Origin of the sequence: Paenibacillus sp. FSL K6-1217 (genome assembly GCF_045040735.1) — a bacterium.
GTDB lineage: Bacteria > Bacillota > Bacilli > Paenibacillales > Paenibacillaceae > Paenibacillus_AQ.
Genome location: NZ_CP150271.1, coordinates 5703965 through 5760783 on the forward strand (window position 1 = coordinate 5703965; position 56819 = coordinate 5760783).

Below are 56819 nucleotides of genomic sequence, written 5' to 3' on the forward strand. Positions count from 1 at the left end.
ATACATCCGGTCAGGGTATGGTACAGGGAAATCCCCCGCACGTGAAGCAGGCGTGCGGGGGATTTTGCGTTCACATATCCCAAAACAGAAAACCATTAGTTCAATTTATCTAGTATCTGCTACGGGAACGGCGTGGTGTCAGCACCAGCCAGATACTATAGATCAGAAGAAGCCCGGCGGCAATCAGCGCGGTGAAGAATACATTATCCGTGTCTTTGTGCTCTATTGCAATGGCGATGTAGGCCCAGACGAAGACGAGCGGGAAGATGCTGTCCCGGTAAGGGAAGCTAACCAGCACAGCCAGCACTGCACCGACGCAGAGCATGATGACTGCCCAGAACGTGCCGCTGAGCCCGAAGCCGCCCCAGTCGTTCTTCACCAGCACAACGCTGACATTGACAATAGTGGCTACCGAGATCCAGCCGAGATAGAGGCTGAAGGGCAGCTTCACCAGCCATTTCTCGCCTGCCGTAGGGTCCGGGATGAAGCGGGTATTACGGTAAATGACGATTAATGAGAGCAGCAGAAGCACCATCGCCACCAGCGACAGCTCAATGTACAGGTAATGCCAGAGAAGCAGCCAGCCCATATTGAAGAGACAGCTGAGCATGAACCAGATCCCTATCCGCTGGACGGAATCCCGGCCTCCGGTATCGCTGCGGAACTGATAAATAATGAATCCGGCCAGCAGCAGATAAATCACGGACCAGATGGAAAAAGCATAGCCCGCCGGTGTAAGGTACGTATGATACTTGTCCGAGATCTCAGCGGTGCTGTTCCCGCCAAGCGGCAGGACGACCGACAGGGTATTGACGGTAATGACGCCGAGGAATAGCACTAGATTCCCCCACTTATAAGGATTAGTTCCAGTCACATGACCACTCCTTAGCTTGATTGATAAATACGTTTTGGCCTTGGCCTATCCATGGCCTATATAGAATATACCCGCTTTGTCGGCAAATAAGACTAATCCGGCAAAAAAAATGACCGATTGGTCATAAAAAACGCGGATAGTATTCCCCGGGCCCGGGGTAATATGTAGTCAAGAAGTGGATCAGCAAGCAGCGAAGGGGGAGAAATTTCAATGGATAGCAGTGAGGCGATACGCCCCGAGAAGATGGGGCCGCTGGTGATGAAAGAGACCTGGAACACGCCGGGCAGCGTGGTGTCCTGGGAACGCTCTGAGAATGTGTATATCGTCCGGGGGGAATGCGCCGGGATGGTTTTTATCTTCCTGAGTGATGATATGTTCCGGATGAAGGTCTTCCATGGCAGGGTGCCGGACTTAACCACCTCGGAGGCGGTCCTGAAGGAGTGCTGTATCCCGCATCTGTTCCCGGTGGAGGAGACAGAAGAGGAGCTCATCTTCTCTACCGGCGCCATCCGGCTGATTATTGAGAAGACCTCGTTCCAGCTCCGGGTGGAGAATACGTCCCGCAAGGTGATCATGCAGCAGAATCTGGCGAGCTGGAACCCGCGCGGCGCGAGCCATGCGGAATATGATATGCAGCCGGACTCGCATTTCTACGGACTGGGTGAGAAATCAAGCTTCCTGGACAAACGCGGGGAGCGTTATACGAACTGGAACACCGATGTGTTCGCTCCGCATCTGCCGGAGATTGAGGCGCTCTACGAATCGATCCCGCTGATTATCCATATGCACGGTGATCTCTCCTACGGGCTGTTTCTGGACAATACGGGCCGGAGTGATTTTGACATGCGCTCGCACGGCATTGCTTTTACCATTGGCTGTTCTACGGGAGCGTACGATATCTATTTCATTAATGGACCCGAGATGAAGGATGTCGTCAAAAGATACACCACACTCACCGGCCGGATCGCGCTTCCGCCGAAGTGGGCGCTTGGTTACCACCAGTCGCGCTACAGTTATATGAATCAGCAGGAGGTACTGCAGCTTGCCAAGACCTTCCGTGAGAAGAATATCCCGTGCGATGTGATCTATCTGGATATCCACTATATGGACGAGTACCGCGTGTTCACCTTCGACCCTGTCAACTTCCCTGATCCGCAGAAAATGATCTCGGAGCTCGCGGAGCTGGGCGTGCGCATTGTCCCGATTGTCGATCCCGGCGTCAAAAAAGACCCCAAATACGAGGTGTATAAGCAAGGTGTGCTGGAAAAGCACTTTTGCCGCCGCCTGGAGGGCGATATTTTCTTCGGTGAGGTGTGGCCGGGGATCAGTGCCTTTCCGGATTTCAGCGACAGCCGGACCGCCGAGTGGTGGGGAGACCTGCATCAATATTACACCGACCTCGGGATTCAGGGCATCTGGAACGATATGAACGAGCCTGCGGTCTTTAATGAATCCAAGACGATGGACCTTGATGTGATGCACTTCAACAACGGGCGGCCGGTTACTCATGAGGAGTACCATAACCTGTACGGGATGATGATGTCCAAGGCGACCTATGAGGGGCTGGCCGAGCATATGGGGGGCGAGCGTCCCTTCGTGCTGACCCGTGCCGGATATGCGGGTATCCAGCGCTATGCGGCCGTATGGACTGGCGATAACCGCAGCTTCTGGGAGCATATGGCGATGGCGATGCCTATGGTGCTGAACATGGGGCTGTCCGGGTTGGCCTTCGCGGGGCCGGATATCGGCGGGTTCGCCCATCATACGTCGGCGCAGCTGCTGGTGCGGTGGACGCAAATGGGCGTGTTTTTCCCCTACTGCCGGAATCACTCCTCCATCGGGACGCTGCGCCAGGAGCCGTGGTCCTTCGGGGAAGAGGTGGAAGGGATTCTGCGTGAATTCATCGGGCTGAGGTACCGCTGGATGCCGCATTTGTATAATCTGTTTCATGAAGCAGAGAAGAGCGGTCTGCCTGTCATCCGTCCATTGGTGCTCGAATATCCGCGTGATCCGCATGTCAGTAACCTGTGCGACCAGTTCCTGCTGGGTGAAAATGTGCTGATTGCCCCGGTCTATCGCCCGGATACGGATCACCGCTCTGTCTATCTGCCGGAAGGCCGCTGGCTGGATTATTGGGACGGAGAGATCCACGAAGGCGGACGCCATATTCTGGCCGCTGCGCCGCTGCACATCATGCCGATGTATGTGAAGGCCGGCAGCTTCGTGGCCGAAGGCCCGCTGAGACAATATGCGCTGGAGGATACGGAGGAGACAATTATTTTCCACCTCTATGGGGCGGAAGCGGCTGAGGGCTTCTCTTCGTCCTTCAGGCTGTATGAGGATGACGGCCACAGCTTCAGCTACCGCAAGGGGCAGTATACGGAGCTTGCCGTCCAGGCCGAGGGCCAGGGGGATGCGCTGGTGCTGAAGTGGGCGTATGCGGTGCACGGCTACAAGCCGCGCAGGGAGACGCTGCGGTTCGCGCTCTGTTATCCGTTCTTCACCGCAGCTGCGGTGGAGGGGCTTGCGGAGATCAGCCTGGAGCAGCTGAATGAGGGGGGATTGGGCTGGGCCTATAACGGCAAGAACGGCGCGATCATCGTTCAGGTGGCAGATGCTGCGGAGAGCGGGGAACTGCGGATTCTGGCGGGTAAGGAGCAGGGTGCAGATGAAGTTAACCCATAAGAGCTATGTAGCATAGCACGGATTGGCTGGAGTTAAGGACCGGCTTCGCCTGGAAAGAGGGCGGGCCGGTTTTTTGTGGTGTGTGTGGGGGAGGGGATGCTGACCGGCAAGGAAGGAACGAGGTATAATCCTGCTCAAAAGGCAACATTCCCTTTAGTATCGCGAGCATAACTCCGAAATGTTGTAAGAAATGCATTAATCCCGCTCCCCGCAGTCGCTATTTGAGAGAATTGCTGACATTCCTGCAACATTTCCCCTCAAAGCCAACTATTAATGAGCCGGAGTTGACATTTATGCAACAATTTGGATCGTTGCCTCATTTTTGTGGCCCGTCTGCTGCTGAGGAAGTAACGCTAACTGAACTGTAATGGGCCGCTCTGAACAAAAATCTGCTGTAAATCGCAGAAAAAGCGCAGAAAGGTTTTTAAATATATGGTTTTTCGTATAAGATGAAGGGATGAAGAAAAAGTTGCAGCAATAACTTAAGCGTTCATCGAATGGTTGTACAGTTCATGCTGCGGGTGCAGCCTCATAATATACTTCTCGCGCAGAAGGAGACAGTCTTCCGGTCTGGAAGGGCTGGCTCTTGCTGTCTGCTCAAAAGAATGGAGATCAACAATGATTAAGCATCTGTATGCTATATGGTTAGGGGACGTATTATTCTGCTTCTCGGGCGAAACCTCCGAGCCGAAGGTGGACGCATGGACACGCGTGATCAAGCGGCTGGAGCTCCGCAGCGGGTGGCGTCCTTTTGCGGGTGCTGCGCTGCGGCTGGCAGAGGTTAAGTATCCTGCGGCCGCTGCTGTGGAGGGCAGGCCGGCGCGGCGCGGACTGCCCGGACGCACACTGGAAGGGCTGGCGCTGTCGCCGAAGGATGCCTTCGAGCTGCTGCTGGCCTGGGATGAACAGGCCAGCCGTGCCCAGGGCATCGAGCCCGGGGGAGAGCTGCGCTACTGGTCGGCAGCGGCCCGCTTCGCGCTGGAGCTGATGGGTAAGGGCGGGATTGTGCCCGGCGCCCAGCCGCCGCGCAAGGTCGGATCGCGGCGGCGCGGCGGCGAACAGGCCGCTGCCGTATGCTGGTCACCGGCGTTCCGGGAAGAGGCGGATAAGGAATTCTTCCTGCAGATGGCGGCTTCTATGCCGGTGCTTGCACTCGGCACACACGTTGCCGAGGAAGGCGACCTGTCCTCGCGCGAGGAAGCGGGCGGCTATGTGCTGTATTCCTTCCTGCAGGCGGTCATGACCGCCGAGATCAAGAATGTGGTTGCCGCCCATGAGAGTGCGCTGTCGCCGTATAAGGCCAATTACCGCCGCGGCTATTCTCCGCTGACTGAGCTGTGGTGGAACAGTCTGCTCACGGGAAGCCGGGATATCCCCGTGCAGGGGACCCCGGCTGAGGTGACGGAGCTGCTGACAGTCGTGAACGAGACAGCGGGCCATGAGGTGCCGCATTTCGAGACTGAGGAGGCCCGCAGCGGGCAGCTTAGCCTGGGCCTGCGGCTGGAGCCGCCGGCGGAGGAGAGCGAGTTGTGGCAGCTGACCTTCTGGGCGGAGAGCCGGGAGGAGGGTGAATTCTGGATTCCGGCGGAAGCGGTCTGGAGCAGCCCGGAGCGGGAATTCACCCTATGGGGCAAGCGCTACCGCAATATTCAGCAGCAGCTGCTTGCGGCGCTGGGACGGGCGGCGAAGAGTTCGCCGGACATCCTGCGGTCGCTGGCTGAACCGGCCCCGCGCGGTATTGAGCTTCCGCCGGAGCGGCTGTATTTCTTCCTGAAGGACAGCGTACAGCAGCTGCGGGAACGGGGAATTACGGTGCAGATGCCTTCGCGCTGGAGCCGGGAGGGACGGCGGCGGATCGGCATGAGAATGAAGATGCAGCCGCCGGCGGGCGGAACGGACGGCCCGGTGCAGCCGGCGCTGGGCATGGAGGAGCTGATCTCCTTCCGTATTGAAGCCTCTCTGGGGGATTCAGACATCACGGAGGATGAGTTGAATGCTCTGGTGGAAGCGGGTGTGCCTTTTGTACGCTTCCGGGGAGAATGGATTGAAGTGGACCCGAAGGAAGTGCGTCAGGTCCTGAGATATATGAAGCGTAACGAGAGTGGAGAGATGACGGCGGCCGACTGGATGCGTCTGGAGGCTGAGGACGGCGATGAGCGGCTATGGAAGGGCATGTCGGTTACAGGCATGGAGACCTCCGGCCTGCTGGCCTCCCTTATGCACGGCGATGTGCTGCGCGGGATGCCGCTGCGTCCGGTGCCGGAGGGTCTGAACGGAACGCTGCGCCCTTATCAGGAGCGGGGCTATCAATGGCTTACGGCACTCAGCAGTCTCGGCTTCGGAGTCTGTCTGGCCGATGACATGGGCCTCGGTAAAACCGTGCAGGTCATCACCTGCCTCCTGGACCGGGCGCTGAATGCACCGCCGGGCGAGAAGCAGGAGCCTGTGCTGATTCTCTGCCCGACCTCTCTGCTGGGGAACTGGCAGCGGGAATTGCAGCGCTTCGCCCCTTCGCTTAGCTTGCATATTCATCATGGAGGGCGGCGGGTACGCGGCGAAGGGTTCAGGGAGCTGGCGGTCAGCCATGAGATTGTGCTGACCACCTACCATCTGGCGGGCCGGGACAGCGAGGATCTGGCCGGGGTACGCTGGTCCACTGTGGTGCTGGATGAAGCACAGTACATCAAGAATCACCGCACCAAGCAGGCGCAGAGCGTCATGAAGCTGACCGCGCCGCACCGGATCGCAATGACCGGGACTCCGGTGGAGAACCGGCTGGGCGAGCTGTGGTCGATTTTTCACTTCCTCAACCCTGGCTACCTGGGGACGTATCATTCCTTCCGCCAGCGTTATGTGTCGGGAGAAGGCGGCGAACGGCTGCGTGAGCTGCACCGCCTGGTCTCGCCCTTCCTGCTGCGGCGTCTCAAGAGTGACCCGGATATCTCGAAGGATCTGCCGGAGAAGCTTGAGCTGAAGTCTTATTGTCCGCTTACGGAGACGCAGGCCGCGCTGTATCAGGGGGTTGTGGACGAGATGCTTGGTGTCATCGGCGAACGCTCGGGCATGGCCCGGCGCGGGCTGGTGCTGTCTTCCCTGACCAAGCTGAAGCAGATCTGCGATCATCCCCAGCTGTTCCGCAAGGACGAGGGGCGGAGCGTGCGCAGTGAGCCTTCGGGCAAAATGGATGTCATGTTCGAGGTGCTGGACAGCATCTCCGAGCTTGGCGAGTCGGCGCTGATCTTCACGCAGTATGTGGCGATGGGCGAGCTGCTTGTCAGCCGGCTGGCCCGAAGATACGGGCAGACGCCGCTGTTCCTGCATGGCGGAATCTCGAAGCGCGAGCGCGACGAGATGGTGCATGCTTTTCAGGAGGGGGACGGTCCCGCCTTCTTCGTACTGTCGCTCAAAGCGGGAGGCGTCGGCCTCAATCTGACACGGGCCAATCATGTGCTGCATTATGACCGCTGGTGGAACCCGGCCGTGGAGAATCAGGCGACGGACCGCGCCTTCCGGATAGGTCAGCACAAGAATGTGCAGGTGCACAAGCTGATCTGCCAGGGGACGCTGGAAGAGAGGATCGACGAATTGATTGAACGCAAAAAAAGCCTGTCCGAGCAGGTCGTCGGCTCCGGCGAGAACTGGTTGACCGAGATGTCCAACCATGAGCTGAAAGAGCTGATTGAACTGCAGGGACAGGATTGGATGTAGATCAGGCAACACATTGTAAGGCAGAAGGAGGAAGCATCTATGAATGAGCTGCTGGAGCTACGGCTGGAGGTGCTGCCTGGAGTCATCAAGGCGACCGGGAGTCTGGGACCTGCTGCTGAAGGAGCAGACAGACGCAGCGGCAAAGCCGGAGTCGGGAGAGAGAAGCAGGGAGTGCGGGGCCAGCGGGTGGAACCGGTGCGGCAAGACCAGCAGGTGCCATTACCGCAGGTACAACGGGAGGCTGTCACTCTACACATTCCGCAGTGGACGCCCGCCCGGAAGAATGAAGTGCTGCATCAGCTCTCTGCACATCCGGGTGAATTGTATGATCTGCTGCAGGGCAGTCTGAACGGCGGGCTTGCTGCGCTGGAGCTGCTGCCTGCGGAAGATGAGTTAAGGCTGGCAGCGGATGAACAGGGCACGGGTCTGCTGCCCGCTGAGGAGCTGGTGCAGCTTATCAGGCAGCAACTGACCAAGGAGCCGCTGCTTGCGTTCGCCTTGCGCGGATTGTCCAAGGAAGAGCTGCTCTCCGGCGTATTCGCCTTGTGGGCGGAGCAGGAGAATGAGCGGAGCACAGAAGAAGGCGGGCCTGCGGCCGTGTCGCTCGCGTCCGAGCTGGCCCGGCTGGAGCGCAAGGGTCCGGCTGTATCCTCAGGCGAGTGGCTGGCCGAGGCAGCGGCTGAGGGCTCATTGCATCAGCCGGGGCCGCTGTTCCATGAGATCGCCTCCCGGCCGTTCCCGGCTATGCCTGAGGTGATGGAGCCGGAGGAGGACTGGAGCACACTCCTGCCGCAGACACCCAAGGCGCGTGAAGGGCTCACGCTGCTAATGCGCCGGGTCGCGGAAGCTGCCGCCAAGCGTGCGGCAGGCTTGAATAAGCTGTAGCTGCGGGTTCGTGAGGTGGGCTTTGAGTAAGCTGTAGGTGCATGGGTTCGTGAGTAGGGGCTTGAGTAAGCTGTAGGTGCATGGGTTCGTGAGTAGGGCTTGAGTAAGCTCCGGGTTGCACGGATAGGTGCGGTGGGATTGAATGAGCTGTAGGCTACAATGTTTGTGCGGCGACTGAAGCTGCTCTTTAAGTAATATAGAGTGTAAACTAGACCAACTGGTGGAAATGAATCAGATGCCGGGACACGAACGCAAGAGATGATCTTACAAGTAATATTAGTTTTGAGAGCAGTGCGCCGGGTAGGTTGCGGGAGGCTGCAAGGGAATGAAGGGGATAAATCCCTCTGAATCGGCCGGAAGTTGACGTGCGGACATTTAGCTGATATTTAGCAGGCGGAAATGAGGAGCAGAAGTGCACCTGAATTAGCCCAAATCGGACGGTAGGGGGAAATAAGGAGCAGAAGTGCACCTGAATTAGCCCAAATCGGGCGGTAGGTGGAAATGAGGAGCAGAAGTGCACCTGAATTGGGCGAAACCGGGCGGGAAGCGGGAATGAGGAGCAGAAGTGCACCTGAATTAGCTCGAATCGGGCGGAAGGCGGGAATGAGGGGCAGAAGTGCCCCTGATTTAGCCCAAACTGGGTGGTAGGGCGGGCCCGCCACATCAAGCCAGCAAAACACAAGAGGAGCACAAAAGTGCCCCTCTTGTAGCCGGATAAAGGCGTAGCTGCGGCCAATTCATCCTAAGTTTATGTGTGTTCTGTACTGCACAATTAAGGCTCGGTGCCGCCGCTGCCTTCGGACAGCTCCAGGATCTCCCGGCGCAGGCGGAGCATCTTCTGGTCCAGCTCATCGGCGGCGCGGGCCGCTTCTTTCAGCTCCTCGGCCACATGCGAGGGCAGCTGTTTGTCGAATTTATAGTAGAGAATATGCTCCATGCTGGCCCAGAAATCCATTGCCAGCGTACGGAGCTGCATTTCTGCCTTCACCCAGCGGGTGCCGTCGAGCAGCACCAGCGGAATCGCCACAATGAGATGCAGGCTCTGGTAGCCGTTCGGCTTCGGATGGGCGATGTAATCCTTGATCTCAAGCACACGGATGTCCTCGCGGGCGCACAGGTGATCTACCAGCCTGTAAATGTCCTTGACGAAGGCGCAGACAATTCGCATCCCCGCAATATCATGGATGTACTGTTCCATATTATCAAGGTTAAGCTCATAGCCCTTGCGCTGCATCTTTTGCACAATGCTCTTCGGTTCTTTGATCCGGCACTTCACATGCTCAATCGGGCTGAAGCCGTCACGCACCTGCCACTCGGTCCGGATGATATCGATTTTATTCTCAAGCTCATTCAGAGCATGACGGTACAGCGCCGGCAACGCCTTGAAATTCTCAACCTGACTGGCGAAATCCTCGTTAATCTGCCATTTCTGCATATCCTTCACATGGACCTGCAACTTGTTCAATGTTACCTGTGTACTATCATTTTCTTCCACTGAAACTCTCCCGGTGATCGTAATTTGTGACTGTAGACCATGAATGGATGACGACGGCAATCTTATACAGTGCTTGCAGCTGATCTGATTCTATTTTAACCGATGTTAAGCCCCGGAAGCAAAATAAAACCGTAACCCTGCGCGGAGAGAAACATTCTTCACTCAGGCGCGTATTAGCACAGTATAGGCATTAGGCCGTCCTTACGCCCAAGCTCCGTTCATCCTTATCCTTATTTGTTGGTGGGAGAGCCTGTGCCGTATCCTTCATCCTGATAGCCTGTGTTCTCCAGCTTCTGCAGGACGTTCAAGCTTTCGATCTGCTGGCGTGTCTCATCGGTACCGTGGTCATGCAGATACTGGAACAGGCGGATGGTGGCGTCATCGAACTGCTCTGCGCCATCATCATGATCGGCTGACTTATAGGGGACCACGGCACGCCGGAAGGCGTAGTCATCCCCGCTGGCCAAATCGGTGAGAAGGTCCTGAAGCACGGTCAGCTCGTCACTGGAGAGCAGAACCTCATACTCGCTTGACTCGCTTCTCTCTTCCTGAATCAGACCGTGGTTCACAGAGACGAAATATCGGTTAAGGTTATCGTCAGGCACAATTCATCCCTCCATGATTGGATAATGTACGGGTACGCGGGAACGGATACAGCAGAAGACCATACGTATGATTGCTTCTTCCGCAGCATACTCATTCCAAGTAAGAACGCAAGCCGCCTATACTTGGTATTTACCACATGACGACAAATAATGAATCTGCTGTGGACTTTTGGTATGATAGAATCACGTTTTACGCTGCTGTATGGAGCGGCAATTGAAATACGCGGCTGCGAATCAGCCTATTCTCACTCTGGAGAAGGAGGAACTACAATGAATTTTCTGCAACGCATTAAAGACGGTGCCAGCCGGGTGAGTGAAAAAGCGCAAAGCTCGGTGGAAGTGAGCAAGCTGAATGGGCAGATTTCGGATATTGAGCATGAGATGCAGGTTGAATTTTTGAAAATGGGGAAGCTGTTCTACGAGGGATATCGTTCAAGGGATATGTCGGTGGCTGAAGGCCAGATGATCGAGCTTGCGCGGGGCTGTAACAAGCTGCAGGAGCAGATCGAGGATGTGCGCTCAAGAATTGCCGAGCTGAGAAATGAACGCCTGTGCGCCTGTGGTCAGATCGTAGCGCTGGAGGCCAATTTCTGTCCGCACTGCGGACGTAAGCTGGAAGCACGCAAGCCGCAGGAGAAGGAAATTTCACTGCGTAAAGAACCGGCTTCGGGAGCTGCCGCTGCCGCTGCGCCACCTGCAGTTACCGTACATACGGTTCTTGAGCATGAAGATGAGGAGGATCAGTACTACGGCGAGGAAGAACTGACCGAAGCGGAACGGGAGCTGGCCCGAAGACCCGAAGCTCGCGTGCAGTATGCCGAGGTGCTGCCTGAACCGGAAGAAGAGGCAGAGCCGGAGGAGACAGACCGGCTGGCTGCGGGTGCTGACCGGAGCCGCCGGGAGGCGGATGAACTGGAACGTGAACGGGAGCGGCAACTGGAGCTGGACCGCCGGATCAGGGACTGGAAGGCAAGCGAGCCAGCCGAAGAGTTGGTAGCCGCAGAAACAGATACACGGGAGATTGTGAAATGCCAGATCTGCCGCGCCGATCTGCCGAAGGGCTCCATGTGGTGCCCGCGCTGCGGCTCGGAACAAATATAGACCGTGTAGTACAGACAGCTTAGGGGGACAACATAGATGGAACAATTGCTGCTGCATCTGCGCAATTTGGGTTTCACAGAGATGGAATCCAAAATTATGGTTGAGCTGGCCACCAAGGGCCAGGCTTCGGGCTACGAAGTGGCAAAGCAGCTAGGAGTATCAAGATCTAACGTATATGCGGCGCTTCAGCGCCTGACCCAGCAAGGCTATGTGCGCTGCGGAGAAGGGGAGCCGGCACGCTACAGTGTGCTGGACCCGGAAGAGCTGGCCACGATGATCTCCGGGCGGGTGCAGGCTTCGCTTGCCTATATGGAGAGCGAGATGCCGCGCGGGGGCCCGGTCAGCCCCTCCTTCTACAATGTGGAGGGTGACCGGAATGTGATGGGAGAGCTGGTCCGCCAGCTGAATCTTGCCGCTCAGGAGATTGTAGTGGATGTGTGGCGGGAGGAAGCCTCGCTGCTGCGCAGTGAGCTTGAGCAGGCGGAGCTGCGCGGTGTGAAGCTGCTGTGGGCCTTTGACGGCGGCAACGCTGTGCCGGCGCCTTACCCGGTCTGGCCGCCGCTGCCGGGCAAGCCGGAGCGCAGCGGAGGCCGGAAGTTCTCCTTCGTCGTGGACCGGAGCTGGTGCATGCTCGGCATGCGCTATGAGGACGGGAGCGCCCAGGCGGTAGTGACGGAGCATCCGGTGCTGGTGGAGCTTCTCCTCAATCATTTTACACAGGAAATGGTATTGTTCGAGCTGGAGGAAGATATGGGCCCCGAACTGCAGAAACGCTACGGGGAGCGCTACAGCCGGATCTACAACAAATATGTGCTGCATGATCAGGAGGAATCCGGGGAAGAGCCGGAGGAATAGGACTGAATCAGTAAGTGCCCAAGTTCACTAACCAAGGGAGGTGACAAGCATGGAGTGTATTGTTCATTTTGAAGTGCAGCATGCAGATGGCATCAAGCCGCTGCGCGGACTGCTGTTCCTGGAAGAAGGCAAGACCCCGGGAGAACGGGAGCTGGTGGATATGTTCAAGGACATGAAGTTCAACGTGCGGCTGGATAACCGGGAGAAATGGATTTTCAAGCCCGTAGCCCCGGGAGAAAGCTATTCCGAGATCCGCATTACCAGCTTTGACAACGGGAAAAAGAGTAATAAGCCGGAGGGCGAGCTGAAGTCGATTGTCGGCAACCTGCTGCCTCAGAAACCAACAGGGCTGTAGCCCACAAGAAGCAGGCTCCGTCTGGAAATACCGGAACTTGCTGATACAACTTGATTAATCATCTGGATGAACAATAGCATAAGCCACACATACAGCAGGCCCCCCGGATCATCCTCCGCGGGGCCTGCTTAATTTGGGTTATCCTCGAAAAATTTAGTAAATCTTTAAAACTTCTTTAAAAGAACTTAGAAACTGCTGACTATACTGAGTACATTCCCAAAGAACACAACCAAAAATAAGATGGAGGAATGGACAATGAACAACAATCAGAAGGTCAGACAACCAGCAAAGAAGAAATGGGCATTAGGTGCGGCGATCGTTGCCACAATCTCTTTAACGGCAATGGGAACCTCAGCACTGGCTTCACCGGATCATGGGTTCTTTAAACTATTCACAGGCGGGAACGCCGGAATTACAGAGGGAGCTGTGACCGCCATTCATCAGTCTACAGTTCAGGCCGGCATTGTAGCAACGGTGGAGCAAAGCATAATCGGAGGCAACAGCGCGCTGATTGTCGTCTCGTTTGCGAAGGAAGACGGTACCCTTTTCCCTAAGAAAGCAGTGATTCCTGCCCTTGAACTTCACGGGGATAAGGATGTCAATTACATGGTGGAGCAGCGGGTGACAGCGGACGGCAAGAAGATCATCGCTATGTTCGATGTTGAAACACCGGCCAGCTTGAACGGTAAGAAGCTTACCGTTAAGGCGGATGCGATCGAAGATAATGACACGCGAGCCATTCTTGTGAAGGGGCCGTTCAAGAATTCTTTTACAGCAGAGGAGAGCAACTCCTCCTACAATATAGCCATAGACCATACCCTGTCGCACCAGCAGGAACAGCTGTCGATTCAAGCGGGTAATATCTCTGCAATTGGAGTAGCTCTTGAAGGGAAGCGGGTCACAGGGCCAACCGATCAATTACCGGAATATAGCCCCCAAGTGAGCGTGACGACGAAGGACGGGCAGAAGACTGTACTCTATCTAGGCTCGACCAGTACAACAGACCGTGGATTTGAATGGCATTATAATCTGGACAAAGACGGTCAAAGGGTCTTCCTGGATGCAGCGGAGGTCACCAGCCTGTCGGTCGATGGTCACATCATTCCGGTTACGAAGTAAAGAACAGGTCGGGCTGACGAGAGGGATTGTTTCATGTTACAGTCCCTTGACGCAGCCCCTTTTTCAGCCTAATTACCGATCAAGTGAAGTGGAGGAAATAGCGTGGGGCAATCCATTATGTTTACCATTCAGTCCCCTTATGTTCTGGTGCCTTTATTCGTATTGTTTGTTTTGTACCTCATAGCTGATGCGTTATTAAACAACAGGATGCACAGCGCGGGACAATATTTTACAATCTTAACCTTCAGCATTTATCTGCTCTGTGTGATGCATCTGGTGTTCTTCCCCATTGATGTGAATATCGGCAAATATGCCAACCTGATTCCCTGGTACAAGACGATTAATTATCTTCCCCTGTTAACACTCGACCTGACAACATTTGTCTTAAATATCGTAATGCTCGTACCGCTGGGTATGTATTTGCCGCTGCTCCACCGGAAGTTCAAGTCCTTAACAAAGGTAGTGCGTTACGGGTTCTGCGTCAGCTTGTCTATTGAAGTCCTTCAGTTAATAATCCGAATCGTCTGCGGCAGCGCGCGGAGCACCGATATTAATGACCTTATCGCCAATACTGCCGGTGCTGCTGTGGGTTATCTCCTAATAAGCAGACTATTTAAGTGGGGGGATGGGAAACAATGGTTGAATAAGCTAAGATTATAGCCGGGGACACAGCACATGATCCGAGGGGGAGACGTATGGCTACCGAGATACTTATTGCAGATGATGACAAAGAAATTGCCGAGTTGATCGGCGTGTACCTGCGCAATGAAGGCTATCAGATTTTTACGGTGCAGGATGGGCCGGAAGCCCTTCGATTCATGGAGCAGCACCCGGTTGACCTTATGATTCTGGATATTATGATGCCCGGTATGAATGGGCTGGAAGTCTGCCGGGAGATTAGAAAAGAGCATGAAATACCCGTCCTGATGCTAAGCGCCAAGGCGGAGGATATGGACAAAATTGTCGGGCTGATGACAGGCGCGGACGATTATATGATTAAGCCGTTTAATCCGCTGGAATTAACCGCCCGGGTGAAGGCACTGCTGCGCAGAGCCAATTATCAGCCTGCGGCCAAAGAGCCGGACAGCCTCTACATTCACTCCCTGAAGATCGATAAGCAAAGCCACACGGTCCATGTCCGGGATCAGGAGATCCGGTTGACCGCAATCGAATTTGATATTCTGTATCTGCTGGCGAGGCATCGCGGGAGAGTGTTCGGGTCCGAGGAGATTTTTGAACAGGTATGGAATGAAATGGGTTCAGGATCGAATAAGACAGTTATGGTTCATATCAGCAACCTGAGGGATAAAATTGCTGCTGCAACAGGAGAGGCTATTATTCAAACGGTCTGGGGAGTTGGCTATAAAATTGAAAAATAATCCGCTTCATATTCTCAGAGCCCTCCCGGTCTGGAGAGGAATTCTCTATGTTATGCTGTCGCTCCTGGCTTCAACGGTTACATTAACCATACTGTTGTTTTCGCTTATACAAATTCAGAAAAGGTACAGCTTGGCAGACTTCATGATGAGAACGATCACTGCCCTTCTGGGAGAGAGACAGGCGGCCTCGCTTGGATTCCTGCTGGTGTTCTTCTTCTGCCTGTTCCTGTTCTACCGGAGGGAGAGGCAGCGTTATATTGCCGCCGAGCTTCGTCAGCTGATCCGTGAAGCCGGAATGATCGCTGGCGGGCAGTTGGATTATAGGCTGGAAGAGCGGGAGGCCGCCGGTCTGGATGAGCTTGCTGCCCACATTAATCATATTGCCGTGCAGGCCCGGCAGGCCGCCGTGGAGGAGCGCAGGGCCGAACAGATCAAGAACGAGCTGGTGACGAATGTTGCCCATGACCTCAGGTCTCCTCTAACCTCGATCATTGGTTACCTGAATCTAATCAATCAGGATGAATATCGGGACGAAGTGGAGCTTCGAGCTTATATGCAGATTGTCTATGCCAAGGCTCAGCGGCTGCATCATGTATTAAATGACCTGTTCGAGTATACCTATGTTCAAAATAAAGAAATCCTTGTAAACGCCGAATCCATCAATATTGAAGAAATGCTGAACCAGTTAGTGGTGCAGCACAGGCTTCAGACGGAGGAAGCAGGCATGCACATGAGGACGTTCATAACGTCGGAGAATCCTGTCATCCCGGGGGATGGCAGTAAAATAGCCAGGGTGTTTGAAAATCTGATTCAAAATGCCATTCGCTACGGAAAAGAAGGCAAATATATCGATCTGTCTGTAAGGGACTCATGGCAGGCGGTTGAAGTGGAAGTAAAGAATTACGGCAAAACGATCCCAAGTGTGGACCTGCCTTATATCTTCGAGCGATTCTACAGAGTGGAGAAGTCCCGTTCTGAATTCACAGGCGGATCAGGCCTCGGGCTGGCTATTGCCAAAAGCATCGTTCAACTGCATGGCGGGGAGATTGAGGCGAAAAGTACGGCGGGAGCAACCTCATTTGTCGTGAGGCTGCTTAAAAAAACATAAAAAGAAATGCCCCTACTGGCGCGCGGAGCTGATCCGCGCGCCAGTAGAGGCATTTCTTGCATTTCAGGGCGTCAGGAAGCCCGATGCCTGTCTCAGATGCTGGCGTGACAGGAACCAGGCCCGGCTGCGCCCGGCGCTGCGGCTGCCGCCAGCGGCGAGAGCACGCGCAGCGCGCCCGGCTCGCAAGCCACGGCCAGCGGCGCGGTGCCCAGCGCTTCGCCGTCGCCAATGGCGTGGCGCGGCTGCGCGAAGTGCACGGCTGCGCTGCGTCCGCGCAGCATGGTGACATAGGGCAGCTTCGTGTGCCTGCCCTTCACCACCGTCGGGAACAGCCGCAGCAATTGCCCGCGGCTGACCCCGTGGACGACGCAGACGTCAAGCAGGCCGTCGCCTGATTCCGCCTGCGGGCAGATCAGCAGCCCGCCGCCGTAGCTGGGCAGGTTGCAGACCGAGACCAGCCATGCCTGGTCGAAGGCGTGCTCCTTGCCGTCGCAGGTCACGCTGACGCGGCAGGGCTTGAAGGTCATCAGCGTATGCAGAATGCCGATGATATAGGCTAGGCGCCCGGCGCCAATGGCGTTGCAGAGCCGCTTGTAGCGGCTGCCGTTCACATTGACGGCCACCTGCGCGTCGAAGCCGCTGGCCACCGCCGTCAGGGTGAGCTTCCCTGCCGCGGAGAGCAGATCGGCTTCGATGCAGCGCTCCTGCAGCGCGTTGTCGAGCGCTGCCTCAGGCGCTAGCGGGATGCCGAACCCGCGCGCGGTGTCATTGCCCGAACCCGCCGGGATGACTCCCAGCGGGACTCCCCTGCGCCGCAGTGCGCCCAGCACACTGTGGATCGTGCCGTCGCCGCCGACAACGATGGCGGCGTGCCAGTCCTCGCGGCGGGCCAGCGCGTGCAGCGTCTGGCTCTCCGCGCTGTCAGCGCTTTGTGTGAACAGCGCTTCATATGGAACGGCCCGTGCCGCAAGCAAGGCCTGCACGCTGTGCCAGGTCCGCCGCCCCGCTCCGCCGCCGGAGCGGGAATTTATGATGAACAAATACATGGATGCTTCCCCCAGCCTGTAGATTCCTGCATGTCTTATCCCATTGTAAGGAGTAGGCAGGCAAATGGGAAACTATTTTCTGCTTCACCGAAGCTACAGAATCTACAGCTGCCGCAGCTGGCTTTCGGCGATTTGTCCCACCCAGGGGAGCTTGAACCATCTGCTGCCCAGGGCATGGTAGATCATCAGCAGCCAAACCGCGAAGCTGACGAGGGAGATCAGGGCGCCAACCAGACCACCGAGAAGCGGAATGAAGCCGCTGAGCACATGGGCGATCATGAGCGCTCCGAAGGCAATCAGGGATTGAAGCGAGTGGAACAGGACGAAGCGGCTGCGCTTCTCCAGAGCGAGGAAAATAATCGGGCCGATGAACGGGAAGAAATAACTCAAGGCGGCGGCAATGTTATCAGGCAGTCCGGTGGAAGATCTGAAAGGTGACAAAGGGCTCACTCTCCTTGGATTGTAGAGGAAAAAACAATAAATATTCGTGCTTCTTCCCTACAAGCCTATGAGTTGTACGGGGAAAGTATGAGCCATGCGGGGAGGGTGTTCAATAATTTCTGGGAAAAGGGGTACACTACTATCAGGTTCCCAAACGGGAGGGCAAGCATATACTATAAAAAATTTCCATTTGCATTTTTACATGGAAAGGTGGAAGTTAATCTGGAATATGATACAATATAACGATAAGGCCCGAAAGGAGTGATTCAGCAAGTGGCTCTTCGGGTAACTAAAGTGTCAAGGTGTCTTTGCAGTGGGACATCCTTACTCTCAGCCCAAATCACGACGAACCTGCTTCACCGGCAAGGCGGATTTCCAAGGTACTGGAATGGTAGTCTGGACGGGTAATGCAAGCCGCGTATGTGTAATGGTTCTTAACTTGCATTTCAAGGTTACGGCGAACTTTTCATCATGCATTCTCTACAACGGAGCATTCATTTTCAATGTTTTGGGAGGGAACTGATCATGGCAAGTAAAGGTCATAACGAAGTCAAGGAAAGTCTACGGGAAATGACACGTATTTTCCGGCCCAAAGATCCCAAGAAATTTGTGAAGGAGTACGTCCGGAAGTATCGGATCACGGGAGGCTATGAGGAAGAGCTGACCATGGTTGTGGAGCATGAGCTGGTTAGAATGAATTCTTCCGTCTCGTGAAGCAGCGGGCAGAGCGGTTAACTCTGTTTTGTGCTGTGTGATTCCGACACTATACATTCAATTTACATTCGAGCGATAACATCCATGAGGATTCTCATAAACCGTGCCCGGGCAGCCTGCTGCATCTGGAAACGGTTTTTTTTGTATGCCGTTTTTTGTATGCCGAAGTGAGCTGTCAAATGAATTAATAGACACAATTACATATGAATACGCTTCAAAAGTAGTTTAACAGTTTTCCAGCAAGATTGAAAGCGCTTTTAAAATCAGTGTTGACAAGCTTTCCATGATCCAAAAATGATTATGTGAAATTGTTGTGAACGATTGACAAAACAGTGGGGCGAACTTATATTAATAGTGATTGTTATAATTGACAGGAAAATACTCTAATCTACGAATTCGGGAAAAGCGGGGTAGATCAATGATGAAAACGTGGCAGGCTGGTAAGCGGCTTCTTCCCATGACAGCAGCGCTTGGACTCCTTCTGGCCGGATGCGGGCGGGAGGACTTGTCGGTACTCAGACCGCAGGGACCCGTAGCAGAAAGCTCTTACGGACTGATGAAGCTGTCAATCATGATCATGATTGTGGTGCTGCTGATCGTGTTCTCCATTGCGGCATATGTATGGATTCGCTTCCGCCGGAAGAAGGATCAGGATGAGATTCCAAAGCAGGTGGAAGGCAGCTTCAAGCTCGAGGTGCTGTGGACAGTCATCCCGCTTATTCTCGTCATTGTGCTGGCAATCCCCACGGTGAAAGTGGTGTTTGCTGCCGGCAATGATCATTCGGATGACAAGGACGCCATTAAGGTCAAGGTGACCGGCCATCAGTACTGGTGGGAGTTCGAATATACGGATTACGGAATAACGACCGCACAGGATCTGATTATTCCTAAGGGCAAGCACATTGCCTTCGAGCTGAGCACCAAGGATGTGCTGCATTCCTTCTGGGTACCTTCACTGGCCGGGAAAATGGATACCAATCCCGACGGCACAGTCAACCGTTTCAGCTTCAGTGCGCCGAATGAAGGCGTTTACCGCGGGAAATGCGCAGAGCTATGCGGCCCTTCCCACGGGTTCATGGAGTTTAAGGTGAAGTCCGTCAGCGGTGAGGCCTTCGAGAAATGGGTCGCTTCCATGAAGGCGCCGGAGTCTGTGATGCCGGAAGACCCGGCACTGGCCGAGAAATTCAAGTCCCAGTGCCTGACCTGCCATGCGGTCGGCAGCATGCCTGCATCACCGGTAGCTCCCAGCCTGACCGGAATCGGCTCCCGTGAATCGGTTGCCGGCATTTTGCTGAATGACGACACCCGTGAAGACGGGGCACCGATCCTGGAGAATCTGAAGACCTGGCTGCATGATCCGCAGAGCGTGAAGCCCGGCAACAAGATGCCAAGCCCTAAGGATATGGGCTTAAGCGATGAAGAGATCGACGGCATTGCCGAATATCTGGCCGGTTATACACTGGACTAGGAGCCTGTGACTGAAGCAGAAGCAGCATATTTGATAAGGGGGTACGTTCTTTGGCTCATGCAGCGCAATCCTTGCAGCCCTCCCAGCCCCTCACGCCCGGCCACAGCGCCAAGCGGCATACCGGGCTGATGGACTGGATTACCACCGTCGACCACAAAAAAATAGCCATCCTGTACCTATGGGCCGGAGGACTCTTCTTCGGCATCGGCGGCCTGGAGGCGATCCTGATCCGTATTCAGCTGATCAAGCCGATGAATACCTTCCTGGATGCCCAGACCTTCAACGAGCTGATTACCATGCACGGTACGACCATGATCTTTCTTGGAGTCATGCCGGTCATTTTCGCGCTGATGAATGCGGTAATTCCGCTGCAGATCGGCGCGCGCGATGTCGCCTTTCCTTTTCTCAACTCGCTGGGGTTCTGGACCTTCCTGTTCGGCGGTCTCCTGCTGAATCTTAGCTGGGTGATGGGCGGTGCGCCGGATGCGGGCTGGACAGCGTATACCCCGCTCTCCGGTAAGGGATACAGCTCTACGCACGGGGTGGATTTCTATACGATCGGGCTGCAGATTGCGGGCCTGGGTACACTCATCGGCGGCATCAACTTCCTGGCGACTATTATTACGATGCGTGCGCCGGGCATGTCCTTCATGCGGATGCCGATGTTCGCTTGGGCTACTTTTATTACTTCGGCTATTATTCTATTCGCCTTCCCGGCTGTTACCGTAGGCCTTGTCCTGCTTACCTTCGACCGGATTCTGGATGCCAACTTCTTCAATGTTGCCGGGGGCGGGAATCCCGTGCTGTGGCAGCATATCTTCTGGATCTTCGGGCATCCCGAAGTGTACATTCTGATTCTCCCGGCCTTCGGCATTATCTCCGAGGTCATTCCGACCTTCTCGCGCAAGCGGCTGTTCGGGTACAGCTCGATGGTCTTCGCCACGATTCTGATTGCCTTCCTGGGCTTCATGGTCTGGGCGCATCATATGTTCACCACCGGCCTCGGTCCGGTAGCGAACGCCTTGTTCTCTGTCTCAACGATGCTAATCGCCGTCCCGACCGGGATCAAGATCTTCAACTGGCTGTTTACCATGTGGGGCGGGCAGGTGCGCTTCACGACCCCGAATCTGTTCGCGGCCGGGTTCATTCCCACCTTCACGATGGGCGGGGTAACCGGGGTGATGCTGGCCTCCGCGCCGGCGGACTTCCAGTTCCATGATACGTACTTCGTTGTGGCGCATTTCCACTACGTCATTGTCGGCGGTCTGGTGCTTGGACTGTTCGCCGGGCTGCACTACTGGTGGCCGAAGATGTTCGGGCGGATGCTCAGCGAGGCCTTGGGCAAGTGGACCTTCTGGACCTTCATCATCGGCTTCCACTTAACGTTCTTCGTGCAGCATTTCCTGGGACTGATGGGGATGCAGCGGCGAGTATTCACCTATCTGCCGAACCAGCAGTTCGATACGCTCAACCTGGTCAGTACAGTGGGGGCGTTCCTGATGGGGGTTGGCATGATCATCTTCCTGGTGAATGTGTTCCTGACCTCCAGACGGCCAGCGGATGCGCCGGATGATCCGTGGGAAGACGGGCGGACCCTGGAATGGACGATTCCTTCGCCGCCGCCGGAATATAATTTCAAGCAGACGCCGCTGGTACGGGGCCTGGATGCTTTCTGGAAAGAGAAGATGGCCGGGCATAAGGCTATGACCCCGGCGGAGCCGGTAGGGCCGATTCATATGCCTTCTGCAACGATTTTGCCGTTCCTGATGTCGGTTGGCATCTTCATTGCAGGCCTTGGCTTCATGTTCAGCCGCGATGAGTTCAGCAGCAGCATTATGAGCTTCCTGTTCAACAACTATATTGTTACGGCGCTGGGGCTTGTTATTACCTTCGGGTCCATGCTGATGCGGTCGCTGTTCGACGATCACGGCTGGCATATTGATCCCGAAGAGCTGGAAGGAAGTGAGCAGAGATGACAACGGCACATGCTGAAGCAGCGGACGGGACACTCCCGCATGAACCCGAGAAAGCGACCCTGGAAGGACGCAATAAAGTACTGGCCTTCTGGCTGTTCCTTGGAGGGGAAGCGGTACTCTTCGGCACCCTGTTCGCTACCTTCCTGGCGCTTCGCAATCAGACGAATGAGGGACCCTCGGCAGCAGAGCTGTTTCATCTGCCGCTGGTTGCGGCAGCGACCTTGCTCCTCCTGGTCAGCAGTCTGACCAGTGTGTTCGCCATTCAGGCGATGCACCGCGGGAATGTGGCCCAGCTCCGGAACTGGCTGCTGGTGACCGTCCTGCTCGGACTTGCGTTCCTGATCCTGGAGATTTATGAATTCAGCGTATATGTCAGGCATGAGGAATTCGGGATGACCACGAGTGCGTTCAGCTCGGCCTTTTATACGCTGGTCGGGTTCCACGGTGCCCATGTCGCGTTCGGGATTCTGTGGATCTCCGTACTGATTGGGCAGCTCATGCACAAAGGCTTGACGGTGGTCACTGCTCCGAAGATTTATGTATCAGCGATGTATTGGCATTTCATTGATGTGGTGTGGGTCTTTATCTTCACAGTTGTATACCTGCTCGGAAAGGTGGGGTGAAGCCATGACGACGAAGCAGCCTTCTTCAGATTCTCCGGTGAAGCACCGGCACCGCCCGGAGGGGCCGCAGCGGCATATTGTGGTGTTTGTGTTCTCCGTGGTGCTGACGCTGATCGCTTTTGCGGCTGTGGCTGCCGGAGGGATCAATGCTACCTTTGCGATCATCCTGCTGTTAGTAATGGCTGTGCTGCAGGTGTTCCTGCAGATGGGCTTCTGGATGCATCTGAAGGACAAAGGGCATATGCTGCCGATTATCTTCATGCTGGGCGGTTTTTTTATCGCAGGCACCAGTATTGTAATGGCGCTCTATTGGGTATGGTGGGATTGATTCTATGTCCGGGGAGGTCTTGAGGATGATACCGGGATTGCAATATTTCAGCTTTACGGAACTATGGAGTCCGCTGTTTCTGGCCCTGATGCTCCTCCTGACCGCCGGATATTTTGTGCTGATCGGTCCGCTGGCCTCCCGTTTTGAGGGCAGCACTGCAGTCCCCTTCTGGCGGAGGGGGCTGTTCTTATGCGGTATGCTGGCGCTCTATCTGGCACAAGGCGGGCCCGTCAGCCTGCTGGGGCATATCCTGTTCTCCTTTCATATGGTCAGCATGGCCTTGTCCTATCTGGTGGCGGTTCCGCTCATTATGCTGGGCATCCCCGACTGGTGCTGGCGCGCCCTGCTGCGGGTCAATCCGCTGAAGGGACTGGCTTTTCTCGCTAAGCCTGTCGTGGCGGCCCTGCTCTTCAATGGGCTGTTCTCGCTCTACCACATCCCCGCCATCCATGACTATGTGATGCTACATTTCACTGTCCACCGCCTGTATTATGGCGTCCTGTTCCTGACCTCGGCGCTGATGTGGTGGAATCTGATCAACCCCTTGCCGGAATACCGGGCGCTTAGCGGTCTGGGGCAGGTGGGCTTCATCTTTCTGAACATGGTTCTGCTGACTCCCGCCTGCGGGCTGATTATTTTTGCCGGTTCCCCCCTGTATGCTACGTATAGTGACCCGGGCACCTGGGCGAAGGCGATGGGCTACTGTGTACCGCAGAGTCCGGCTGCATTGCTGCAGGCTTTTGGTGGTCCCGGCTTCTTCGGTTCCTTGTCCCCCAAGGTAGATCAGCAGGTCGGCGGCATCGTGATGAAGTTCATTCAGGAATTTATTTTCGCCTCGATGCTTGCTTATGTGTTCTATCATTGGTATAAAAAAGAGAACGGACAGGAGGACACGGAAGTGTCCGCGCCATCCTCTGCTCTGGCGGAGGAGGTCTGACCTATCATAAGCAGGTAAGTGCCAAGGGGGATATTCATGGATATTTTCACATTGTTTCCTACGATCAGCACATCGTTCATCGTCATAAGCGCGGTACTGGTGGCCATCGGGTGGAGACAGATTATTCAAGGCAAACGCGAAGCGCACAAGAAGACCATGATCGCGGCTGCGGTGGCAGCGATTCTCTTCTTCCTGGTGTATTCGTCCAGAACGATATTCGTGGGCAATACGTCCTGGGGCGGCCCGGAGAATCTGACGACGATCTACCATGTCTTCCTGATCTTCCACATTGTGCTGGCTACCGTCGCTGCCGTATTCGGCATCACCACGCTGACGCTCGGCTTCAAGGCCAAGTATGCCAAGCACCGCAAGTGGGGGCGGGTAACGTCTGTTATCTGGTTCATCACCGCCATCACCGGAGTCGCTGTATACGTCCTGTTGTATATCTTCTATCCGGGCGGACATACGAAGCCGGTCTGGCATATTATCCTGGGAGGTTAAGCCGAGGGGAAGAGAAGCCTGGAATCATAGGGAAAGGCCTGTCCATCTGCCGCTGCTGCGGGGGAGGGGCGGGCTTTTTTTGTTTTATACATTGTGCTCGCAAGCAGGCACACGGCCTGAATGTATGTGGAAAACAGCATACATTGTGCTCGCAAGCAGGCACACGGACCAAATGTATGTGAAAAACAGCATACATTGTGCCGTAAGCAGGCACGCGGCCTGAATGTATGTGGAAAACAGCATACATTGCGCTCGCAAGCAGGCACACGGCCTGAATGTATGTGAAAAACAGCATACATTCTCCACAGCCCCCTAAATAAGTTGGAGTCCTTCCCCACAAAAATGTAAACTAGATACAGGAGGAGGATGAACACTATGGGACACCTAACGGGAACAAGAGAGAAGGCAGCGCAAGAGGTGTTGTCTGGCATTAAGGCGGCGGTGGTTGCGCGGAAGTATGGGGTGACTCCGTCAACGGTGAATCAGTGGGTGAGGGATTACCGGGAAGCCCATGGGGAACAAGATCATCCGTATCCCCAGGACCAGGTGGAGGAACGGAAGCGCCTGCTGGACGTCGAGCAGAAATACGAGAAGGCGGTGAAGATGCTCGGTGAAAAGGAGTTAGAGATTGAGATTCTGCGTGAACTGCTAAAAAAGCCAACCCCTGCTTATCCGAAAAAATCGAGGTAGCCGAGATGTTCATTAAGCAGGGATATTCCGCAGCGTTGGTACTACGTCTCATCGGGCTCGCAGAGTCCACGTACTACGACCGTAAGAAACGCAAGTCACAGGATGCACAGGCCGTACTCCAGGGGCGCGGAAGACCCGTACCCGGCTACTCTCTGACCGAATCGGGAGAGAAGATTAGCGACGAGCAGATCCAGGAAATGCTCCTGGAACTGGTCGCTGGAGAAGAGCACGTGTACGGGTACAAGCTGCTGGCCAAGTGCTTGTGGAACCAGCACCAGCTGAGGCTCAATCACAAGAAAAGCTACCGGCTATGTCAGGCGCTGGAGATCCTGCAGCCCCAGCGTCACAAGCGCTTTAAGCATCCCCGGAAGCTGCCGGAGAACCGAGTCATTACCGGCCCGGGCCAGCTCTGGCAGATGGACATTAAATACGGATATGTGGCAGGACGGGACCGGCATTTCTTCGTTCTGAGCATTATCGATGTGTTTACCCGGGTCATCGTCGGTTATCACCGCGGATCGTCGTGTGAGGCCAAGCACGCCTGCCAGACGCTGGGACGCGCCATGGAGCAACACTGCGCCCCTGGCAGCGCGCGCCCGGTGATCCGCACCGACAACGGCCCCCAGTTCGTCAGCCATCTGTTTGGCGACATGTGTGAAAGCTGGGAAATGACCCATGAACGCATTCCGCCTCGAACGCCGGATTTAAATGCTTTTATTGAATCGTTCCACAGCAATATCGATCGGGATTTGTTCCGCAAAGAGGCCTTCGACACGTTCGAAGAGGCCTATGAAGCGGTGGACCGGTACATGGACTTTTACAACAACCGTAGAATGCATACGAGCCTTCGCAACATGCCGCCAGCTACCTTTGCGGAGTGGGTCCTGACCCTAGAAGACCGCTCCAGCTTCTTCTGGCCGAGAAAAAAGGCGAAATAAAGAGCAGCGCTACGACAAGTACCGATTTGATACGGAGGACTCCGGGATAAGGGGGTCGCACCGCATTGCGCTCGTAAGCAGACACACGGCCTGAATGTATGTCAAAAACAGCATACATTCTGTTCACTCGAAGGTGATCTTATTCATCGGTTAGAATGATTTTGTTCAGATGAACAATGAACCTAATTATACATACTAAGGAGAAATTATGGACCCGCATATCAAACGAATGTTCCTGGACGAACATGCTGCTGAAGGTGCTAGGCGCTTTGGGATTAACCCTGAGGAGCTGACCTTCATTGGAGGCTTTCAAAACTTTATTTATTCTTATATTCGCGATGAATCCCAGTATATTCTTCGATTTACTCCGGGGACACTTCGTACCCCCGAAGGAATTGCAGCCGAAATTGAATGGATTCGTTACCTCGCGGAGAAGGGGGTGTCAGTGTCAGCTCCGGTCTCATCGGTGAATGGAAGGGATGTTGAGCGTATTCATGGGAATACGATGGATTTTTACGCAGCCTCGTTCAATTATGCACCCGGCACAAAAGTGGGATATCCGGAGTGCCTGGGGAATCCGATGCTATACGAACAATGTGGCCGTATTACAGGCCGTCTTCATGAACTGGCTAAGCGGTACGAACCGGTATTCAGAAGACATACCTGGGAGACTAACGAATACCTCGTGCGGGCAAAAGATTATTTATCGGCAGAGCTTGGGCCCATTTTGCATGCCCTTGATGGACTAAAAGCAGAGTTGGCCAGTCTGCCTGTTACCTCGGCTAATTTTGGTTTAATTCACGGGGATATCAACGTAGGTAATTTCATGGTAGATGAATCAGGGCAGATCACGCTTTTTGACTTCGATGAGTGCCAGTACAGCTGGTATGCTGAGGATATTGCTATCCAGCTCTATTATTTACTATATGTATTTGGAGAAGATTCGAGGTCTGAACGTAAGGAGCAATACGAGCTTTTTATCCGGCATTTCGAGCTAGGCTACACGGAGGATGGCCGGCAGCTCCCCGATGGCTGGAAGAGTCAGCTGGATTTGTTTCTTAAACTGCGTGAGATTATCGTAGTTGTCGGCATGCACCGTAGTTGGGATTTAACACAGGCTGACGAATGGACCCGTGGGTTCTTGCAAGAGAGTACAGTGCGTATTACCAAGGGGTTTTCGCTAATCGATGGGTTCGGGGAAGAGGAGCCACAATCATAGTTGGAAAAAGCACACTTAATTTCAGTGATACAGACGGTTGCAGGTAAGCAATTGGAAAAAGTCCACCTAATTTCTCAAAATTCCTCTGTTCAGACGAAATCGTAGATATTAAGTGTTGTTTGTCCAACTACTGTCTGCAAATGGGGCGGTGCCGCAGGAACAGATGGACAAAATCCAATAAACGCCACCGGCTGCGTTCAGAACTGTACACTATACCCGGCTGATCCCGCAAAAATAAAAAAACCTGCAAGCTCCGAAAGGGAGCTTGCAGGTACCTGAATGAACCAAGACCTACAGCCGGAACGAAGACACCGTGCTCTGCAGCTCCTCGGCCAGGCTGGCCAGGGACTGGGCGGAAGAGGCGGTCTCTTCGCTGCTGGCAGCGGACTGCTGGGTGGTGGCAGAGATGTTCTCCACCGCAGCGAGGACGTTGGTGGACTGGGCGGCTTGTTCTTCGCTGGCGGCGGCAATTTCGGAGATCTTCTGGCCGGCGTTGTTGACCATCGTCACGATTTGATGGAAAGAAACGCCGGTCTTCTGCGACAGCTCCGCACTCTCCTGCACAGCGCTCACGCTGTAGCGAGTATTCACCTGCATCCCCTTGATGATGCTGGTGATCTGCTTGGTGGCCTCGCCGCTGCGCTCGGCCAGCTTGCGCACCTCGTCGGCCACCACCGCGAAGCCGCGGCCCTGTTCTCCCGCTCTGGCGGCTTCAATGGCGGCATTCAGAGCAAGCAGGTTAGTCTGATCGGCAATATCCTCGATGACATCTATAATCTCGCCCACCTTCTGGGAGTCCTCCTCCAGCCTGGACATCTGCCCGCTGACCGTCTGCATGCTCTCCATCGATTCCTGAATGATGCTGTTCCCGTTCTCGGCAATTAATACAGTCTCATCGGAGATGATCGAAGCCTGCTCGGTATTCTGGGCGACAGAGTGGATCGCACTGGAGAGCTCTTTGAATAGCTCGCTGATCGTACCGGCATCGTCCGCGGTGGTCGTGCTGCCGCTTGCCACCTCTTGCGTGCTGGCGGAGATCTCCTCGGCCGCAGCAGACAGACTCTGGGAATGCAGCAGAATGGAACCCACCGTCCGGCGGAGGTTGTTGACCATCTCGTTCACCTTGGCGGCCAGGATGCCGACCTCATCCTTGGTATCGATCTCAGACTGGCTGCGCAGATCACCGTCAGCCACCTTCGAGAGAATGTTGACGACCTTCGCCAGAGGACTGGAGATAATCCGGGAGATGATATAGCCCAGCAGGATGCACAGAATAACCGCGCCGATAATAATGCCGAGGGTAATGTTGCGTGAAGAGCTATAGAGTACAGCTCCAGCCTGCCGGGCCTGATCCGCTTCCCTGGTATTGGTGAGAATCAGATCGTTCAGGATCTGCTTCAAGGTATCGCCCTGACTATTAAGCGTGCTGCTGCGCAGCATCTCCAGCAGCTTCTCGTCCTGTCCGCTCAGGGCGAGGCTGACCAGAGAATCGTAGGTAAGCAAATATTCATTCCATGCAGCTTCAAAAGGGGCAATGGTCTGAACCGATTCCGGGCTCAGCTTGGTTTTGCGGAAGGCGGCGATGCTATCGAGCACGTTCTGCTTCTCTTTTTTATAATCTTCTACCCGCTGCTGGCGTTCCTGAGGGGTCTTCTTAATGTACAGATCCCTGACGATGCCGCGCATGACGGAGAAGCTGTTCTGCGAGCTCTGCAGGGAGGAGACGGGAACCAGATTGTTCACATACATATCATCCAGACTCTTATTGATAGAGCCGAGATTGCTCAGTCCGTAGAGGCCCACGAAGGAAAGAATGACAGCGACGATCAGGAAGGACGAGATTAATTTCACGCTTGTTTTTAGATTATAGAACCATTTCATACCTGTATCCCCCAGTAAACTTGAATTTGTTAAGCGAAGACTCCCGTGGTTAAAAATAAGCTGGCGGTGTCAATGATCAGTGCGATGCTGCCGTTCCCCAGGATGGTAGCTCCTGATATATTCTCAGTTTTGCCCATGTAAGAGCCGAGCGATTTGATGACGATATCCTGATTGCCGATAAGCGTATCCACGGCCAGTGCCAGCCGTTTCTCCCCCCGCCCCACGATGATCAGCGGAATGGAAGCTGCGTTGCCGCCTTCGGCGGCGGGGAGACGCAGGATATCCTGCAGCCAGACCACCTGTACGAGCTGATCCCGTGCGGTAATGACAGGCTGGCCCCGGACAGAGCTGATCTCCTCTGGAGCGACGCGGACGATCTCGGCCACACTGCTCATGGGTATGACAAAGGTGGCTCCCCCGGCATGAACGAGCAGACCCCGGATGATGGCGAGCGTCAGGGGCAGGCGGATCCGAAAGCGGGTGCCTTGCCCCCGGGTGGTCTCGATATCGATCATGCCGTTAATCCGTTCAATATCATTGCGGACGATATCCATCCCGACCCCGCGGCCGGAAATATCGCTGATTTGCGAAGCGGTGGAGAAGCCGGGCCGGAAAATAAGCCGCAGCGCCTCATCCTCAGTCATCCCTTCGGCCTCTTCAGCCGTGATGATGCCCTTCCGCAGAGCGGACTCTGCGATCCGGCCGGAATCGATTCCGGCCCCGTCGTCCTCTATGACCAGGATGACCTGATTGTCCTCATGGGAGGCGGCGACGCGGACGGTTCCGGTCTTGCTTTTGCCGGCGCTGCGGCGGATTTCAGGGGTCTCTATGCCGTGATCGACAGCATTGCGCAACAGATGGATCAGCGGGTCGCCCAGCTCTTCAATGAGCGTCCGGTCCAGCTCCGTCTCCTTGCCTTCAAGGACCAGCTCAACCTGCTTGTTCAGGGAGCCCGACAAGTCTCTGACCATGCGGGGGAGACGATTGAACAGCTGCTCTATCGGCAGCATCCGTACCTTAATCATGCTCTCCTGCAGCTCGCCCGTAATCATCGCCAGATGGTCGGCAAGCTGCCCCAGCTCCTCTGTCAGTTCATTGGTCCCGTATTGCTGGTGAAACCTGCGGTTCAGCAGATGGAACCGGGTCTGGTCAATGACCAGTTCGCCCGCCAGGTTCATCAGCTTCTCCAGACGCTCCACCTGGACGCGGATCGTCTGCGGTTTGGTTAAGTCTGTGGCGGGCGGCGGAGATTCAGGCGCATCCGGGAGCCTCCGGTTTCCCGTCTCCGGGCGGGGCGGCTTCACGGATTCACCGGGACGCAGAGCATTGTTCAGCACTTCTTCTATGTAGATACTCTCGACATCCATTATGGATAAGAGCTCTTGGCGGAGCTCCTGGATATTCCCCTTGGGCGCCAGCAGCCAGGAAGCTTCTTCGATCCGGCTGTCATGGGCCTCGATCTCTCCCAGCTCCGGCTTCATCCGCAGGACCGCAGCGAGACTCCGCAGCTTGGCATCGATCAGGTGGAGACGGGGCAGCTTCATCTCACAGCCGGAAGAGAGCCGCACATGCATCCAGTAAAACTGGAGGGGCACCTCGGCCTGGCTTGGCTGCGCAGCGGGGGCAGTGTCCTGTGAATCCTGCAGCTCCTCCCTTCCGAATGAACTCAGCCGCTGAACCAGACCGGATACATCGGTGGTCTCCTGATCCGTGGCAGCGATCTCGCTCTGGAGTGCGCGCATGCCATCCAGCGCCTCGAAGAACAGGCGGATCAGCTCCTGCGTGACCGTCCGTTCCCCGCCCCGCATCTGATGAAGCAGATGCTCCAGATGATGAGTGACCTCCTTCAGCCGGTTGTAGCCCATAGAGGCAGAGGAGCCCTTAAGGGTATGCGCCGCCCGGAAGAACTGCTGGATTCCATCTTCCGTCTCCCCGGTCTGCTCCAGCCTGAGTACCTCATCCTCAATCAGCTGCAGCTGGTCCTCCAGTTCCTCCAAGAAAATCCCTCGGTATTCCGATAAATCAATCATGGTTCGCCTTCTCTCCGTGTAGCCTTTGTTTAGTCGCGCAGCAGGATCTCATCCAGCCTCAGAATGCCGACCAGCCCGGAAGAAGAGAAGCCTACTCCATTGAAGAAGGAACCGCTGATTCCGGAGATGCTGCCATTTGCAGGCTGAATATCGCTGAAGGTCGTCACTTTATTCACGTTGTCGACAATGACGCCGAGGGACTCCTCCTGGTGATGAACCACCACAATGCGTGTATGCTTGGTCGTGTCCGCCTCCTCCATATGGAGCAGCACTCTAAGGCTGAGCACCGGCACAATTTTCCCCCTGAGATTGATAATGCCCTTCACATAATGGCGGCTGCTGGGGATCTCCGTAATTTCCTGCATTCTAATAATTTCATGGACATCTGAGATAGGGATCGCATAATGCTCGTGATCTACCCCGAATTCAACATATTGTTTCTGCAAAACGGTCTCCATAGTTACCCTCCGGCTTCTCATAGTACTTAGCTGGCCCGCAGCTGCTATCGGTCTCCCGCTCCCTCCCTGAATTCTTTACGCTGCCTTCTGCTGTTCTTGCGTGGTCCGGTCTTTAGCCGTCTTCGTGTGATAATGGGACAAAATACCACAAAAATGTCGTACAATATCACTTATGCGACATTTCTATTCCTGAGGAGTGATGAAAAAAGAATGAGCCAGACCGAATCCAGCCGTACGGCGCTCAGCTTGGTGTACCCGGAAGAGGGATACCTAAGCGATGATCAGATTGTTCAGATGTTTATGGCTACCTGCTGTACGAATGTCAATACAGGTCGAAATTATAAGCGGGCGATTGCCGATTTCCGCAAATTTATTACAGGTACCTCCTTGCGGGCAGTGAGCTGGCGGGAGATTGAGGCGTATAAGATTTTTCTGACGCAGGGAGGCTACAGCTATCAGAGGCAATTGGCTCCGGCAAGCATAGCGGCATTCCTTGCACCGTTGAAATCTTTCTATAAATGGGGAAGTGACCAGCATATCGGTTTTTTTGCCGTGAATCCGACCTCATCGGTGCGTATCCCCAAAATAACCGTCACCAGCCGGAAGAACTTCCTGACCAAACGGGAGGTGGGGGAATTACTGAATGTGCTGGAGCAGCAAGGACTGCGCAATTATCTGATCGGGTTGACACTGGTAGTGCTCGGTCTGCGGGTATCGGAGCTGACGGCGATGAAGTGGGGGGATTTCCATAATGATCTGCTGGAGACCTCGGTCTGGCTGACCGTGGAGAACGGCAAGGGGGGCAAGCCCAGAGAAATTAAGGTTCCGCCGACCCTGTGGCAGCTGTATTCCAAGTTGTCTGATACCCTGCCAAGGAAGGAAGAGGCCACTCCGGAGCAGAGGATGTTTCCGTTATCTTCACGGCAGGTGGAACGGATTATTAAGAACGCCGGAGCAGCCAGCACGATTGAGAAAAAGCTGACGCCGCACTGGCTGCGGCATACGAATGCCACGCTGGCCCTGCTCCAGGGGGCTTCGCTTCAGCAGGTTCAGGAATCGCTGGGGCATTCCCATATCAACACCACCCAGCGGTATCTCCACACCGTTCAGCAGATTCAAAAGGCTGCCCCCGATTTTGTAGAGGACAGCCTGCGGACGTTTATTCAATAGATTACTTTCGACAAAAAATGCAGTGAGACGATTGAACATATCTGCGGCTCAGAGAGGATTAATCCGGTGAAGTTTCTATACAGAAGTTAGGAAATGACCTATAATAAACGCATTGCTGCTTGATTATGCGCAAGTATGCATGGTTTCTGTTATTTCGCTTGCAAAAGGTCGCATAAGTGATATTGTACGACAAAAAGCGTCAAAGTATACATACCGACTTAGCTTCTTGTTATTTCCTGCTTTAAAATCCGGCACTTGTGCCGCTGATCGCGCGTTTCTGCATATACAGCCCAGACTCCGCCTATGTGCGGGGTTTTTTTGTTGTAATAGGAAACTATATTTCCTGCCGCTGCGGAAAAGGTGTGTGTGAATTTGTGGATAAGAGTAAACCGAATACAATGGGCAGGTATAGCGGCATATGGACCAAATGTATGTGGAAAACAGCATACATTGTGTTCGTAAGCAGGCATACGGCCTGAATGTATGTGGAAAATAGCATACATTGTGTTCTTGCAAATGTAATTTTGTTCACCCGTTAGGGTGATTTGGTTGTGATTGAAATCGAAAAAATAAAAATAGCAGAGGTTTTTTGTTGACAGTGAAAAGCACAGGTCATATACTGTGTATATAGATATATACAGTAAGCACACATTGATACACACTGAATTCAAGCAGATCGGCTATCTGCCGCTCAAAGACGAATAAAGTGAGGAGGTTAGAGGTTATGACAACGTTAAAGCAAGCCTGGGTCATCGTACGCAGCGAATTCCACGGTGATCGCTGGAAGCTGCTGTGGGCGCTGCTGTTCTCCCTCGTGTTCATGGGCTATTTCTCGGCGATCACCGGAATGGTCATTGATGATAGTCTCAGCGGGAGTGCTGGAAGGATGCTGAGCGATGTTCTGATGATTACGATGACTCTCATGCTCAGCATCAGCTTCTCCCGGCGGACGATGAAATATCTGTCCGAAGATTCCTACACCCGGATGCTGGCCTATATGCGGGCATTACCGGTGCCTGCTGCGGCCATTCTGTGCAAAAGAAAGCTGAACGTACTCTTCGCCATTACAATGAATGGCACGCTCTACTTCAGCCTAATATACCTGATCAGCCCGGGAATACGCAGTGAGCTTCCTGTACCTGTCTACCTTGCCTTCGCCTTCACCTGGGTGGGGTACGGTCTGATTGTCTCGGGGCTCTATATATTGATCGAGTTCTCGGTGAGCGGTAAAGTCTACTTCTGGTCCATATCGGCCATTATGATACTGGCGATAGGGGCTGCAGGGCTGGTCCACCTGGGCGGAGGCAATCTAATGCTTGCAAGTGTGGCCGCCTCCAAAGAATGGGGCCTATTATCTCCCTTGATGTGGGGGGCACTGGTGCTTGGCGTATTATCGCTCCAGTTGTTCTCCAAATGGACGATTCACCGGCTGAAGAGCCGCGATCTCGTATGAGACGGGGCAGGGCAATAATCCGGGGGCCGGGCCTGGAAAGCGGGTGTGAATGATGTGGATACCGATACAAATTAATGAGAACAGCGCAGAGCCGCTATACCACCAGATTGAGACACAGCTCAGATCGCTGATTATCTCCGGTACGATCACAGAAGGGACGCTGCTTCCTTCGATCCGCGAACTCGCGGGTGACCTGAAATGCAGTGTCATTACAGTCCGCAGGGTCTATCAGGATCTGGAGAATGAGGGTCTGCTGAGGACCAGACAAGGAACAGGTACCTTTGTATCCCATGTGGGGAATGCTGCGATGGAGGGCTATAAGCAGGACGCCATCCGCAAAGCGCTGGAGAGTGCCGTCGATGTCGGATTATCCGTACATTGCAGCGAGGAAGAGCTGACGGAGCTGTTTACAGAGATCGTGAAGAGCAAATACAGCAGGCGGGAATGAAGGAGGGGAAGCGGATGGTACAACAGGCTGTAGAACTGCGGGATGTGTGCAAGAAGCGGCGGCATAAGACAGTAGGACCGATTAATCTTAACCTGCCGCAAGGATATATTACTGCACTGGTAGGCCAGAACGGCTCCGGCAAAAGCACGCTGTTGAGCATGCTGATGCAGCTGAGTTTTCCCGGAGAGGGCGAGGTTCGCTGGTTCGGTGAAGCTTACCTGGACGGGTTGCCGCTGCAGCTCCGCCGGCAAATGGCTTATGTGCCGGAGATATCGCAGAGCGAGGAGAACTTCTGGACTGCCGCCGAGGCCGCGGAGTTCCGCCGTCACTGGTACCCTTCCTGGGACCAGGGGTACTACGAGACGCTGATCGGGAAATTCGAAGTGCCGCAGAACGCCAGACTGGGCACCATGTCCAAGGGCGAGCGCCGCAAGTTCGAGCTTGCCGCTGCGCTGGCGGCGAAGCCCCGGCTGCTGCTGCTGGATGAGCCGTCTTCGGGCCTGGACCCTTTTGCCTGGAAAATCATGATTGAAACGCTGCAGCGGTACATGGAGGAGCACGATGCTACGATTGTCATCTCGACTCATATTGTTGAAGAGGTCCGGCGGCTGGCAGATTATATCGTGCTGATGCACCAGGGACAGCTGCTGGGAATGGCCGAGAAGGACAGCCTGTTTGGTTCCTGGACTGAAATATGGGTACAAATTGAAGGAGCGCAGGAACTGGAGGCGCTGGCAGCCGAGCTGCCGCAGGCGCTGGAGCTGAAGCTGGAGACGCCGGGCGTGGCTTCATTTTTGACCCAGCAAATTTATCTGTATGAGAAACGCATTCACGATTTGGGCGTAAAGGTACTCAAGAGCCGCAGCCTGGAGCTGGATGAAATCCTAAGCTTATGGACCCGGGGACATCGTCCGGTTCTGATCGACCAGAAGAGAGGGGAATAAGAATGGAAGCATTGCAGTTGAAGCAGGTAGTGAAGCAGTACGGGGAGAAGACGGCAGTCAACGGAATCAGTCTAAATGTGGAGCAAGGCGAGATATACGGTCTGCTGGGTGCCAACGGTGCCGGCAAAACAACAACCATGCGCATGGTGCTGGGTCTGATCTACCCGGATGAAGGCAGCATCCTCTATAACGGCAAACCTTATAGCAAGGAGCTTCAGCATCTGATGGGCTATCTGCCGGAGGAACGGGGGCTGTATCCGAAGGTCAAGGTAAGCGACCAGATTATCTATCTGGCGCAGCTTCGCGGGATGTCCGCCAGTGAGGCAGATAAGAGCCTGAAGTACTGGCTGGAGCGGTTCGATGTACCGGAATACTACAATAAGAAGATTGAAGAGCTGTCCAAGGGGAATCAGCAAAAGATGGGCTTTGTCGCCGCTGTAGTCCATAAGCCGAAGATCCTGATTCTGGATGAAGCGTTCAGCGGCCTCGATCCGGTCAATGTGGAGCTGCTGAAGGATACGGTCCGGGAGATGCGGGATCTGGGCACGAGCATTCTATTCTCGACGCACCGGATGGAGCATGTTGAGGAATTATGCCGCAATATCACGATTCTTGACCGTTCGAACGCCGTAGTTCAGGGAGATATCCGTGAGATCAAGAAGGGGTATCCGCGGGAGGAAGTCGTACTGCGGACCGCCGGGGAAGTGAACGGTCTTGACGGGATTGCCGGAGTTACCGGAGTGCAGCGGCAGGAGCGCGGGTATCTGCTATCCATCAATGACCTGGGAGCGGCGCAGCGCATTCTGCAGCTGGCTGTGGCTCAAGGCGAGGTCGAGCATTTCGAGATTAAGGAACCGACGCTAAACCAAATCTTTATCAGAGCGGTGGGTGAATCCAATGAATAAAATGGCAACCATTATCGGCTTCACATTCAAGAATAAGGTAAGAACGAAATCCTTCATGATTACCACCCTGATTCTGGTGCTTCTGCTGAGCCTGGGGATGAATATCCCTTATCTGATCAAGGTGTTCAAAGGAGAAGACGGTGCTAAGAACGCGACACAGATCGGAGTCGTTGCCGAGCAAGGCTTCCGGCCTGCCGAGCTGCTGCTCGCCTATACTCCGCCGGCTGAAGCCGAGGATAAAGTCGTATTTACCGCCTATCCTTCCGCTGAGGATGCTGCGCTGAAGCAGGGCCTGGAGGATGAGAAGATCGAAGGGTACCTTACTTTTGCCGCAGAGGGCAGTGAAGGCGTACCTCCGGTAACGTATCACAGCAAGGACGGAGACATCAGCACTACGTTGAGAACCAATCTTCAAGCCGCCTTGCAGCAGGTGAATACCGGGCTGATTGTCGGAGATAAGCTGACGGAGAGCCAGGTGGCTGCGATCTTTGCTCCAGTTGCGATTGATACCGCACAGCTCAGTACGGACGGCGCTGCAGGAGGCGCAGACCAGGATCAGGCCAAGCCGATTATCAACTATGTCATTGTCTATATCCTGCTGATTCTGTTCTTCATGTCAGTGATGATGACGGGCAACATGATCTCGGCCGAGATTACCTCGGAGAAAAGCTCGCGCATCATGGAGATTCTCATTACCAGCGCCTCGCCGCTGACCCAGATGTTCGGCAAGGTCATCGGAATCTTCCTGGTCGGCCTGATGCAGATCGCCATTATCTCGGCCGCCATCGCCGTCAACCTGATGCTGCCGCATAATTCCACGATTCTAAGCGATTTCGATCTGAATCTGGGACAGCTTAATGTGAGCATGCTGGTGTATGGATTCATTCTGTATATCCTGGGCTACTTCTTGTACGCCCTGATGTACGCTGCGGTTGGCTCGATTGTCAGCCGGACAGAGGATCTCGGACAGGCCGTAATGCCGGTCATGATGCTGGGCTTCGTCAGCTTCTACCTGCCGCTGTTCAGTATCTCGAACCCGGATACGCTGGTGGTGAAGGTAGCCAGCTTCGTGCCTTTCACCTCCTCGCTCAGCCTGCTGCTGCGCATCGGGGTCGGTGAGGTCGCCTTCTGGGAGATCATGGTCTCGCTGGCAATCCTGCTGGCTACAACCTTCCTCTTCGGCTGGCTCGCCGCCAAGATCTACCGCACCGGCGTCCTGATGTACGGCAAGCGCCCTAGCATCAAGGAGATCAGAAAAGCGATGAAGGCTTATAAGATCTAAGTTCTCGTATGACAATTATAAATTATGAGGAGTGTTAATTATGGATAAGAAACAACAACAAAATGTAGCAATGCTGTTCCTCGCCTCTGTCTCATCAATTATCGCCAGCCAGCTCATCCAGCCGAACGGAAGCAATCTGATGGATTTCTCGCAAGGAATCTTGACGGGGATGGGACTTGTGGGCATGCTGATGACCGTTGTAACTCTTGGAAAGTTCAGTAAGAAGCGCAGTCAGTAGTGGGAATCTGTGACTGTTCAAAAGGCTCGACGGAAGTGATGACTGTACCGTAACTGGACACCACTAATCTCATTGAAAAAGAATATATCGCCTTAGAACCCACGCTTAGCGTGGGTTTTGTGTTTTTGTAAGATTTAATTTGTGTCCTTCAGTCATAGTCGCTGAGGTTATTCAGCAGATGCCGGACTTCACTGTGGATCTGATCACAGAGCCTGGAACTCCGGAAGGGAATTTAGCCGGTAAATTAGAAGAGTCGGGTCTACAACCCTATAAGCCGGAGTTCACCTCTTTTCAAGTTAAGGTGGATGAAGTAGTTACAGGTGAAGAGGTTAGTAGTAACATTAACCTGATTTATAACTCAGAGTTCAGGGGATTGTACCCGAACTTAAGCCGGGAATGAGAATTGTGGCTGCCATCAAAAAAGGTGTGGGAAAGAGCAGGAAGGAAGCTATTCTTTTACCCGTTATGGTTCATATTATGTAGTTGATGGTGACTATGCTCTATCTGCATTCGAGGGACAGAGCGAAGAAAGGAGAACCTTTTCACGGGATACGAATGGATATAAACTGGACCATCTGATCGCTGAAATTAAAGCTTCGGAAGACCAATAGCGCTACACAACCTTTTTACATTTTATAATCAAGAAGTTAATGGGAGGCTTGTTTCTCGCATTCTTATGGGGTTCTTCTATTTCCGAGAAGGTGGAAAAAAGAAGAGGTAAAAGATTCAAAAAAATATATTGCGTAACAATACGCTATATTATATAATATGAACAAGAACAGTAAATCACAATAGCTTTATAGACGAAGAAGCTACAATTATCCGGAGATTGTGGAAACTTAGGTTTATTGAAGGTATGGACACTGTTCGAATAATTATACTTCGTAACATTACGTTTCGTTGCATTACATTACATTAATTTAGGAGGAATAAATTATGCCTTGTTCTCAAACTAATCTAACACCAATTTCTTTAGCTACTCCAACACCAGTGAAATCCTATGGGTACACACCTATTACAGAGAAAAGACTTTATGTGTGTGACAACCCAGAACCGTTGCAACCCAGTTATTTCACTAGTACCTCTATGATTACCCTCTGGGATGATGTAGTCCCTGCAAAAAGTTTAGTTAAGTATCGTGTGTTTATGTGGCATCATAACGCTACGGCTAGTACAATTAAATACGGTCTGACGTTAGGCACTGCTGGAGCCGCAATAACTGTAAGGGATATCATGTATGAGACTGCTGTTACCTCCAATGGTGGGGATATCCTTACTAATGCAGGGCTTTGCTTGGCTAAATCACTTCTTGGTGAAACACTTATATCAGACCCCACAGCTATTACTGTTCCGGCGGGTAATGTTCGCACTATTAAGGAATTCACCCTTGAGCCGAACCAAGTTCGAGGACTCATTATGGAATTCACTTTAGCCAGTGCTGGTAATATGGCTGCGAAACTTCGTACTGTGGCATCAAGTAGCACATCTGCGGCTCTTAATACTCATTCGGGTAATCCTATTGCTCCAAATGGTACACATCCTAGAGGTACTTGGGGCTACGCTGATGTACAGGGGAATAACATCACACTGACAATTGGAAGCACTGGTGTTTCTAGTAACGTAGCCGTTCTGGGTAAAGAAGATCCTGCAAACGGTTCGAATTCAGTATTTCCGGGGCCGCTTGCGAATGAACCTGCTTTCGGCGGCATTTATAAGGTTAATATTACCATTACGAATTCCTCCGGCAGTGCTAAAACTGCAAATCTTTATTTAAATCCACGTGGTGGACTTTATGCAGGGGCAGTAAAGGTGGGTAGTAATCCAGTTTATGGTATTAGCAAAACTAGAGATAACGAAGCTGTGAAAATTGGTGGTTTCTCCCTTTCTAATGGGCAATCTATTACTGTTCCAGTTCAGCTTACTACTGCAGGTGGTAGTTCTTCGCCAATTGCTTTTATCGTACGTTCGTAATTTGAAAAGTTTTCAACAAGAGACCGTTCTTTTTTAGAGGACACTGAAAAAGTCCAATAACGTCTCCAAGAGACATTCTCCTCATTTTTTTGAAGAGAATGTCTCTTCTTTTCGATTAATTAAAGGATCAAATTAAAGGTTGGTGGTCTTCATGTTTCCTCAGCAGCAAAGCTTTATCTTGAGCCTGTATATCGGGCCCTTCTTTGATGTTTAAAATTGCAAATGGTGCTCGATGATAGAAGGATTATTATACGGAAGGTGCAAAAAGAAAAACGTATTCAGTGAGGATAAATAGCCATGATCATTTAGAGCAGACCATGTTTCAGAATAGTAAAACCATTAATTTAAGACCAAAGAACAATATAAAATTGAAGCCGAAATAGCGAAATCAAACACGGACCCGTTACGATGTTGTTTCCTCCTCAGGTTTAGTTAGTATGGAAATTCAGAGAGCTTTCACCACGAATGAATGCTTAAGGTTTTCAATGGCATCTTTTTTTTGTGGGCAGTCTTTTTTGATTGTAAAACAAAAAAATTATTTTAAAATATACCAATTCAATGAATATTTTGGTTTAATAGTAACATAGAGGGGATTAATTGCGTCTAAACAGGTGAATATAAATTTGGAGGCGAATGATAATGAAACGTTGGACAAAGATTGGAATTAGTGCGGCTCTTTTTACTACTGTATTCAGTGCGGGGGCTTATGCAGCAACTGCGGTGCCCAAAATTTTCGTCAATGGTAACCAAGTTAAATCAAGCATACAGCCCAAAATAATTGGTGGGTCCGTTTACGTCCCTATTCGTGCAGTATCGGAGGGGCTTGGTGTCGATATTCAGTGGGATAATAAAGCTAAAAATGTATACGTAGATTCAGATCCGAATTTCAAAATGGAAACAGATGCTACGACCTATGTATTTGGACGGAATTTAGCATTTAAGTGGATTATGGCCTATGACGAGAGGTCGGTTGCGGAGGCTAATGCTTTAGTGGCCCCGAACTTTAAAACGGATATTTACAAAGAATCTTTTCCCGGGGGAACTTACAATTTGGCAACTATTGTGGATATGAAGGTAGTTGCAAGATCAGATATTGGGCTGACTGTCAGAATTGTTCAACGAGTGACTGCAGAGGATAATTATAAGGTGAAAGTAGAAAAATGGGATTTTATCTTTGAAAACAACAAAATTAAATCGGTAAAAGTAGTGCCTAAATCCACTAAATATTTGGATCGGTATACGTTATTCCCTGGAACGAGCTTTGGTATTTAATTAGTCTAGGTTTTCTAATCCTCTAAAAAAAGCCCATTCGCCAGCAGAGGCGGACGGGCTTGTCCACATTAGCAGAATGAAGGGGAGCGGGAGGGCGCTACCCTTCCTTTTTACATTTTATAATCAAGAAGTTAATAGGAGGCTTGTTTCTCGCATGCTTATGGGGTTCATCTATATCTGAGAACTCCATCAGGCCGTAGCCTGTGAATTCCTGTGTAATCGAGCCGGCATCATAAAAGAATGTTCTCACGCCGTCCATGACTTCATAATAGTCTGTATCCAGGGGGATGCCCTTTCCGAACATCGGGGCTTTTTTGGAGACGGCTGTGAAGATCATATATCCGCCCGGCTTCAGCTGATTGTAACAATCCTGAATAAACTTCCCGCGCTCACGACGATTCAATAAGTGAATCAGCCCATAGCAGAATATACCGTCATAGAGTTTGCTGTCAAAAGGCATATCCGCTACCGGGCCGTGATGAATACGCATATCCAGCCCGTGCTGCCGCGCCAGACCAATCGCCGTTTGTGAGATCTCAATTCCTGTTACATCTATCCCATGATCCATAAAAACCTGTGCATTCCTGCCATAGCCTATCCCGGGGATAAGCAGGTCCTTCACCTTATGCTGAATAAAAAAATCCTTGGCCAGGATTGCCGAGTCAGCAGGTTCAAATCCCCACATCGTATGTTTCTCTATAAAACTGGATTCCCAGAACTCTGTCATCGTTGTCGCTCCTTACATTGAATTTAAAGGTTATTATAGATATATTATATCTATAATAACCTTGGTTTGCAATGCAGTTCATATCTGCGTCTCGCCAATGGATAGAATTGTGTGAAGGTCATATGCAGCCAACCCCACCTAAACTGGTTAAACCCCGACAGATAGTGTACCTTAATAGTATTAGTCTTTAGGAGTGGTGAATGATTGTGAAGAAAAGTAGACAAACCCCCGTGCTGGTCGCGGCCTCGATCCTGCTCATCATTATCAGCAGCCTGATCCCGTCGGATCAATCGGCTTGGCTGGGGGCGTTACAGACCCTTCTGCTCGGAGTTGGCCTGCTCGGCTGCTGTATGGCCTTTTGGCGGTTTGCCAAGGGCGGTAAGGGTGGAAAGAGCGGGAAAGGCAAGAGCTGAGTTCTATGTACTGAACGGTTGGCGAAGACAGGATCAGTTCATGGGATGGTTGAGCTATGTAAGGTGAGCCAGGCACAGTATGGGTGCGTACTGGTGCTGAGAGTCAAGGACTAAGTCGCGGCGGATGTCGATGCTTTTTTGTTTTGTAGGCGGACTCAGAGGCCCTTATTTTGTGAAAAAGACCGATTATCTCCCCGTTGCGGACTGAGAGGACGTTAACGGGCTGGGTGGAGCGGAAAATGAGGCGGAATGGGTTAAATAAGCGCCTCTCAGTCCGCACGGACTTCAGAATAGTCTCATTTGCCGAAATAGCGGATCTGTAGTCCGCAGCCCGCCCGCCATCTCCTTCTGCCGACTCCGTACCCTGATTCCGCCACAGCCATCTCCTTCTGCCGACTCCGTACCCTGATTCCGCCACAGCCATCTCCTTCTGCCGCCTCCATACCCTGATTCCCCACAGCCATCTCCTTCTGCCGCACTCTTTCCTATAGCCCGCGTATCCCGCGTTATTCCCATCCCAGTCTCAACCCGCCGAAGGGCGGTGGACAGCAGGCAGTGCTGAATGTGCGGCTGCCATCTGTTCGCGTATACCTCTAAGCCGGGCCTTCAGCTCGGGGACGCTGCACTCCAGGATCTGGCTGATCTCGGTCAGGGGGAGCTGGATGCCGTACCATAGGGCACTGGCAAGCTGATCCTCCCAGGAGAGCAGGGCAGCGGAGCAGCGGCTGCGGTCCCGCGCCAGCACGGCGCATTGGCGGATGCACTCCCTGTAGGCAGCCGGAGCAGCGGCGTCTCCTGACAGGGCGCCCTTCAGCCACAGTGGATGGAGGGCCACGAAGGTGGCGGTTGCGGCTTGCTCGGCGCGGGCGCCTTTTTCCAGCAGCAGGCAGCTAAGCGCATAGACAGAACCGCTATATTGTTCGATATAGTGGGTGAATCCGGCAGCGGTAGCTGCCTTGGGCGATAAGGGGTCAGGCATGTGGTCACGTTCCTTCCTGGATCTGTACTGTTACGTTCATTCGAGCGCGCAAAAAACCGCAGGCCAGAGGAGGACCTCTGCTGCGGTTGTGGGTCACAGGCTTCAAATGCCTGGCACAAAGCGTGGCGGATCAGGGCTCTCTCTTGGCGCTTACGAGGTTAGCTGTCGGATTCGGACGGTGAGAGTCGCCCTACCTGCCGGAGACCTGCGCGTGGCATTCTCCTTCGGATTCACCCCAAGTCGGCCTGACGGCCGGATGGTTCCCCCGTTTTCCACATGACGGAAATTCAGCGTGCATGCATATGCTCATTTTCATGAATGTGTTCAAATGCTTTCAACACGAATCATACTCTGTTCGGAGGGGGTTTGTAAAAATGGAAAAGAGTGCAATTCGCCTTGTTTTCAGCAAATGACTGACTGGCTATGCATATGGAAGCCAAAACTCATATATGTAGCAGATTATCTGCCATTTATCTCGCGCAATCGCCGTTTTTTATTTTTGCAGGCCGTTGTCAGATCACCACCAAAGGGGAATATCCTGTTTTTTCCAGGCAATGATCCGCTTGACCTCACGAACCGTTCCTGTTGTAATTTCATAGTCACTGCGTGCTGAGGCATGAAGATCCAGGAAGTGCAGCATCCCTCCGTAAGTTCCCACGGCCAGCAAGGTCTCATCCCGATTGACAGCTAACCCTGAAATGGTGCTTCCGGCATAATAACGCCACAGCTCCTGCCCCTCTGTATCAATGAGCCTCAAGTAGCCATAGGCATCGCCAATCACAACACCGTCCTTCAGCGCTGCCGCCGCATACACCCGCGCCTCCTCGTTCACGACTGGATATTCCTGGTCTGCCGCGGGCTTTCCAACTTCCAGATGTTCAAGCGGCACGGCAAGGGTAGCTCCGTTGTAGAAGTGGCAAGCATTATACCATACGCTGCGCTGGTCCTTCGTAAATAGAGTATAGTGCGGATAACTGGATTCCGGGTTGAATAAGTGAACCTGCCCTGTGGTAGTGTCATATAAAAGATGATCACTGCCCTGGCTGCCATAGGCAATCCATCGTTCATCCGGAGAAACGGCGCCATGCGCCATATCAATCCCGATATGCTCCAGCTCATCTTCCTTATATTCTTCGAGATCAGGATGCAGCAATTTCACATTCAACGGCTTCTCTGGCGAATGCTCTACCAGGAAAATTCCCTGGCTGGTGACCAGCAATAACGCCTGTCCTCCGTTAAAAGGAATGACTTGCTCCAAGGGTAACTCCTGATCCAGGCGGTCTATGTTCAAAACGGTAAAGTCCGGGTCCAGCGCTTGAATCGTTCCATTCAGCTCCCGCCACGAAAGCTCGGCCACTACTTCTCCCTGTAATGCGCTGTTCATGGATTGCAGAATGGTAATTCCTTGCGTGCCTGCCAGCGCATAGAACTGATTGTCGGGAGATGCCCCTACCAGGCTAAACTCCTTAAATACGGAGATCACATCCTCTTGCACCGCCATCACTGCATTGTTCTCCCAGGGTGAGCCGGTGCTGAACACCACTTCATCGTCACTTATGAAATGGATACCGCGAATCGCCTGCATCTCATGTTGAAAATGCCCGGCCAGCGGCCACGTTGCCGCCGGCAACTGCTCCCGCAGCTCAGCAAGCTCCTTGTGCTCGTTAGCTCTCCGAATCATCTTATAGATTTTGGCGGCATGGGCCCCGCGTGTATCCTCTGCTGGCTCATTCCCCGCGTTGTCCCAGCCTTCAGTCAGTCCCTTATGTACATATTGATTGACGCCGGCCGCATAACGTTGACCTTCTTTGCGCCATTTGGCGGCAACATCGCCTTCTAGCCACTTCACATGATCAATCCTCCTGTTCCAGATATATATAAATATACAATTTCAACATCTATGAATCGTAACAAAAAAGGTGCTGCTCCTGTTGAGAGGACAGCACCTTTGTGTATATTACAGAACAGCAGCATCCATCAGCTCCTGAAGCTCAGGAAGATTGAAGCCCTTGACCGCCCGGTCCCCGGATACGGTGACTGGAATGCCCATGAAGCCGAGCTGCTCGACCTCTTCCTGATAGACGGAGCTGGTCATCACATCCCGGACCTCGAAGGGAATCCCCTTGCTCTCCAGCAGCTGCTTGACCTGATTGCATTCGCTGCAGCCGGTGGTCGAATAGACTATTACGTTCGCGCTCATTGCTCCACTGCTTCCTTTATCGCTTTTTGGGTAATCTTCCAGTGTGAGGTGTTCCAGCGGACTTCGCTGTCCTCCAGCAGGAAGATCTGCGGAGATTCATGCTTAATCCCGAAATCCTCGGCAATCTGATTGGAGACAGAACGGTCTTCTATCACATGGACAACGGCTGCAGGAGTATCGGAATGCTGTGCATAGGCCTGAAATTCCTCGTTGGCCTTGGCGCTGATCGGACAAGTGGTGCTGTGCTTGAAGAGCAGTTTTTTGCCGGGCTGCCCGATATATTGCTGTAGTTCATCCTTAGTGTGGATTTGTTGAATAGACATCGTAGGATCACCTTCCTAAGTAAGAGTTAATGAAACCTGTTGTCAACAATTGTGTTGTTAACAACTATTAATCATGATTGTAACATAGTTCAAAATTAAAGCAAAAGTAAAGTCCAGCGTAGCCTGCCCCTCCCTTGCAGGATGTTGTTAACGGCCGTCGGCCATGCTAATGTGAGAGGGATGAACCTAGGCTCGGTGCATAATCATGCAGATATGAGGGGGGGAGCTCATGAAAAGGGTTGCTTGCGTTACCGGTGCTGACCGTGGACTCGGATTGTACCTGGTTCGCTCTCTTTTGGAGAGTAAATACATGGTGTTTGCCGGACAGTATTTGCCGGATCTGGCGGCACTGGAAGCTTTGAAAGCGCAATACCCGGATAGTCTGAGGCTGGTCCCGCTTGATATTGGCAGTGCAGGGAGCGTGAAGGAAGCAGCGCGGAGTATTGCCGGGAGTACAGGCCACCTTGATATCATTATCAATAACGCCGGGATTATCCACCGCTCGGATGATGCCTCGGTGCTCGTGGATATGGATGATGAAGCGATGGCGCATATTTATAATGTGAATACCTTGGGTGCGCTAAGGGTGAGCAATGCGTTGATGGGCTTACTGCTGCAAGGCCGGCAGCGTCTGGTCGTTAATATCTCCTCGGAGGCGGGCAGCATCGGGCGGAACAAGCGGATTAATATGTACGGCTACTGTATGTCGAAGGCCGCCCTTAATATGCAGTCTTCGCTGCTGCACAATCATCTGCGTGCGATGGGCGGACAGGTGATGGTCGTCCATCCCGGCTGGCTGCAGACCTATATGAACGGGGAGAAGGATGCAGAGGCGCCTGTAACTCCTGAAGAATCGGCGGATAAGATTATGACGATTGTGCATAACCATAAGAAGTATTTGGCGGAAAAGCCGGTATATATCGATTTGGACGGCAAGCTCTGGCCCTGGTGACAGCAGCGGACGGTAACGCATCAGGGGCGATAGGAACATTCAGGACAGGCTAACTTGGCAAAAGAGAGGTGTGTATATCATGTCTTCATTCAAAGCACTGGCGTTCGGCAGCTATACCGAAGTGAAGTATCATCCCTTCCAGGGGGTGGACCGTGAGCTGGAGCAGCTCCTGCAACCGGAGTTCCAGGTGAGTGCGACGGAGGATTACGGACGGATGAATCAGGCGGAGCTGGCGGATTGCAGGCTGGTGGTCTCCTATACGGAATTCTCCGAGGAGCAGTTACCGGCTGCTCAGAGCGGGGCTCTGCTCGCTTATGTGGCTGGCGGCGGGGGGCTGCTTGTAGTACACAACGGTATTTCATTGCAGCGTAACCAGGAGCTTGGCGCGATGCTCGGTGCCCGTTTCACCCATCATCCGGCGTTCACGGCGCTGCAGATGAAGGTGACTGCGCCGGAGCATCCGATCATGGAGGGAGTCCGTGATTTTGTCATTGAGGATGAGCCTTATTATTTCGAGCAGCATCCCTACTTCGAGACCACGGTACTTGCCGAGTATCCCCATGACGGAGCTATGAGACAGGCAGCATGGTGTCATGAATTCGGCGAAGGCCGGGTAGTCTATCTTATGCCGGGTCATCATCTGCCGTCCTTCTCGTCAGAGCCGCTGCGCCGGATGATCCGCAGAGGCGGATTATGGGCAGCGGGACTGCTGTAGGCTCACAAGGAATATTGACAATAAGTAGCGGTGAGACCAGCTTAAGCTATGCTTCAGTTGTTTTTTTGCTGTTGTTCGGCAGGTGCAAGGAACAGGTATTGCGCGAGTATATTTATCTTTCAAAAAAACACCTTGACCCTGACACCAGTGTCAAGGTTTATACTGAAGGCAGACCATTTCTCATGAACCCCGGGGAGAATGCCATGAAAATAGGTGAATTAGCCGCACTTACGGGCGTAAGCGTCCGTTCGCTGCGATATTATGAACGTCAGGGGCTTATCCAGCCGTTTCGGCAGGATAACGGTTACCGTGAATATTCGCCGCTTGCCGTGAATACGGTGGAGACGATCAAGCTGTATCTGAATCTGGGTTTGTCAACAGAGGAGATTGCCGGATTCCTGCACTGTGTCCTTAAGAACAAAGAGGCCTTCTGTGCAGAAGTAATGCCGCTGTACCGCAGCAAGCTGGAAGAGATTGAACGCCAGTTGATTGAGCTGAATCAGATCAAGCGGAATCTGCAGGACCGGATGGCTTCAATTCTCCAAGAGCAGCAGAACGAAGAGTAACAATAGTGGATCGTGAAGGAGGAGCTTAAGATGGCTATGATAATTGCCGATAATGCCGGAGCTGTGCGTGAACAGCTCAAGGCTGGAAGTACTGTGCTGGTGGATTACGGTGCGTCCTGGTGTCCGCCCTGCAGAACCCTGCTGCCGATTCTGGAAGAGCTGAACGCCGAGTATGGGGATGAGGTGAGGATGATCAAGGTGGACTGCGATGAACTGCCGGAACTTGCCTCAGAAGCCGGGGTTATGAGTATGCCGACAGTGATCGTATACAGCGGGGGGCAACCCATGGAGAAGCTGGTCGGCCTGCGGCCGAAATCCGTGTATCAGGGTGTGCTCAACAAATTAGCCGGAGCAGTGCGCAGCACCCCTTAAGAATCCAAGGATGACCCGGGGACTGCCGGATTGTTCTTAGCATGAGGGAGGGCAACAGCCCCTTCGGACCTCACCCCAGCGACAAAGGCAGGACCCGCAAGGATTACAGCGGTGCCCTGCCTTTATTTTTTTCGGATATGAATGGAAGATGATGCCGCTATCTGGGGATTTTTTTAACAGGGACAACCTCATTCTGATACAGGGCTTCCAGGACCTCTGCCCGGAGCGCTTCGGTGAAGGCTGCCCATACTTTTTTGCCGGCATCCAGTTCTTCGCGTCCAATGGATTGCAGGGTCTCAAGGCTGACACGCTTGTCATTAATGACTCCGAGCTGCTCTTGAATGTCCTTATAGAGGGCTTCATGGGCATGGAATTTCTGGCTCAGGGCAAAAGCGGCAGCATTCGCAGTATAACGCAGCTCCTTGGCGGCGATCCGCAGCTCATGAAGTGCCTCAAAGGCTTCCTTCCATTCCGCTTCAGGAGCCTTGAACAGCGTCTTGCAGGCCTTTTTCTTTTGTTCAAAGGCGACTTCAAGCTCGCGCATGACGACATTGGCATCTTTTTTGGCTGCGAGATTCTCCAATTGGGTCTCCATAAAAGTATTCCACTGCGCTTCGAGCGTTCGGCCGGACAGCTTGGGCAGCTTGTTCTTCAGCTTCTTGCGGGAAGTCTTCCTTGTCTCCTTCTGATGCCCGATTACCGCCTCCAGAAGCTTGGCCGTCTTCCGTTCGCCCGCTTCTGTGGCCGACTTCCGCCGGGCCTTGAACGACGTGATCAGTACATCGGCATCCCGGACCTTACCGAGCTTCTTCTGTGCCTGCTTGAGACTGCTGTACAACTCTGCGGTAACGGTGTGGCCCGGATCAAGAATGGATAAGAGGGTCAGCAGTTTACGGCTATTGACTCTGGCCTGATGGATATCTTCGTCTTTGAATCCGTTCAGCGCATCCTTGCTGTAATCCTGGAAGTTGACGTACAGCTTGTTCATGGCCTGTTCCCATTGCCTGGACTTGCTCACTTGCCTGTCCTTTACCTGTTGTTCGGTTGTCATGCGGCATCACTCCTAGAGGTTGTGTATAGCATGAGCTTAAGCGAGAATCTTATGGCTGGTATATTCTTCTTATCTATTTAAGGATAACGGGTTCGCTCCGCCATTTCAAATCCGGGATGCAGACGTTCCCGGGGATGCCGCGGGAGGAGAGATCGGTTACAATATGACTAATTAATGAGACTTAGGGGGAATCGGAATGCAGAGTGAACCTTATAATGTGCTGGAGAACGGGGCGGCGGGAAGGCTGCCGGAGAAGCTGGTTCTCTTCACGCATGTGGGCGGTGAAGCAGAGGGAACAGCATCCGTGCAGGATATGCTGGTCCCGTTTGCCTTTGAAGAGGTACTGTGCCGGGATGTTGGGGCCGGGAAGGTCCCGCCGGTGCTGCATCTCTGGAGCCATCCCGGCGGTGTCGCGCTGGGGCTGCGGGACAGTAGACTGCCCCGCGCGGCAGAGGCGATGCAGGCGCTGGAGCAGCAGGGCATCCGCACGGCGGTCCGCCATTCGGGCGGCGCGGCGGTGCCCCTGGATGCGGGAGTCATCAACGTGTCCCTGCTGCTGCCAAAGCCAGCGGGCAAGCTGGACTTCCACGATGATTTCCGGCTGCTGGCTTCGGTGATTACCGAAGCGGTAGCCGCGGGCCACCCGCAGGCAGCAGCGCAGATCCGGGCTGAAGAAGTCACCGGGTCGTATTGCCCCGGTGACTTCGACCTGGCGATTGGCGGCCGCAAGTTCTGCGGCATCGCCCAGCGCAGACAGAGCAGCGCGTACTTCGTCCACGCGTTCGTGATTGTGTCCGGCTCGGGGTTTGAGCGCGGGGAGAGCATCCGCCGCTTCTATAAGGATGCAGCGGATGGCGATGAAGCCCTGGATTATCCCCGCGTGCGGCCGGAGACCATCGCCGCGCTCGCTGAGCTGGGCGGCCCGGATTCGGCGGCTGAATTCATTGCAGGAATCCGGCAGGCGCTTGTAGGCCGGGGGACCCTGCTGCAGCCGGAGAAGGAGCTGTTGCAGGAGACAGGCTATAGCCTGCGGTACAGTGATCCGCAGGTGCTCGAAGCCGCGTGTATCCTCCGGGAGAGGTACGCCCGTTGAAGCGGCGCACAGGCTGAAGGTAAGACATCCACGCTATTCACAACTACTTATATAACTCCGGTCTCCGGTCCGCGAAGACCGGGATTTGCCCCCGTACCTCGCGGACCCTCGCGAGGTCGATCTCGCCGCAGAGGATCTCTTCGCAGCCGGAGGCCTCACACACAATCTCGCCCCAAGGATCAATGATCAGGGAATGTCCGCCGAAGGTATTGGCCGGATCATCCCCCACCCGGTTGCAGGCCACAACGAAGCACTGGTTCTCGATCGCCCGGCTGATCAGCAGGGCCCGCCAGTGGGACAAGCGGGGGAGCGGCCACTCTGCGCTGATGAACAGGATCTCAGCGCCTTCCGCCATATGGGCCCGCACCCATTCCGGGAACCGGATGTCGTAGCAGATCAGCCCGGCGCAGAGAATGCCGTCCAGCGTGAACAGTCCCTTGGAGGCACCGGGCTCCAGGTAGAGATGCTCCTCCATCAGCTGGAACAGGTGCAGCTTGCTGTACTCCCCGGCACATGCCCCGCTGCGGTCAAAGACGTACATACTGTTCGTAATGCCGCCGTTCTCCTGCCTGACCGCAATGGAACCGGCGACGATATTCACGCCATATTCCCGGGCCAGCCCCGCTATTAGGGCACTGGTGGCAGCTCCTCCAGGATCTGCGATTTCATCAAGCCGGGTCAGATCATAGCCCGTGGTCCATAATTCGGGAAGGATAATGCAGTCAGGACGGCCTGCGGCAGCTTCACGAATTTTGCGCTCAGCGGCAGCATAATTCACCTCCGGTTTGCCAAATGCTATATCGAACTGAATCAGAGCTATTTTCATACAGACAGCCTCCTCCAAAAATTATTAGTTGACGGGTCAACGAATTGGGTGTAAAGTATGTTTTGTCGAAAAGATTTTGCACAATTAATTTGCGTTAGGGGGTTAATCTTGAGCCAAGTTCAGCCGGATGAACATAAGATCTTTGAACTGCTGCAGGCCCTGCACAAAGAAATCGGCCCCAAATTCGAGCGCTGTGCCGGCATGACTCCGACCCGCTTCAGGCTGCTGCAAGAGCTGTACCAAGCTTCCGAGATCAGTCAGATTGCACTGCAAAAGCTTCTGGAAATCGATGCAGCAGCGGTTACCCGCCACTTAAGGGGACTTGAGGAGAACGGGATGATCGCCCGCCGCAATAATCCGTCCGATAACCGGGTGACGCTTGTCTCTCTGACCAGTCAGGGCCGGGAGCATATCAATGCCTACCGGGAGAGCAAGACCGGGTTCATCAGCGACCTGCTGAACGGATTCAATGAACAGGAGCGCACAGTGCTCGCAGATATGCTAACCCGGCTGCAATATAATATCAATGTACTGTAGCCGCAACCTATAATCAAACCATTTTAAAGGAGCTAATTATTATGAACACTACTAAAAACAATGATTTCATCAGCATTATTACAGGACGCCGCTCGATCCGCAAATATGATTCATCCGTCAAAATCAGCAAAGAGGAAATGACAGAGATTCTGACTGAAGCTACGCTGGCGCCTTCTTCCGTAAATATGCAGCCTTGGCGTTTCCTGATCATCGAGAGCCCGGAAGCCAAAGCTAAGCTGGCCCCTATTGCCAAGTTCAACCAGACTCAGGTCGAAACCTCCGCAGCGGTGATTGCCGTATTCGGTGATATGAATAACTTCGATTACGCTGAACAAATCTACGGAACGGCTGTAGAACGCGGACTTATGCCTGCCGAGGTAAAAGAAAGACAACTGGCCGCCCTGGGTGCCCACTTCGCCAAGCTGCCCGCAGATGTGAACAGAGAGACCGTGATGATTGACGCCGGTCTGGTCTCCATGCAATTGATGCTGTCCGCCCGCGCACACGGGTATGACACCAATCCGATCGGCGGATTCGAAAAGGATCAGATCGCTGAACTGTTCGGTATGGACAAAGAACGCTACATTCCGGTTATGCTGATTTCGATCGGCAAAGCGCTGGAGGAAGGCTACGCCTCCGTACGTCTGCCTATCGACACGATTGCTCAGTGGAAATAAGCTCAGGCCTAAACTTAGGAGGAATAAACCAATGTTAATTATCCATGCCCTGCTTCATGTGAATCCTGCACGGCAGGAAGAGTTCCTGGCCACAGCGAAGCCGCTGGTCGCCGCCACACATGAGGAAGAGGGGAACCTGTCCTACGAGCTGTATAAGCATGCAGCAGACGGAAGTCTGTATCTTATGGTTGAGACCTGGCGTGACCAGGCAGCCATTGCCGCTCATAATACAAGCCCGCACTTTACCGCCTTTGCCGCCAAAGCGGGAGAGTTCCTGACCGCACCGCTTGATGTTAAGGTATACAGTGCTGAGGAATTGAGCAAATAATTGCGGAATTAAGCCGTTCACCCTATACAATCTGGAAGTCCGGGATGCTCCGGCAGTCTAATGACTGCTGTGGCATCCTTTTTTTGCAAAGTGCCATGCCGTTTATAAAATGGATATGCGGGGTATCTTACCTTACCCTCACTTGGCTTGTTCTTACATGTACAGGCAGGCGCTATTTTGGGGAGGGGAAGAACGAAGGAGATGAAGACCCCATGAATGATGTACATAGAAGTCACCGGCTAATTCCCATCCCTGCTGCTGCTGAGCAGGACAGGCAGCTGCAGCAGGATCTCATAGATTACGTAAATTATCATATCTCGGGCGGCTCTCTGTCCTCGCTCACCGCAGGCGCGGAGGAGGCAGAGCCTGCATTTGCCCCTCTTTTGCAGACGGATGCCGCCCGCGCTTACCGGCAGGAGCGCGGGGGCGCCATCACCGATGTGCAGCAACTCAGGCAGCTTCCCGGGATAAGCCCGGAATGGCTTGATCAGCTCGCGGATACCGTAGCAGGCCTCGATTCCGGCAAGCTCAGAGCTCTGGCCCCGCAGACCACCCGGCATAACCGGGTAGATCCTTATGTGAACGGGCCGCAATGCCTGGACATGCTGCTCGGAGAGATCCGCAAGGCTGAACGTTACATTCATCTGTCCGTGATGCTGTTCTTCAATGACCATTCGGGGAACCTTATCGCTTCAGAGCTGCTTCATGCGCTTGAGCGCGGGGTCCTGGTTAGAATCATGGTGAATTACACGGTCACTGCGCTCGGATACGGCCAGAATCTGGAGGTAGGGCAATTCAACGAAATTGCCGGGCGTCTGGAGCAGGCGGGAGCCAAGCTGCAAGATACCTTCCACTCCTATTACGGTGCGGAGGAATGGGCGGTCAAGCGCAAGGAGCTGAAGTCACAGGGTGTCCCTGAGAGCATCCTTTTTTTGCAGGATAAGGTACAGGAGGATGTGGAGGTTACCGGGCTGAATGTCATTGACCACCGCAAATTCATGATTATAGACGGAACGACCTCGATCATCGGCAGTCTGAATATCGGGGACCAATACACCTTTGCCACCCCCATCCAGGAGGCTCCGGATCAGGAGGTGGATGGACGTCCGCTGGGTATTCCCGCGAAGGAAGAGGAATGGCATGACGGCTGTTTCCGTATTCAGGGGGCAGTGGCCCAGTCGCTGAACGCTGTATTTCACTCCAGATGGCTGCTGCTCGGGGGAGATCATTTTGACATTGCGTCTCCCTTCTATCGTCCTGCGGTGAATTATGAATTCGGGGAGGAGGAATGCACGCTCTTCGTGAGCTTTCCCGGCAACCCGGTGAACCTGATTCAGCAATATATTCTGGATGTGATCACCTATGCGGCGGATGAGACTCTGATTGTGAATCCGTACCTGATCGATCAGGCCTTCTGGGACCGGCTGGGGGAAGCGGGGCCGGAGCGTGCCTGCCATCTGACCATCTGTAATCCGCTCCTGGTCAATGATCATCCGACGAACCGGGCGGCGGTGCGCAGCAACATGTATGTTCCCTTTTGCAACGGCGTATCCTTCTATGATTATAGTGCGACTGAACGGTTCTCCCACTGGAAAATCATCTACGACCACAGAGCGCAGGCGGTATTTCACGGCTCTTATAATATCAATGAACGCAGTGCCTGCCATGATTACGAGCTGGGCCTGCTGGTGAAGGGCAAAAGCCTTGCGCAGAAGGTGAAGCGCATGATTGATTATGACCTCAGCGTCTCCCGCCGTATCACGGACAAACACGAGTTCTTCAAGCATCCGTGGCTGCATCCCAGCACATATCTGAATAAAGCGACACAGAATTACACCTGATCTCCTCTCCGGCTCCGGGTCATGTATAATGACGTTATACCAATGAACGAAAATGGAGCGAATGAAGATGAATATACACATTCTTGAGCAAGGTCCCCGGACCGGTGAAATCAGATTCGCGGCAGCGGAATGGGGTGAAGGCAGAGCGCTCTGGTGCGGGCCTCCCGTTCAGCCAGGTGAGGTATGGGAGGCAGAATGGGAGCTGCCAGGGCTGTTCATGAGCTGGATCGATATAGTGCCGGCGCCCGGTGGTGCCTTTGGCCTGCGTACCGAAGGGGATACGGTTATCCTGACGGGAATGCTGGAGAATTTTGAGGAAGACGGCACGGGTTATCTGCGGCTCGGCCGCGATCTGATCATGTTCGAATGCCTGGGCGAACCGATGGCGCTGGGCGGCTTCGTCGAGCTCAGGACCCGTGAAGCCCGATTGTATCCGGTGAATCTGTGAAGGCGGCCAGGGGGTGCCGGACTACCTAATTTCCTGCTCCGGCATAGCCACCTTCCGTTAAATGAGCTAATATAATAAAGATTAATAAGTAACAGTATAAGGAGCAGAAGTCCGATGAACAGCGATATTCAACAATTTAAGACGGAATTCTTCAAGGCGCTGGCTCATCCGATGCGGATTCGGATTCTGGAGCTGCTCAGCGAAGGAGAGAAGAATGTGAACGAGCTGCAGGCGATTCTGGGCTCGGAAGGTTCTGCGGTATCCCAGCAGCTGGCCGTTCTACGGGCCAAGAATGTGGTCACCAGCGTCAAGGAAGGAACTACGGTCATCTATGCCCTCCGTGACCCTCTGATCAAGGATCTTCTGGCGGTTGCCAGACAAATCTTCGACAATCATCTGGTGAACACCATCTCCTTGCTTGAAGGCATCCGCGGCGAATAACCCCGGCTTCCGGGGGCGGATTCCCCGTTGACAAGAGCAGCGGGCAGGAGTAATGTGGGTTATATATTCAAATAATCAGATATTCAGAGAAAAGAAGGTTATAGGATGACTGGGTGGGGCCGTTTCAAAGGCTATAACATTGCTTCGCTGCGCAAGGATATCATTTCAGGGACAATCGTCGGCGTCATTGCCATCCCGCTCGGGATGGCATTTGCTATTGCTTCCGGTGTGAAGCCGGAATACGGAATTTATACAACCATTGTGGCCGGAATTCTAATTTCCTTATTCGGCGGGTCCAAGTTTCAGATTGGCGGGCCTACAGGGGCGTTCATTCCCATTTTGTTCGCCATTGCCATGCAGTACGGGTATGAGAATCTGCTGATTGCCGGGATGATGGCCGGGGTGATTCTTGTGGTCATGGGCGCTCTGCGGCTGGGCGTGCTGATTAAGTTCATCCCGAAGCCGGTGACGATCGGCTTCACGGCCGGGATCGCCGTTATTATTTTCAGCGGACAGATTGCGAACTTCCTGGGTCTAAGGGATATGCAGCGGCATGAGAGCTTCGTGGACAATATGAAGGAGATCGGTGCGCATCTCGCGACCATCAATCTGTACAGTATTCTGACTGCGGGGATATGCCTCGCCGTAGTGGTGCTGGGCATGCGGTTCGCCCCGAAGGTGCCGGGTTCCCTGATCGGACTCTTATGTGCTACGGTGATTGCGGCCCTGTTCTTCAGCGGCAAGGTAACGACCATTGGCTCTGCATACGGAGATATTCCGAATACACTGCCCAGCTTTCACTTCCCGGTCATTACATGGGAGAAGATCAAGCTGCTGATCCGGCCGGCTTTTGTCATTGCGATGCTGGGCGCCATTGAGTCGCTGCTCTCCGCAGTAGTGGCCGACGGCATGTCGGGCAGCCGCCATGACAGTAACCGTGAGCTGATCGGCCAGGGAGTCGCCAATATCGCCGCGCCGCTCTTCGGCGGGATACCGGCTACCGGTGCGATTGCCAGAACCGCCACCAATATCCGCAGCGGTGCGGCTTCTCCGCTCTCCGGGATCATTCACGGCGTGGTCGTGTTCCTGATCCTGCTGCTGTTCGCCCCGTACGCCTCCAGCATTCCGCTGGCAGCGATGGCGCCGATACTGATGGTCGTAGCCTGGAATATGAGTGAACGCAAGGAGTTCCTTCATCTGCTGAAGCTGAAGACCGGGGATTCGCTGG

Annotated in this window: 59 protein-coding genes and 1 riboswitch (1 of these 60 cut by a window edge); of the genes, 43 read left to right on the forward strand and 16 right to left on the reverse strand. The window is 53.6% G+C overall.

The features are described 5' to 3' along the window. Positions 1-109: 109 nt before the first annotated feature. Entirely contained in the window at positions 110-874 is a 765-nt protein-coding gene (locus tag MHH28_RS25200) for a tryptophan-rich sensory protein (RefSeq protein ID WP_405106590.1), read from the reverse strand. A 210-nt stretch (positions 875-1084) separates the two neighbouring features. On the opposite strand from MHH28_RS25200, the gene MHH28_RS25205 reads away from it, so the two are divergent. The 3 genes from MHH28_RS25205 (at position 1085) to MHH28_RS25215 (ending at position 8152) form a co-directional block, all read left to right on the forward strand. After that, entirely contained in the window at positions 1085-3559 is a 2475-nt protein-coding gene (locus MHH28_RS25205; protein WP_405106592.1) for a TIM-barrel domain-containing protein, read from the forward strand. Between the two features lie 618 nt (positions 3560-4177). Continuing rightward, positions 4178-7267, forward strand: a complete 3090-nt coding sequence (locus MHH28_RS25210) for a DEAD/DEAH box helicase (protein ID WP_405106594.1) — start codon at positions 4178-4180, stop codon at positions 7265-7267. Between the two features lie 39 nt (positions 7268-7306). Then, a complete protein-coding gene (locus tag MHH28_RS25215; RefSeq protein ID WP_405106596.1) occupies positions 7307-8152 on the forward strand; it encodes a hypothetical protein in 846 nt (281 codons plus the stop codon). Positions 8153-8924: 772 nt separating this feature from the next. On the opposite strand, the gene MHH28_RS25220 is transcribed toward MHH28_RS25215, so the two are convergent. Together MHH28_RS25220 and MHH28_RS25225 are read right to left on the reverse strand one after the other, a co-directional pair. Further along, complete coding sequence (locus tag MHH28_RS25220) at positions 8925-9587, reverse strand: GTP pyrophosphokinase family protein (protein WP_405117246.1); 663 nt, start codon at positions 9585-9587, stop codon at positions 8925-8927. Between the two features lie 290 nt (positions 9588-9877). Further along, entirely contained in the window at positions 9878-10252 is a 375-nt protein-coding gene (locus MHH28_RS25225; protein WP_405106598.1) for a hypothetical protein, read from the reverse strand. Positions 10253-10522: 270 nt separating this feature from the next. Between MHH28_RS25225 and MHH28_RS25230 the strand changes: the two genes are divergently transcribed. The 7 genes from MHH28_RS25230 to MHH28_RS25260 all read left to right on the forward strand — a co-directional run bounded on the left by MHH28_RS25230 (position 10523) and on the right by MHH28_RS25260 (position 16169). Then, positions 10523-11353: a zinc ribbon domain-containing protein gene (locus MHH28_RS25230; RefSeq protein ID WP_405106600.1), complete on the forward strand. Its 831-nt coding sequence runs from the start codon at positions 10523-10525 to the stop codon at positions 11351-11353. A gap of 36 nt (positions 11354-11389) precedes the next feature. Continuing rightward, positions 11390-12208 carry a TrmB family transcriptional regulator gene (locus tag MHH28_RS25235; protein ID WP_405106602.1) on the forward strand — a complete coding sequence of 273 codons (819 nt, stop codon included), beginning with the start codon at positions 11390-11392 and terminating at the stop codon, positions 12206-12208. Positions 12209-12257: 49 nt separating this feature from the next. Next, positions 12258-12563 (forward strand): hypothetical protein, encoded by a 306-nt coding sequence (locus MHH28_RS25240; protein WP_405106604.1) that lies wholly within the window; start codon positions 12258-12260, stop codon positions 12561-12563. Positions 12564-12818: 255 nt separating this feature from the next. Further along, entirely contained in the window at positions 12819-13682 is an 864-nt protein-coding gene (locus tag MHH28_RS25245; protein ID WP_405106606.1) for a hypothetical protein, read from the forward strand. 102 nt (positions 13683-13784) lie between these two features. Further along, positions 13785-14342, forward strand: coding sequence for a VanZ family protein (locus MHH28_RS25250; protein ID WP_405106608.1), 558 nt, complete (start codon positions 13785-13787; stop codon positions 14340-14342). Positions 14343-14377: 35 nt separating this feature from the next. Next, positions 14378-15061 (forward strand): response regulator transcription factor, encoded by a 684-nt coding sequence (locus MHH28_RS25255; RefSeq protein ID WP_405106610.1) that lies wholly within the window; start codon positions 14378-14380, stop codon positions 15059-15061. After that, entirely contained in the window at positions 15039-16169 is a 1131-nt protein-coding gene (locus MHH28_RS25260) for a sensor histidine kinase (RefSeq protein ID WP_405106612.1), read from the forward strand. The genes MHH28_RS25255 and MHH28_RS25260 overlap by 23 nt, the downstream gene beginning before the upstream one ends. Before the next feature lie 92 nt (positions 16170-16261). Here MHH28_RS25260 and MHH28_RS25265 read toward each other — a convergent pair whose 3' ends face one another. Next, positions 16262-17215, reverse strand: coding sequence for a diacylglycerol/lipid kinase family protein (locus MHH28_RS25265; RefSeq protein ID WP_405106614.1), 954 nt, complete (start codon positions 17213-17215; stop codon positions 16262-16264). Positions 17216-17317: 102 nt separating this feature from the next. Next, positions 17318-17656 carry a DUF4870 domain-containing protein gene (locus MHH28_RS25270; protein WP_405106616.1) on the reverse strand — a complete coding sequence of 113 codons (339 nt, stop codon included), beginning with the start codon at positions 17654-17656 and terminating at the stop codon, positions 17318-17320. Positions 17657-18181: 525 nt separating this feature from the next. Here MHH28_RS25270 and MHH28_RS25275 point away from each other — a divergent pair. The 10 genes from MHH28_RS25275 (at position 18182) to MHH28_RS25320 (ending at position 27050) form a co-directional block, all read left to right on the forward strand. Beyond that, entirely contained in the window at positions 18182-18370 is a 189-nt protein-coding gene (locus MHH28_RS25275; RefSeq protein WP_019913840.1) for a hypothetical protein, read from the forward strand. A 418-nt stretch (positions 18371-18788) separates the two neighbouring features. After that, positions 18789-19838, forward strand: a complete 1050-nt coding sequence (coxB, locus tag MHH28_RS25280; protein WP_405106620.1) for a cytochrome c oxidase subunit II — start codon at positions 18789-18791, stop codon at positions 19836-19838. A gap of 128 nt (positions 19839-19966) precedes the next feature. Then, positions 19967-21814, forward strand: coding sequence for a cytochrome c oxidase subunit I (ctaD, locus tag MHH28_RS25285; protein ID WP_405117247.1), 1848 nt, complete (start codon positions 19967-19969; stop codon positions 21812-21814). After that, positions 21811-22437, forward strand: a complete 627-nt coding sequence (locus MHH28_RS25290; protein ID WP_405106622.1) for a cytochrome c oxidase subunit 3 — start codon at positions 21811-21813, stop codon at positions 22435-22437. The genes ctaD and MHH28_RS25290 overlap by 4 nt, the downstream gene beginning before the upstream one ends. Before the next feature lie 4 nt (positions 22438-22441). Continuing rightward, the gene (locus MHH28_RS25295; RefSeq protein WP_405106624.1) at positions 22442-22765 is read left to right on the forward strand and encodes a cytochrome C oxidase subunit IV family protein; all 324 of its coding nucleotides are present in this window, start codon (positions 22442-22444) and stop codon (positions 22763-22765) included. A gap of 28 nt (positions 22766-22793) precedes the next feature. After that, the gene (ctaG, locus tag MHH28_RS25300) at positions 22794-23702 is read left to right on the forward strand and encodes a cytochrome c oxidase assembly factor CtaG (protein WP_340946759.1); all 909 of its coding nucleotides are present in this window, start codon (positions 22794-22796) and stop codon (positions 23700-23702) included. Positions 23703-23738: 36 nt separating this feature from the next. Continuing rightward, positions 23739-24203 carry a DUF420 domain-containing protein gene (locus tag MHH28_RS25305; RefSeq protein WP_405106626.1) on the forward strand — a complete coding sequence of 155 codons (465 nt, stop codon included), beginning with the start codon at positions 23739-23741 and terminating at the stop codon, positions 24201-24203. 375 nt (positions 24204-24578) lie between these two features. Continuing rightward, positions 24579-24893 (forward strand): helix-turn-helix domain-containing protein, encoded by a 315-nt coding sequence (locus MHH28_RS25310; RefSeq protein WP_052415919.1) that lies wholly within the window; start codon positions 24579-24581, stop codon positions 24891-24893. A 5-nt stretch (positions 24894-24898) separates the two neighbouring features. Continuing rightward, positions 24899-25831: an IS3 family transposase gene (locus tag MHH28_RS25315; protein ID WP_405106628.1), complete on the forward strand. Its 933-nt coding sequence runs from the start codon at positions 24899-24901 to the stop codon at positions 25829-25831. Between the two features lie 208 nt (positions 25832-26039). Further along, complete coding sequence (locus MHH28_RS25320; RefSeq protein WP_405106630.1) at positions 26040-27050, forward strand: phosphotransferase enzyme family protein; 1011 nt, start codon at positions 26040-26042, stop codon at positions 27048-27050. 291 nt (positions 27051-27341) lie between these two features. Here MHH28_RS25320 and MHH28_RS25325 read toward each other — a convergent pair whose 3' ends face one another. Genes MHH28_RS25325 through MHH28_RS25335 form a run of 3 tightly spaced genes read right to left on the reverse strand, consistent with a single transcriptional unit; the run spans position 27342 to position 31419 of the window. Beyond that, positions 27342-28931 carry a methyl-accepting chemotaxis protein gene (locus MHH28_RS25325; protein WP_405106632.1) on the reverse strand — a complete coding sequence of 530 codons (1590 nt, stop codon included), beginning with the start codon at positions 28929-28931 and terminating at the stop codon, positions 27342-27344. 29 nt (positions 28932-28960) lie between these two features. Further along, on the reverse strand, positions 28961-30961 hold the full coding sequence (locus MHH28_RS25330) for a chemotaxis protein CheW (RefSeq protein ID WP_405106634.1): 2001 nt from the start codon (positions 30959-30961) through the stop codon (positions 28961-28963). 29 nt (positions 30962-30990) lie between these two features. Further along, positions 30991-31419, reverse strand: a complete 429-nt coding sequence (locus MHH28_RS25335; RefSeq protein ID WP_405106636.1) for a chemotaxis protein CheW — start codon at positions 31417-31419, stop codon at positions 30991-30993. Positions 31420-31629: 210 nt separating this feature from the next. Here MHH28_RS25335 and MHH28_RS25340 point away from each other — a divergent pair, with 210 nt between their 5' ends. From MHH28_RS25340 to MHH28_RS25385, 10 genes are all read left to right on the forward strand, one after another. Beyond that, a complete protein-coding gene (locus tag MHH28_RS25340; protein ID WP_405106638.1) occupies positions 31630-32589 on the forward strand; it encodes a tyrosine-type recombinase/integrase in 960 nt (319 codons plus the stop codon). Positions 32590-33313: 724 nt separating this feature from the next. Beyond that, positions 33314-34042, forward strand: a complete 729-nt coding sequence (locus tag MHH28_RS25345) for a hypothetical protein (protein WP_405106640.1) — start codon at positions 33314-33316, stop codon at positions 34040-34042. Positions 34043-34094: 52 nt separating this feature from the next. Continuing rightward, positions 34095-34490, forward strand: coding sequence for a GntR family transcriptional regulator (locus tag MHH28_RS25350; protein WP_405117248.1), 396 nt, complete (start codon positions 34095-34097; stop codon positions 34488-34490). Between the two features lie 14 nt (positions 34491-34504). Continuing rightward, positions 34505-35434, forward strand: coding sequence for an ATP-binding cassette domain-containing protein (locus MHH28_RS25355; RefSeq protein ID WP_405106642.1), 930 nt, complete (start codon positions 34505-34507; stop codon positions 35432-35434). A gap of 2 nt (positions 35435-35436) precedes the next feature. Continuing rightward, positions 35437-36339 carry an ABC transporter ATP-binding protein gene (locus MHH28_RS25360; protein ID WP_405106644.1) on the forward strand — a complete coding sequence of 301 codons (903 nt, stop codon included), beginning with the start codon at positions 35437-35439 and terminating at the stop codon, positions 36337-36339. Then, positions 36332-37621, forward strand: coding sequence for an ABC transporter permease (locus MHH28_RS25365; protein WP_405106646.1), 1290 nt, complete (start codon positions 36332-36334; stop codon positions 37619-37621). Before MHH28_RS25360 ends, MHH28_RS25365 begins: the two co-directional genes overlap by 8 nt. Before the next feature lie 40 nt (positions 37622-37661). Continuing rightward, positions 37662-37859: a hypothetical protein gene (locus MHH28_RS25370; protein WP_405106648.1), complete on the forward strand. Its 198-nt coding sequence runs from the start codon at positions 37662-37664 to the stop codon at positions 37857-37859. Between the two features lie 193 nt (positions 37860-38052). Continuing rightward, positions 38053-38259: a hypothetical protein gene (locus MHH28_RS25375; protein WP_405106650.1), complete on the forward strand. Its 207-nt coding sequence runs from the start codon at positions 38053-38055 to the stop codon at positions 38257-38259. 536 nt (positions 38260-38795) lie between these two features. Then, complete coding sequence (locus MHH28_RS25380; protein WP_405106652.1) at positions 38796-39830, forward strand: hypothetical protein; 1035 nt, start codon at positions 38796-38798, stop codon at positions 39828-39830. Positions 39831-40469: 639 nt separating this feature from the next. Next, positions 40470-41102: a stalk domain-containing protein gene (locus MHH28_RS25385; protein ID WP_405106654.1), complete on the forward strand. Its 633-nt coding sequence runs from the start codon at positions 40470-40472 to the stop codon at positions 41100-41102. 97 nt (positions 41103-41199) lie between these two features. On the opposite strand, the gene MHH28_RS25390 is transcribed toward MHH28_RS25385, so the two are convergent. Then, positions 41200-41829, reverse strand: coding sequence for a class I SAM-dependent methyltransferase (locus MHH28_RS25390; RefSeq protein ID WP_405106656.1), 630 nt, complete (start codon positions 41827-41829; stop codon positions 41200-41202). A gap of 206 nt (positions 41830-42035) precedes the next feature. Here MHH28_RS25390 and MHH28_RS25395 point away from each other — a divergent pair, with 206 nt between their 5' ends. Continuing rightward, entirely contained in the window at positions 42036-42242 is a 207-nt protein-coding gene (locus tag MHH28_RS25395) for a hypothetical protein (RefSeq protein WP_405106658.1), read from the forward strand. A 296-nt stretch (positions 42243-42538) separates the two neighbouring features. On the opposite strand, the gene MHH28_RS25400 is transcribed toward MHH28_RS25395, so the two are convergent. The 5 genes from MHH28_RS25400 to ytxJ form a co-directional block, all read right to left on the reverse strand. Further along, the gene (locus MHH28_RS25400; protein ID WP_405106660.1) at positions 42539-42685 is read right to left on the reverse strand and encodes a hypothetical protein; all 147 of its coding nucleotides are present in this window, start codon (positions 42683-42685) and stop codon (positions 42539-42541) included. A gap of 80 nt (positions 42686-42765) precedes the next feature. Beyond that, on the reverse strand, positions 42766-43221 hold the full coding sequence (locus MHH28_RS25405; RefSeq protein WP_405106662.1) for a hypothetical protein: 456 nt from the start codon (positions 43219-43221) through the stop codon (positions 42766-42768). Positions 43222-43354: 133 nt separating this feature from the next. After that, positions 43355-43524, reverse strand: a riboswitch (cyclic di-AMP (ydaO/yuaA leader). A gap of 214 nt (positions 43525-43738) precedes the next feature. Beyond that, the gene (locus tag MHH28_RS25410) at positions 43739-45070 is read right to left on the reverse strand and encodes a hypothetical protein (RefSeq protein WP_405106664.1); all 1332 of its coding nucleotides are present in this window, start codon (positions 45068-45070) and stop codon (positions 43739-43741) included. A 108-nt stretch (positions 45071-45178) separates the two neighbouring features. Next, a complete protein-coding gene (locus tag MHH28_RS25415) occupies positions 45179-45421 on the reverse strand; it encodes a glutaredoxin family protein (protein WP_405106666.1) in 243 nt (80 codons plus the stop codon). Next, on the reverse strand, positions 45418-45744 hold the full coding sequence (gene ytxJ, locus MHH28_RS25420) for a bacillithiol system redox-active protein YtxJ (protein WP_340944912.1): 327 nt from the start codon (positions 45742-45744) through the stop codon (positions 45418-45420). Before ytxJ ends, MHH28_RS25415 begins: the two co-directional genes overlap by 4 nt. Positions 45745-45973: 229 nt before the next feature. On the opposite strand from ytxJ, the gene MHH28_RS25425 reads away from it, so the two are divergent. The 4 genes from MHH28_RS25425 (at position 45974) to MHH28_RS25440 (ending at position 48349) form a co-directional block, all read left to right on the forward strand. After that, complete coding sequence (locus MHH28_RS25425; protein WP_405106668.1) at positions 45974-46696, forward strand: SDR family NAD(P)-dependent oxidoreductase; 723 nt, start codon at positions 45974-45976, stop codon at positions 46694-46696. Positions 46697-46775: 79 nt separating this feature from the next. Beyond that, positions 46776-47411 carry a ThuA domain-containing protein gene (locus MHH28_RS25430; RefSeq protein WP_405106670.1) on the forward strand — a complete coding sequence of 212 codons (636 nt, stop codon included), beginning with the start codon at positions 46776-46778 and terminating at the stop codon, positions 47409-47411. Positions 47412-47614: 203 nt separating this feature from the next. Next, positions 47615-47977 (forward strand): MerR family transcriptional regulator, encoded by a 363-nt coding sequence (locus MHH28_RS25435; protein ID WP_405106672.1) that lies wholly within the window; start codon positions 47615-47617, stop codon positions 47975-47977. A gap of 30 nt (positions 47978-48007) precedes the next feature. Next, positions 48008-48349: a thioredoxin family protein gene (locus tag MHH28_RS25440; protein ID WP_405106674.1), complete on the forward strand. Its 342-nt coding sequence runs from the start codon at positions 48008-48010 to the stop codon at positions 48347-48349. 157 nt (positions 48350-48506) lie between these two features. On the opposite strand, the gene MHH28_RS25445 is transcribed toward MHH28_RS25440, so the two are convergent. Beyond that, the gene (locus tag MHH28_RS25445) at positions 48507-49400 is read right to left on the reverse strand and encodes a CHAD domain-containing protein (RefSeq protein WP_405106676.1); all 894 of its coding nucleotides are present in this window, start codon (positions 49398-49400) and stop codon (positions 48507-48509) included. A 196-nt stretch (positions 49401-49596) separates the two neighbouring features. Here MHH28_RS25445 and MHH28_RS25450 point away from each other — a divergent pair, with 196 nt between their 5' ends. Next, the gene (locus MHH28_RS25450; protein ID WP_405106678.1) at positions 49597-50493 is read left to right on the forward strand and encodes a biotin/lipoate A/B protein ligase family protein; all 897 of its coding nucleotides are present in this window, start codon (positions 49597-49599) and stop codon (positions 50491-50493) included. A 43-nt stretch (positions 50494-50536) separates the two neighbouring features. Here MHH28_RS25450 and MHH28_RS25455 read toward each other — a convergent pair whose 3' ends face one another. After that, positions 50537-51319 carry a carbon-nitrogen family hydrolase gene (locus MHH28_RS25455; protein ID WP_405106680.1) on the reverse strand — a complete coding sequence of 261 codons (783 nt, stop codon included), beginning with the start codon at positions 51317-51319 and terminating at the stop codon, positions 50537-50539. A 108-nt stretch (positions 51320-51427) separates the two neighbouring features. Between MHH28_RS25455 and MHH28_RS25460 the strand changes: the two genes are divergently transcribed. The 7 genes from MHH28_RS25460 to MHH28_RS25490 all read left to right on the forward strand — a co-directional run. Further along, entirely contained in the window at positions 51428-51856 is a 429-nt protein-coding gene (locus MHH28_RS25460) for a MarR family winged helix-turn-helix transcriptional regulator (RefSeq protein ID WP_405106682.1), read from the forward strand. 41 nt (positions 51857-51897) lie between these two features. Further along, positions 51898-52533: a nitroreductase family protein gene (locus tag MHH28_RS25465; RefSeq protein ID WP_405106684.1), complete on the forward strand. Its 636-nt coding sequence runs from the start codon at positions 51898-51900 to the stop codon at positions 52531-52533. A 31-nt stretch (positions 52534-52564) separates the two neighbouring features. Then, complete coding sequence (locus tag MHH28_RS25470; protein WP_405106689.1) at positions 52565-52861, forward strand: putative quinol monooxygenase; 297 nt, start codon at positions 52565-52567, stop codon at positions 52859-52861. Positions 52862-53073: 212 nt separating this feature from the next. Next, complete coding sequence (locus MHH28_RS25475) at positions 53074-54702, forward strand: phospholipase D-like domain-containing protein (protein ID WP_405106691.1); 1629 nt, start codon at positions 53074-53076, stop codon at positions 54700-54702. A 67-nt stretch (positions 54703-54769) separates the two neighbouring features. Next, a complete protein-coding gene (locus tag MHH28_RS25480) occupies positions 54770-55150 on the forward strand; it encodes a hypothetical protein (RefSeq protein WP_405106693.1) in 381 nt (126 codons plus the stop codon). A 114-nt stretch (positions 55151-55264) separates the two neighbouring features. Further along, on the forward strand, positions 55265-55591 hold the full coding sequence (locus MHH28_RS25485) for an ArsR/SmtB family transcription factor (protein WP_405106695.1): 327 nt from the start codon (positions 55265-55267) through the stop codon (positions 55589-55591). Between the two features lie 105 nt (positions 55592-55696). Next, a protein-coding gene (locus tag MHH28_RS25490; RefSeq protein ID WP_405106697.1) for a SulP family inorganic anion transporter crosses the window boundary here: on the forward strand, positions 55697-56819 show its 5' portion. The gene runs 656 nt beyond the window's last position; the window shows 1123 of its 1779 coding nt (coding positions 1-1123); the start codon lies at positions 55697-55699; its stop codon lies beyond the right edge, outside the window.

Excerpts from the sequence above, each read along its gene's own strand:
- MHH28_RS25415 (WP_405106666.1), bottom strand. The coding sequence starts at position 45,421 with ATGAGCGCGAACGTAATAGTCTATTCGACCACCGGCTGCAGCGAATGC.
- MHH28_RS25470 (WP_405106689.1), top strand. The coding sequence starts at position 52,565 with ATGTTAATTATCCATGCCCTGCTTCATGTGAATCCTGCACGGCAGGAA.
- MHH28_RS25255 (WP_405106610.1), top strand. The coding sequence starts at position 14,378 with ATGGCTACCGAGATACTTATTGCAGATGATGACAAAGAAATTGCCGAG.
- MHH28_RS25295 (WP_405106624.1), top strand. The coding sequence starts at position 22,442 with ATGACGACGAAGCAGCCTTCTTCAGATTCTCCGGTGAAGCACCGGCAC.
- MHH28_RS25330 (WP_405106634.1), bottom strand. The coding sequence starts at position 30,961 with ATGATTGATTTATCGGAATACCGAGGGATTTTCTTGGAGGAACTGGAG.
- MHH28_RS25205 (WP_405106592.1), top strand. The coding sequence starts at position 1,085 with ATGGATAGCAGTGAGGCGATACGCCCCGAGAAGATGGGGCCGCTGGTG.
- MHH28_RS25245 (WP_405106606.1), top strand. The coding sequence starts at position 12,819 with ATGAACAACAATCAGAAGGTCAGACAACCAGCAAAGAAGAAATGGGCA.
- MHH28_RS25400 (WP_405106660.1), bottom strand. The coding sequence starts at position 42,685 with ATGGAGGCGGCAGAAGGAGATGGCTGTGGCGGAATCAGGGTACGGAGT.
- MHH28_RS25485 (WP_405106695.1), top strand. The coding sequence starts at position 55,265 with ATGAACAGCGATATTCAACAATTTAAGACGGAATTCTTCAAGGCGCTG.
- MHH28_RS25240 (WP_405106604.1), top strand. The coding sequence starts at position 12,258 with ATGGAGTGTATTGTTCATTTTGAAGTGCAGCATGCAGATGGCATCAAG.
- MHH28_RS25210 (WP_405106594.1), top strand. The coding sequence starts at position 4,178 with ATGATTAAGCATCTGTATGCTATATGGTTAGGGGACGTATTATTCTGC.
- MHH28_RS25430 (WP_405106670.1), top strand. The coding sequence starts at position 46,776 with ATGTCTTCATTCAAAGCACTGGCGTTCGGCAGCTATACCGAAGTGAAG.
- MHH28_RS25335 (WP_405106636.1), bottom strand. The coding sequence starts at position 31,419 with ATGGAGACCGTTTTGCAGAAACAATATGTTGAATTCGGGGTAGATCAC.
- MHH28_RS25450 (WP_405106678.1), top strand. The coding sequence starts at position 49,597 with ATGCAGAGTGAACCTTATAATGTGCTGGAGAACGGGGCGGCGGGAAGG.
- coxB (WP_405106620.1), top strand. The coding sequence starts at position 18,789 with ATGATGAAAACGTGGCAGGCTGGTAAGCGGCTTCTTCCCATGACAGCA.
- MHH28_RS25370 (WP_405106648.1), top strand. The coding sequence starts at position 37,662 with ATGGATAAGAAACAACAACAAAATGTAGCAATGCTGTTCCTCGCCTCT.
- MHH28_RS25360 (WP_405106644.1), top strand. The coding sequence starts at position 35,437 with ATGGAAGCATTGCAGTTGAAGCAGGTAGTGAAGCAGTACGGGGAGAAG.
- MHH28_RS25455 (WP_405106680.1), bottom strand. The coding sequence starts at position 51,319 with ATGAAAATAGCTCTGATTCAGTTCGATATAGCATTTGGCAAACCGGAG.
- MHH28_RS25465 (WP_405106684.1), top strand. The coding sequence starts at position 51,898 with ATGAACACTACTAAAAACAATGATTTCATCAGCATTATTACAGGACGC.
- MHH28_RS25380 (WP_405106652.1), top strand. The coding sequence starts at position 38,796 with ATGCCTTGTTCTCAAACTAATCTAACACCAATTTCTTTAGCTACTCCA.
- MHH28_RS25445 (WP_405106676.1), bottom strand. The coding sequence starts at position 49,400 with ATGACAACCGAACAACAGGTAAAGGACAGGCAAGTGAGCAAGTCCAGG.
- ctaD (WP_405117247.1), top strand. The coding sequence starts at position 19,967 with ATGGACTGGATTACCACCGTCGACCACAAAAAAATAGCCATCCTGTAC.
- MHH28_RS25235 (WP_405106602.1), top strand. The coding sequence starts at position 11,390 with ATGGAACAATTGCTGCTGCATCTGCGCAATTTGGGTTTCACAGAGATG.
- MHH28_RS25405 (WP_405106662.1), bottom strand. The coding sequence starts at position 43,221 with ATGCCTGACCCCTTATCGCCCAAGGCAGCTACCGCTGCCGGATTCACC.
- MHH28_RS25385 (WP_405106654.1), top strand. The coding sequence starts at position 40,470 with ATGAAACGTTGGACAAAGATTGGAATTAGTGCGGCTCTTTTTACTACT.
- MHH28_RS25345 (WP_405106640.1), top strand. The coding sequence starts at position 33,314 with ATGACAACGTTAAAGCAAGCCTGGGTCATCGTACGCAGCGAATTCCAC.
- ytxJ (WP_340944912.1), bottom strand. The coding sequence starts at position 45,744 with ATGTCTATTCAACAAATCCACACTAAGGATGAACTACAGCAATATATC.
- MHH28_RS25275 (WP_019913840.1), top strand. The coding sequence starts at position 18,182 with ATGGCAAGTAAAGGTCATAACGAAGTCAAGGAAAGTCTACGGGAAATG.
- MHH28_RS25355 (WP_405106642.1), top strand. The coding sequence starts at position 34,505 with ATGGTACAACAGGCTGTAGAACTGCGGGATGTGTGCAAGAAGCGGCGG.
- MHH28_RS25220 (WP_405117246.1), bottom strand. The coding sequence starts at position 9,587 with ATGCAGAAATGGCAGATTAACGAGGATTTCGCCAGTCAGGTTGAGAAT.
- MHH28_RS25315 (WP_405106628.1), top strand. The coding sequence starts at position 24,899 with ATGTTCATTAAGCAGGGATATTCCGCAGCGTTGGTACTACGTCTCATC.
- MHH28_RS25480 (WP_405106693.1), top strand. The coding sequence starts at position 54,770 with ATGAATATACACATTCTTGAGCAAGGTCCCCGGACCGGTGAAATCAGA.
- MHH28_RS25435 (WP_405106672.1), top strand. The coding sequence starts at position 47,615 with ATGAAAATAGGTGAATTAGCCGCACTTACGGGCGTAAGCGTCCGTTCG.
- MHH28_RS25475 (WP_405106691.1), top strand. The coding sequence starts at position 53,074 with ATGAATGATGTACATAGAAGTCACCGGCTAATTCCCATCCCTGCTGCT.
- MHH28_RS25390 (WP_405106656.1), bottom strand. The coding sequence starts at position 41,829 with ATGACAGAGTTCTGGGAATCCAGTTTTATAGAGAAACATACGATGTGG.
- MHH28_RS25230 (WP_405106600.1), top strand. The coding sequence starts at position 10,523 with ATGAATTTTCTGCAACGCATTAAAGACGGTGCCAGCCGGGTGAGTGAA.
- MHH28_RS25425 (WP_405106668.1), top strand. The coding sequence starts at position 45,974 with ATGAAAAGGGTTGCTTGCGTTACCGGTGCTGACCGTGGACTCGGATTG.
- MHH28_RS25290 (WP_405106622.1), top strand. The coding sequence starts at position 21,811 with ATGACAACGGCACATGCTGAAGCAGCGGACGGGACACTCCCGCATGAA.
- MHH28_RS25340 (WP_405106638.1), top strand. The coding sequence starts at position 31,630 with ATGAGCCAGACCGAATCCAGCCGTACGGCGCTCAGCTTGGTGTACCCG.
- MHH28_RS25305 (WP_405106626.1), top strand. The coding sequence starts at position 23,739 with ATGGATATTTTCACATTGTTTCCTACGATCAGCACATCGTTCATCGTC.
- MHH28_RS25350 (WP_405117248.1), top strand. The coding sequence starts at position 34,095 with ATGTGGATACCGATACAAATTAATGAGAACAGCGCAGAGCCGCTATAC.
- MHH28_RS25310 (WP_052415919.1), top strand. The coding sequence starts at position 24,579 with ATGGGACACCTAACGGGAACAAGAGAGAAGGCAGCGCAAGAGGTGTTG.
- MHH28_RS25440 (WP_405106674.1), top strand. The coding sequence starts at position 48,008 with ATGGCTATGATAATTGCCGATAATGCCGGAGCTGTGCGTGAACAGCTC.
- MHH28_RS25325 (WP_405106632.1), bottom strand. The coding sequence starts at position 28,931 with ATGAAATGGTTCTATAATCTAAAAACAAGCGTGAAATTAATCTCGTCC.
- MHH28_RS25365 (WP_405106646.1), top strand. The coding sequence starts at position 36,332 with ATGAATAAAATGGCAACCATTATCGGCTTCACATTCAAGAATAAGGTA.
- MHH28_RS25265 (WP_405106614.1), bottom strand. The coding sequence starts at position 17,215 with ATGTATTTGTTCATCATAAATTCCCGCTCCGGCGGCGGAGCGGGGCGG.
- MHH28_RS25215 (WP_405106596.1), top strand. The coding sequence starts at position 7,307 with ATGAATGAGCTGCTGGAGCTACGGCTGGAGGTGCTGCCTGGAGTCATC.
- MHH28_RS25320 (WP_405106630.1), top strand. The coding sequence starts at position 26,040 with ATGGACCCGCATATCAAACGAATGTTCCTGGACGAACATGCTGCTGAA.